Annotated in this window: 49 protein-coding genes, 1 pseudogene and 1 riboswitch (2 of these 51 only partly in view); of the genes and pseudogenes, 38 read left to right on the plus strand and 12 right to left on the minus strand. The window is 47.6% G+C overall.

Annotated features, from left to right (window positions below; translation table 11 throughout):
- Together ltrA and FXV75_RS04800 are read left to right on the plus strand one after the other, a co-directional pair.
- A protein-coding gene (gene ltrA / locus FXV75_RS04795; protein ID WP_148831430.1) for a group II intron reverse transcriptase/maturase crosses the window boundary here: on the plus strand, nt 1-973 show its 3' portion. Its footprint begins 278 nt before the window's first position; the window shows 973 of its 1,251 coding nt (coding positions 279-1,251); its start codon lies beyond the left edge, outside the window; the stop codon is at nt 971-973.
- 79 nt (nt 974-1,052) lie between these two features.
- Nucleotides 1,053-1,217 (plus strand): annotated as a pseudogene (locus FXV75_RS04800) (transposase domain-containing protein); the annotation flags it as partial.
- Between the two features lie 158 nt (nt 1,218-1,375).
- On the opposite strand, the gene FXV75_RS04805 reads toward FXV75_RS04800, so the two are convergent.
- Entirely contained in the window at nt 1,376-3,646 is a 2,271-nt protein-coding gene (locus tag FXV75_RS04805) for a YgiQ family radical SAM protein (protein ID WP_148831431.1), read from the minus strand.
- Nucleotides 3,647-3,831: 185 nt separating this feature from the next.
- Between FXV75_RS04805 and FXV75_RS04810 the strand changes: the two genes are divergently transcribed.
- Together FXV75_RS04810 and FXV75_RS04815 are read left to right on the plus strand one after the other, a co-directional pair.
- Nucleotides 3,832-4,008: a YbaM family protein gene (locus FXV75_RS04810; RefSeq protein ID WP_148831432.1), complete on the plus strand. Its 177-nt coding sequence runs from the start codon at nt 3,832-3,834 to the stop codon at nt 4,006-4,008.
- A gap of 113 nt (nt 4,009-4,121) precedes the next feature.
- The gene (locus FXV75_RS04815) at nt 4,122-5,363 is read left to right on the plus strand and encodes a leucine-rich repeat-containing protein kinase family protein (RefSeq protein ID WP_148831433.1); all 1,242 of its coding nucleotides are present in this window, start codon (nt 4,122-4,124) and stop codon (nt 5,361-5,363) included.
- A gap of 73 nt (nt 5,364-5,436) precedes the next feature.
- Here FXV75_RS04815 and FXV75_RS04820 read toward each other — a convergent pair whose 3' ends face one another.
- Nucleotides 5,437-5,925 carry a 6,7-dimethyl-8-ribityllumazine synthase gene (locus FXV75_RS04820; protein WP_148831434.1) on the minus strand — a complete coding sequence of 163 codons (489 nt, stop codon included), beginning with the start codon at nt 5,923-5,925 and terminating at the stop codon, nt 5,437-5,439.
- Nucleotides 5,926-6,045: 120 nt separating this feature from the next.
- A riboswitch (FMN riboswitch) is annotated at nt 6,046-6,208 on the minus strand.
- Nucleotides 6,209-6,478: 270 nt separating this feature from the next.
- Here FXV75_RS04820 and cobJ point away from each other — a divergent pair.
- The 5 genes from cobJ (at nt 6,479) to FXV75_RS04845 (ending at nt 14,341) form a co-directional block, all read left to right on the plus strand.
- Nucleotides 6,479-7,255 carry a precorrin-3B C(17)-methyltransferase gene (gene cobJ, locus FXV75_RS04825; RefSeq protein WP_148831435.1) on the plus strand — a complete coding sequence of 259 codons (777 nt, stop codon included), beginning with the start codon at nt 6,479-6,481 and terminating at the stop codon, nt 7,253-7,255.
- 23 nt (nt 7,256-7,278) lie between these two features.
- Nucleotides 7,279-8,058, plus strand: coding sequence for a precorrin-4 C(11)-methyltransferase (cobM, locus tag FXV75_RS04830; RefSeq protein WP_148831436.1), 780 nt, complete (start codon nt 7,279-7,281; stop codon nt 8,056-8,058).
- 15 nt (nt 8,059-8,073) lie between these two features.
- Complete coding sequence (cobW, locus tag FXV75_RS04835; protein WP_148831437.1) at nt 8,074-9,156, plus strand: cobalamin biosynthesis protein CobW; 1,083 nt, start codon at nt 8,074-8,076, stop codon at nt 9,154-9,156.
- A 7-nt stretch (nt 9,157-9,163) separates the two neighbouring features.
- On the plus strand, nt 9,164-13,030 hold the full coding sequence (gene cobN, locus FXV75_RS04840) for a cobaltochelatase subunit CobN (protein WP_148831438.1): 3,867 nt from the start codon (nt 9,164-9,166) through the stop codon (nt 13,028-13,030).
- Nucleotides 13,031-13,108: 78 nt separating this feature from the next.
- Entirely contained in the window at nt 13,109-14,341 is a 1,233-nt protein-coding gene (locus tag FXV75_RS04845; RefSeq protein ID WP_148831439.1) for a sirohydrochlorin chelatase, read from the plus strand.
- A 136-nt stretch (nt 14,342-14,477) separates the two neighbouring features.
- On the opposite strand, the gene FXV75_RS04850 is transcribed toward FXV75_RS04845, so the two are convergent.
- Complete coding sequence (locus tag FXV75_RS04850; RefSeq protein ID WP_148831440.1) at nt 14,478-15,371, minus strand: LysR family transcriptional regulator; 894 nt, start codon at nt 15,369-15,371, stop codon at nt 14,478-14,480.
- Between the two features lie 150 nt (nt 15,372-15,521).
- Here FXV75_RS04850 and FXV75_RS04855 point away from each other — a divergent pair, with 150 nt between their 5' ends.
- The 12 genes from FXV75_RS04855 (at nt 15,522) to FXV75_RS04910 (ending at nt 28,197) form a co-directional block, all read left to right on the plus strand.
- Nucleotides 15,522-16,418 carry a DMT family transporter gene (locus FXV75_RS04855; RefSeq protein ID WP_148831441.1) on the plus strand — a complete coding sequence of 299 codons (897 nt, stop codon included), beginning with the start codon at nt 15,522-15,524 and terminating at the stop codon, nt 16,416-16,418.
- A gap of 284 nt (nt 16,419-16,702) precedes the next feature.
- Nucleotides 16,703-17,020, plus strand: coding sequence for an antibiotic biosynthesis monooxygenase family protein (locus FXV75_RS04860; protein ID WP_148831442.1), 318 nt, complete (start codon nt 16,703-16,705; stop codon nt 17,018-17,020).
- 12 nt (nt 17,021-17,032) lie between these two features.
- Nucleotides 17,033-17,239, plus strand: coding sequence for a hypothetical protein (locus FXV75_RS04865; protein WP_148831443.1), 207 nt, complete (start codon nt 17,033-17,035; stop codon nt 17,237-17,239).
- Between the two features lie 24 nt (nt 17,240-17,263).
- Nucleotides 17,264-19,465, plus strand: a complete 2,202-nt coding sequence (gene yccS, locus FXV75_RS04870) for a YccS family putative transporter (protein ID WP_148831444.1) — start codon at nt 17,264-17,266, stop codon at nt 19,463-19,465.
- A gap of 135 nt (nt 19,466-19,600) precedes the next feature.
- On the plus strand, nt 19,601-21,376 hold the full coding sequence (locus tag FXV75_RS04875; protein WP_148831445.1) for an ATP-binding protein: 1,776 nt from the start codon (nt 19,601-19,603) through the stop codon (nt 21,374-21,376).
- Nucleotides 21,373-22,713 (plus strand): cobyrinate a,c-diamide synthase, encoded by a 1,341-nt coding sequence (locus FXV75_RS04880; RefSeq protein WP_148831446.1) that lies wholly within the window; start codon nt 21,373-21,375, stop codon nt 22,711-22,713. Before FXV75_RS04875 ends, FXV75_RS04880 begins: the two co-directional genes overlap by 4 nt.
- Nucleotides 22,714-22,718: 5 nt before the next feature.
- Nucleotides 22,719-23,903 (plus strand): cobalt-precorrin-5B (C(1))-methyltransferase, encoded by a 1,185-nt coding sequence (locus FXV75_RS04885; RefSeq protein ID WP_148831447.1) that lies wholly within the window; start codon nt 22,719-22,721, stop codon nt 23,901-23,903.
- The gene (locus FXV75_RS04890; RefSeq protein ID WP_148831448.1) at nt 23,903-24,703 is read left to right on the plus strand and encodes a precorrin-6A/cobalt-precorrin-6A reductase; all 801 of its coding nucleotides are present in this window, start codon (nt 23,903-23,905) and stop codon (nt 24,701-24,703) included. The genes FXV75_RS04885 and FXV75_RS04890 overlap by 1 nt, the downstream gene beginning before the upstream one ends.
- Nucleotides 24,700-25,365, plus strand: a complete 666-nt coding sequence (locus tag FXV75_RS04895; protein WP_148831449.1) for a precorrin-8X methylmutase — start codon at nt 24,700-24,702, stop codon at nt 25,363-25,365. Before FXV75_RS04890 ends, FXV75_RS04895 begins: the two co-directional genes overlap by 4 nt.
- Nucleotides 25,366-25,385: 20 nt before the next feature.
- Nucleotides 25,386-26,681: a precorrin-6y C5,15-methyltransferase (decarboxylating) subunit CbiE gene (cbiE, locus tag FXV75_RS04900; protein WP_148831450.1), complete on the plus strand. Its 1,296-nt coding sequence runs from the start codon at nt 25,386-25,388 to the stop codon at nt 26,679-26,681.
- A complete protein-coding gene (cobI, locus tag FXV75_RS04905; RefSeq protein WP_148831451.1) occupies nt 26,678-27,418 on the plus strand; it encodes a precorrin-2 C(20)-methyltransferase in 741 nt (246 codons plus the stop codon). Before cbiE ends, cobI begins: the two co-directional genes overlap by 4 nt.
- Nucleotides 27,415-28,197 carry a cobalt-precorrin 5A hydrolase gene (locus FXV75_RS04910; RefSeq protein ID WP_148831452.1) on the plus strand — a complete coding sequence of 261 codons (783 nt, stop codon included), beginning with the start codon at nt 27,415-27,417 and terminating at the stop codon, nt 28,195-28,197. Before cobI ends, FXV75_RS04910 begins: the two co-directional genes overlap by 4 nt.
- Nucleotides 28,198-28,225: 28 nt before the next feature.
- On the opposite strand, the gene FXV75_RS04915 is transcribed toward FXV75_RS04910, so the two are convergent.
- Nucleotides 28,226-29,407, minus strand: coding sequence for a murein transglycosylase domain-containing protein (locus FXV75_RS04915; protein WP_148831453.1), 1,182 nt, complete (start codon nt 29,405-29,407; stop codon nt 28,226-28,228).
- 49 nt (nt 29,408-29,456) lie between these two features.
- Nucleotides 29,457-31,640, minus strand: a complete 2,184-nt coding sequence (locus tag FXV75_RS04920; RefSeq protein WP_148831454.1) for an OsmC domain/YcaO domain-containing protein — start codon at nt 31,638-31,640, stop codon at nt 29,457-29,459.
- A 266-nt stretch (nt 31,641-31,906) separates the two neighbouring features.
- On the opposite strand from FXV75_RS04920, the gene FXV75_RS04925 reads away from it, so the two are divergent.
- The 3 genes from FXV75_RS04925 to FXV75_RS04935 all read left to right on the plus strand — a co-directional run bounded on the left by FXV75_RS04925 (nt 31,907) and on the right by FXV75_RS04935 (nt 34,543).
- The gene (locus FXV75_RS04925; RefSeq protein ID WP_148831455.1) at nt 31,907-33,010 is read left to right on the plus strand and encodes an amidohydrolase family protein; all 1,104 of its coding nucleotides are present in this window, start codon (nt 31,907-31,909) and stop codon (nt 33,008-33,010) included.
- Nucleotides 33,007-33,297, plus strand: coding sequence for a YkgJ family cysteine cluster protein (locus FXV75_RS04930; RefSeq protein ID WP_148831456.1), 291 nt, complete (start codon nt 33,007-33,009; stop codon nt 33,295-33,297). Before FXV75_RS04925 ends, FXV75_RS04930 begins: the two co-directional genes overlap by 4 nt.
- Before the next feature lie 142 nt (nt 33,298-33,439).
- Nucleotides 33,440-34,543, plus strand: coding sequence for a transposase (locus FXV75_RS04935; protein ID WP_187424847.1), 1,104 nt, complete (start codon nt 33,440-33,442; stop codon nt 34,541-34,543).
- A 302-nt stretch (nt 34,544-34,845) separates the two neighbouring features.
- On the opposite strand, the gene FXV75_RS04940 is transcribed toward FXV75_RS04935, so the two are convergent.
- The gene (locus FXV75_RS04940) at nt 34,846-35,223 is read right to left on the minus strand and encodes a VOC family protein (protein ID WP_148831457.1); all 378 of its coding nucleotides are present in this window, start codon (nt 35,221-35,223) and stop codon (nt 34,846-34,848) included.
- A 117-nt stretch (nt 35,224-35,340) separates the two neighbouring features.
- On the opposite strand from FXV75_RS04940, the gene FXV75_RS04945 reads away from it, so the two are divergent.
- On the plus strand, nt 35,341-35,679 hold the full coding sequence (locus tag FXV75_RS04945) for a thioredoxin family protein (protein WP_148831458.1): 339 nt from the start codon (nt 35,341-35,343) through the stop codon (nt 35,677-35,679).
- Here the strand turns inward: FXV75_RS04945 and FXV75_RS04950 are convergent.
- On the minus strand, nt 35,669-35,929 hold the full coding sequence (locus tag FXV75_RS04950; RefSeq protein ID WP_148831459.1) for a hypothetical protein: 261 nt from the start codon (nt 35,927-35,929) through the stop codon (nt 35,669-35,671). The genes FXV75_RS04945 and FXV75_RS04950 overlap by 11 nt on opposite strands.
- 207 nt (nt 35,930-36,136) lie before the next feature.
- On the opposite strand from FXV75_RS04950, the gene FXV75_RS04955 reads away from it, so the two are divergent.
- The 3 genes from FXV75_RS04955 to FXV75_RS04965 all read left to right on the plus strand — a co-directional run bounded on the left by FXV75_RS04955 (nt 36,137) and on the right by FXV75_RS04965 (nt 39,657).
- Nucleotides 36,137-37,414, plus strand: a complete 1,278-nt coding sequence (locus tag FXV75_RS04955; RefSeq protein ID WP_148831460.1) for a hemolysin family protein — start codon at nt 36,137-36,139, stop codon at nt 37,412-37,414.
- A 126-nt stretch (nt 37,415-37,540) separates the two neighbouring features.
- Nucleotides 37,541-39,124: an ABC-F family ATPase gene (locus tag FXV75_RS04960; RefSeq protein WP_148831461.1), complete on the plus strand. Its 1,584-nt coding sequence runs from the start codon at nt 37,541-37,543 to the stop codon at nt 39,122-39,124.
- Nucleotides 39,125-39,231: 107 nt separating this feature from the next.
- Nucleotides 39,232-39,657 carry an MmcQ/YjbR family DNA-binding protein gene (locus FXV75_RS04965; RefSeq protein ID WP_316247087.1) on the plus strand — a complete coding sequence of 142 codons (426 nt, stop codon included), beginning with the start codon at nt 39,232-39,234 and terminating at the stop codon, nt 39,655-39,657.
- A 79-nt stretch (nt 39,658-39,736) separates the two neighbouring features.
- On the opposite strand, the gene FXV75_RS04970 is transcribed toward FXV75_RS04965, so the two are convergent.
- Nucleotides 39,737-41,374, minus strand: coding sequence for a methyl-accepting chemotaxis protein (locus FXV75_RS04970; protein WP_148831462.1), 1,638 nt, complete (start codon nt 41,372-41,374; stop codon nt 39,737-39,739).
- A 334-nt stretch (nt 41,375-41,708) separates the two neighbouring features.
- Between FXV75_RS04970 and FXV75_RS04975 the strand changes: the two genes are divergently transcribed.
- From FXV75_RS04975 to FXV75_RS05000, 6 genes are all read left to right on the plus strand, one after another.
- Nucleotides 41,709-43,616 (plus strand): PhoX family protein, encoded by a 1,908-nt coding sequence (locus FXV75_RS04975; protein WP_148831463.1) that lies wholly within the window; start codon nt 41,709-41,711, stop codon nt 43,614-43,616.
- A gap of 299 nt (nt 43,617-43,915) precedes the next feature.
- Nucleotides 43,916-46,336: a putative bifunctional diguanylate cyclase/phosphodiesterase gene (locus tag FXV75_RS04980; protein WP_148831464.1), complete on the plus strand. Its 2,421-nt coding sequence runs from the start codon at nt 43,916-43,918 to the stop codon at nt 46,334-46,336.
- A 108-nt stretch (nt 46,337-46,444) separates the two neighbouring features.
- Nucleotides 46,445-46,858 (plus strand): VOC family protein, encoded by a 414-nt coding sequence (locus tag FXV75_RS04985; RefSeq protein ID WP_148831465.1) that lies wholly within the window; start codon nt 46,445-46,447, stop codon nt 46,856-46,858.
- A 17-nt stretch (nt 46,859-46,875) separates the two neighbouring features.
- A complete protein-coding gene (locus tag FXV75_RS04990; RefSeq protein WP_187424848.1) occupies nt 46,876-47,814 on the plus strand; it encodes a 2-hydroxyacid dehydrogenase in 939 nt (312 codons plus the stop codon).
- A 41-nt stretch (nt 47,815-47,855) separates the two neighbouring features.
- A complete protein-coding gene (locus tag FXV75_RS04995) occupies nt 47,856-48,218 on the plus strand; it encodes a 5-carboxymethyl-2-hydroxymuconate Delta-isomerase (protein ID WP_148831466.1) in 363 nt (120 codons plus the stop codon).
- Between the two features lie 38 nt (nt 48,219-48,256).
- Nucleotides 48,257-49,294, plus strand: coding sequence for a phospholipase A (locus tag FXV75_RS05000; protein ID WP_262368464.1), 1,038 nt, complete (start codon nt 48,257-48,259; stop codon nt 49,292-49,294).
- A 60-nt stretch (nt 49,295-49,354) separates the two neighbouring features.
- Here the strand turns inward: FXV75_RS05000 and FXV75_RS05005 are convergent, their stop codons facing one another.
- On the minus strand, nt 49,355-50,278 hold the full coding sequence (locus FXV75_RS05005; protein ID WP_148831467.1) for a dienelactone hydrolase family protein: 924 nt from the start codon (nt 50,276-50,278) through the stop codon (nt 49,355-49,357).
- 396 nt (nt 50,279-50,674) lie between these two features.
- A complete protein-coding gene (locus FXV75_RS05010) occupies nt 50,675-51,778 on the minus strand; it encodes a transposase (protein WP_187424847.1) in 1,104 nt (367 codons plus the stop codon).
- Nucleotides 51,779-51,869: 91 nt separating this feature from the next.
- On the opposite strand from FXV75_RS05010, the gene folM reads away from it, so the two are divergent.
- The 3 genes from folM (at nt 51,870) to FXV75_RS05025 (ending at nt 53,836) form a co-directional block, all read left to right on the plus strand.
- Nucleotides 51,870-52,676 carry a dihydromonapterin reductase gene (gene folM / locus FXV75_RS05015; RefSeq protein WP_316247088.1) on the plus strand — a complete coding sequence of 269 codons (807 nt, stop codon included), beginning with the start codon at nt 51,870-51,872 and terminating at the stop codon, nt 52,674-52,676.
- 69 nt (nt 52,677-52,745) lie between these two features.
- On the plus strand, nt 52,746-53,429 hold the full coding sequence (gene folE, locus FXV75_RS05020; protein WP_148831468.1) for a GTP cyclohydrolase I FolE: 684 nt from the start codon (nt 52,746-52,748) through the stop codon (nt 53,427-53,429).
- Between the two features lie 131 nt (nt 53,430-53,560).
- Nucleotides 53,561-53,836, plus strand: a complete 276-nt coding sequence (locus FXV75_RS05025; protein WP_148831469.1) for a hypothetical protein — start codon at nt 53,561-53,563, stop codon at nt 53,834-53,836.
- 49 nt (nt 53,837-53,885) lie between these two features.
- Here the strand turns inward: FXV75_RS05025 and FXV75_RS05030 are convergent, their stop codons facing one another.
- Both FXV75_RS05030 and FXV75_RS05035 read right to left on the minus strand, forming a co-directional pair.
- Nucleotides 53,886-55,097: an MFS transporter gene (locus FXV75_RS05030; RefSeq protein ID WP_148831470.1), complete on the minus strand. Its 1,212-nt coding sequence runs from the start codon at nt 55,095-55,097 to the stop codon at nt 53,886-53,888.
- 128 nt (nt 55,098-55,225) lie between these two features.
- Complete coding sequence (locus tag FXV75_RS05035) at nt 55,226-56,149, minus strand: helix-turn-helix domain-containing protein (protein ID WP_148831471.1); 924 nt, start codon at nt 56,147-56,149, stop codon at nt 55,226-55,228.
- A gap of 216 nt (nt 56,150-56,365) precedes the next feature.
- On the opposite strand from FXV75_RS05035, the gene FXV75_RS05040 reads away from it, so the two are divergent.
- Nucleotides 56,366-57,671 carry the 5' portion of an aldehyde dehydrogenase family protein gene (locus tag FXV75_RS05040; RefSeq protein WP_148831472.1) on the plus strand. It continues 212 nt past the right edge of the window, so 1,306 of the gene's 1,518 nt are visible here — the first part of the coding sequence; its start codon is at nt 56,366-56,368; its stop codon lies beyond the right edge, outside the window.

The following is a 57,671-nucleotide window of genomic DNA, read 5'->3' on the forward strand; positions in this document are numbered from 1 at the left end:
TTATTTGGAAGCGCGACTGGATACGCTATTTCATAATAGCTCATTTGGTTATCGTCCCAATCGATCAGCTCATATGGCGTTAGCGCAATGTGAGCGTCACTGCCGCCTCAAAAGCTGGGTATTAGAGGTAGATATTAAGGCCTTCTTTGACCACGTTAGTCATGATCTGGTGGTGAAAGCGTTAGAGCACCACGATATGCCTCGCTGGGTAATATTGTACTGTCGTAGGTGGATGGAAGCCCCCATGGCAGATCCAAACAAGGCTGGTACCTTAACTCTGAGATCACGTGGTACACCGCAAGGTGGCGTTATCTCACCCTTGTTAGCGAACCTATTTCTTCACTATGCCTTTGATCGATGGATGGACAAACAGTGGCGTTATGTACCGTTTGAACGGTACGCAGACGACATTGTATGTCACTGCAGTCGAATGTCAGAGGCGGTGAAGCTAAAAGAAGCGATCCAACGACGAATGGAAGAAGTGGGATTGAGTATTAATGAGGCCAAATCGAATGTGGTCTACATAGATACGTTTCCACGCCATAATGTAAAGAAAGTTTTCACATTCCTAGGTTATGACTTTAAGGTCAGAACGCTTAGGCGAAAAGATGGTTGTCTGTTCAGAAAATGCGCGGCGGGTGCCTCAATGATCGCTATGAAACGAATCACTAAAACGATAACGTCATGGCGAATACATCGATCATCTGGAGCGACACTGAAAGAACTTGCACAGAGGTACAATGCCTCGTTAAGAGGATGGATACACTACTATGGCAAGTTTTGGTACCGACACTTCAGTTATCGTATCTGGTCTGTTTTTCAATCAAGATTGATTAAATGGGCAAGATGCAAGCTGAAAACAGGTACGCGAGAAGCGGAGCGCAAGCTTGATCAAGTACGTAAAAGAATGCCGACGCTGTTTGCTCATTGGGAATTACTTCGTGCATCAAATGTGCAACCAAGAGCCGTATGACGGGAGACTGTCACGTACGGTTCTGTGAGCAGCTTGGGGGCAAAATTCCCCCTTGCTGACTCGACTTGCCAATACCGGTAACGGAGCCAAATCGAGCGCCATACTTTACAGTGTGATCGAGACCGCCAAAGCAAATGGCCTCATCCCTTATGATTATCTAGTGACACTCTTCGATGCGCTTCCAAAACGACAGACCAACGAAAGCCTTGATGGCCTGCTGCCATGGAACATCAAACGCATCTAGGTGGTGATGGCCGGACTTTTACGCTTTAAAACAGTTATTATAAAAAGTCTCAAAATACGCCATGTCCGTTTTATTGGCGGCATTCAAAGCAAAAAATCTCGACCTAGGTCGAGATTTTTTTTGTCACTTTCCGATGGCTTTATGTCATGGAGCGTTATTTATTGCTGACGGGACTTCACTTTTGTTTTACGACGTTTCGTCGGTGTTGCTTGCTCAACGCCAGAGGTACGGCTGCCTGGGGGGTTGCCTGAATGATGATTCTTACGCTGGGCTTTTTCAGCCGCGACGTTCTTCTCCATTGTTGGGCGGTTTGAGGTGTGAGATGCGCCGATAGCTTGGCCTGGTTTGGCTTTTTGTGGGCGTTGGCGTACTTGTCGGTCTTTTTCTTCGGCCGGTACAAGCTTGTTTTCCCCATGACCTATCAGATCGGTTCGCCCCATTTTAATTAAGGTGTTGCGAAGGTCTTGCCAATTTCTTGGATCATGGTAGCGCAAAAAGCCTTTTTGAACCGTGCGTTGTTTGGCGTCTTTTGGCGTATAAACGTCTTCACTTTTATAGGTAACGGGTTTAAGTGGGTTTTTCCCTGAGTGATACATGGCGGTGGCCAGTGACATGGGCGAAGGATAAAAGGTTTGTACTTGGTCTGGCTTGAAATCGTTGGTTTTTAACCAAACAGCCAAATTCAGCATGTCTTCGTCTGAGCTGCCTGGATGAGCCGCGATAAAGTATGGGATCAAATGTTGCTTTTTGCCCGCTTCTTTTGAGTATTTATCAAACATGCGTTTGAAGCGGTCATAACTGCCCATCCCCGGCTTCATCATTTTTGACAAGGTGTCTTTTTCGGAATGCTCTGGGGCAATTTTCAATAAGCCACCAACGTGATGCGTTACCAGTTCACGCACGTATTCTGGGTCTTCTACCGCCAAGTCATAACGCAATCCGGAGGCAATCGACACGGTATGGATGCCTTCCACTGCACGGGTTTTACGGTACAGTTCGGTTGTCGGGCTGTGGTCTGTATTTAAGTTTGAGCAGATAGTCGGGTACACACAAGATAATTTGCGGCACGAGGCTTGAACTTCGTCATCGTTACAATTCAACGTGTACATGTTCGAGGTAGGGCCGCCCAGATCGGAAATGTGACCGGTGAAGCCGGGCACCTTGACCTTGATGTCTTCAATTTCTTTTAAAATAGATTCGTGTGAGCGCGACTGAATGACTCGGCCTTCGTGTTCGGTGATCGAACAGAAAGTACAACCACCAAAGCAACCGCGCATAATATTGATCGAGGTTTTGATCATGTCATACGCCGGAATGCGGGCTTTCTTGTATTTCGGATGGGGCACGCGTGCGTAAGGTAAATCAAACACGCCATCCATTTCTGGTGTTTCCAATGGAATCGGTGGCGGGTTGACCCAAATTTCTTTTTTGCCGTGTTTTTGGATCAAGGCGCGTGCGTTGTGTGGGTTAGACTCAAGGTGCAAAATACGCGACGTATGGGCGTACAGCACAGGGTCTTTGGATACTTTCTCAAAGGAGGGTAAGCGAACGTAGGTTTTTTCAGGATCGAGTTTTTCGCCCCGACGCAACGGGGCTGGAATAACACGAATCGGCATCACGTCCGAATCTTCCTCGTCTTTGGTTTGGCATTTGCCTTCAGGGATGTATTCGTATGGGCTGTAAATTTGATCGACTTTGCCAGGCCAATCGACCCGTGTTGAGTCTATTTCGGTAAAGCCGCCCGGTGGCGCGTTACGCACAATCGTGGTGCCGCGGATGTTGGTTAATTCGTCAAGGGTTTTGCCCATCGCCATTTGATGAGTGACTTCTAACATGGCGCGTTCCGCGTTGCCGTAAAGCAAGATGTCGGCTGTAGAATCGATCAACACAGAGCGGCGAACTTCGTTACTCCAGTAATCGTATTGAGCAATACGACGCAAGCTGGCTTCAATGCCGCCTATCATTACGGGCACATCTTGAAAGGCTTCCTTACAGCGTTGAGAATACACAATCACGGCGCGATCAGGACGTTTTCCGCCGATACCATAAGGTGTGTAAGCGTCGTCGTTACGGACTTTTAAATCCGCGGTATAGCGGTTAATTAAGGAATCCATGTTGCCCGCTGTTACACCAAAGTACAGATTGGGGCGACCAAGACGCATGAAATCGTCCGTGTTTCGCCAATCAGGCTGATCAATAATGCCGACCCTATAGCCTTTGGATTCCAAGAGTCGTCCTAACACGGCCATGCCAAAACTGGGGTGATCCACATAGGCGTCTCCCGATACAATGATCACATCGCAGCTGTCCCAGCCTAAAATATCCATTTCTTCTCGTGTGGTAGGCAGGAAAGGCGAAACGCCGTAACACTCAGCCCAATATAATGGGTAAGAAAAGAGTTCTTTGGCGGTTTTATGTCGTTTGATCATTATTTGCTCTTGGTATCGGGCGTGATAGAAAAATCGGTCAAAATTTGTGCCGCATTATCCCAGATAATAGCGAAGGTAAATACCCCCAGCCACATTGAGTCGGCTTTAATTCGCGGTAAATGTTAGTGTTGAGCTGGCGTTTATTTGGCTATGATTCTTTCATCACTTTTTAATAAGGAACGCCCATGTCTTTAGATACTGCGCCAGATCACATAAAACTGGCCGTTGACCTGATAGAAATGCTTGAAGAGCATAATATTGCACCAGACGTTGCGGTCGATGCACTGACGATTGTGCTCAAAGACTTTCAATACAAACGTCAACAGCAGACTCGAACCATAGACCCTCAAACAACAGAATAGTTTCTGGTTTTGCTTTTTTGTACTTTGCCTTTACAGACGCCTTCGAGGTTATAATAGGTGTTTTTTATGGCGGTTTTTTTCCGCCTGTTATTCTGCTAAAAAGAGTCCTCATTGTGCACACACTTGACCAACTAAACCGCGGCGAATTAAAGGGTATTGTTCGCTTACAACTGTCTGAGAATCTGACGGCCTTCCCTGAAGCGATTTACGACCTTGCTGATACGCTGGAAATTTTGGACTTATCCCATAATGCCCTAAGCCATTTGCCCGAGGATTTGCCGCGCTTGAAAAAGCTGCGCATTGTTTTCTGTTCTAATAATCGCTTTACTGAGTTGCCTGCCGTGTTAGGACGGTGCGAGCACCTAGAAATGATCGGTTTTAAAAGCAACCACATCACACGAGTCACATCGTCGTCGTTACCGTCACAGACTCGCTGGTTAATTCTTACGGACAATCACATTACGGATTTGCCCGATGATATGGGCAGGTTGACTCAGTTGCAAAAGCTGGCGTTAGCGGGGAATCGTTTGCGTCGACTCCCTGATTCCATGGCGGCGTGCCGTAAACTGGAGTTGATTCGTTTGTCTGCCAATCAGTTGGACGCTTTTCCAGACGTGTTGTTGGCGCTACCGCGGTTGGCGTGGCTCGCCTTTTCGGGCAACCCTTTTTGTGCTGCGCGCGACCCACATAACGAGTTCAAAACCGTGGCGTTTGCAGATTTATCCTTGCATCAAGTATTGGGGCAGGGCGCTTCTGGGGTGATTTCCCTTGCGACTTGGCAGCGCAATCCTTTTGGCTTTGATGACAAGGTCGCGGTGAAAGTCTTCAAAGGGCAAGTCACCAGTGATGGCTTTCCGGAAGACGAACTAGACGCTTGTTTGGCGGTAGGCTATCACGAAAATCTTGTCACCCCGTTGGCAAAAGTCGCCGAAGCCGAGTGCTCTGCGTTGGTGATGGGGTTGATCCCTCCTCATTATTCTAATTTAGGTTTGCCACCCAGTTTGGTGTCTTGTACGCGGGATACTTTCGATGAGGGTCAGGTTTTGTCGATCGACACCATCGCTCGGATTGTTGGTCAGCTTGAAAATCTTGTGGCGCATTTTTGTCAGCAGAAAGTCAGCCATGGGGATTTGTACGCTCATAATACGCTCATCAGCGATGATGGGCATGTCTTGTTCGGCGATTTTGGCGCAGCCTCAAAATACGGCAACTTATCGGCCACGCAACAGCAAGGCATAGAACAGGTTGAACGTCGCGCCTTGGCTTTTTTTATCGACGATATGCTGAGCATTTGTGCAGAAAAGGACAAGCACAGTCTGGCTTATGATGCGTTAAGGGAAAAAGTTCGTATGTAAAGGAAGGCTGAAGACATAAAAATGCCCCGTCTGTCACTCGATTAAAATGGCAAGTCGGGGCATCTAGGCAGGGCTAAATCAAGCTTTTTGCTTTTTCAGTCAAACGTATGGTTTGATCGCAAGCGTTAGCCAATTCAATGCCTTTTTTCACAAAGTGACGGCTAAAGTATTCTTTGTGCTCGTCGTGTTCGTGGAAGTTGTGCGGTGTTAATACGGCGGTCATCACAGGCACTTCGGTTTCAAGCTGTACTTGCATTAGCGCATCGCAAATGGCTTGAGCAACGAAGTCGTGGCGGTAAATTCCGCCATCTACCACAAGGGCGGTTCCGGCGATGGCCGCGTATAAACCGCTCTTCGCCAGCAGCTTTGCTTGCAATGGGATTTCATAACCACCTGGCACAGGAATAACATCGATCAAATCTAGGCTATAACCGCGTTTGACTAATTCGGTTTTAAAACCTTCGACGCAATTCAAAACAATGTCTTCGTGCCAAGACGCGTGAAGAATGGCAATACGTTTTGTTGCTGGTGTGAATTCAATATTCGTTGAGCTCTGATTCATTTTGTAACCTCAAATAGCAAAGGTGAATCAGGGCGAACGGACAGGCAACTACCTCACTTATCAATGAGATACCTAAATAGACACGCACTGAAAAACAGCGAGTGGCTGAGGACTTGTCTGACGCGCTCTCTATCATCCGGACTGTAACCGTCGGCTCTGGAATCACACCAGATCTGCTGACCCTAAAAGAAAGGCTTCTTAAAGGCGCTCGCGGGCTTAGAGAGACTGTTCAGTCATCATCTTTACCGCCGGTGGGGAATTTCACCCCGCCCCGAGAACGAAGTCGGCCTAAACCGACGAGGCAATATACTTGTTTTTAATAACGGCTGTCAAAGCGAGAATGTGACAAAAAGGCGCTATTCACACTTGCTGCACTTATTATGCTATCAGCCACACACTCAGATCTTGATGAGAAAAAATAGAAGAGTTTTGTTATGGCTCGCCTGAATCCCGCTCATTGCAAATCGTGCTGTTTTCATCTCGCCGAATAAACAATCCGTGTACAATGGCGCTATTCGTGTCTTACGGCGCTTGATTAAATTGTAGAGATAGTATGAGTAAGTTATTTGTAATGGGCATGGGGCCGGGTGATTTAGGGTTGGTGGCACCCAATGCCACCAAAGCCTTGGCGACCTGCAGTGATTGGGTTGCCTACGGTTACTACTTGGATTTACTGGGTGACCTCAGTGCGGGTAAAATCTTTCATAATTTGCCGTTAGGCGAAGAAATTGGTCGCGCTCGATTAGCACTTGATCTCGCCGCACAGGGTAAAAATACCGCGCTTATTTCCAGTGGTGACATTGGTATTTACGCCATGGCAACCCTCGTATTTGAATTGCTTGATATGCAATTGCAAGGCAAAGAAAATCACCCAGAATGGCTCGATGTAGACATTGAGGTGATCCCCGGCATTTCGGCGATGCAAGCCGGTGCCAGCCGCGTTGGTGCCATGCTTGGTCACGATTTTTGTACCATTTCCTTGTCCGATTTGCTCACGCCTTGGGAAACCATCGACAAGCGCTTGCACGCCTGTGGCGCAGGGGATTTTGTCGTGTCGTTTTACAATCCCGTATCCAAGAAACGCGATTGGCAACTAAACCATGCCCGCGATGTCTTATTGCAGTATCGTCCATCCAGCACACCGGTAATGATTGGGCGACAGTTAACGCGTCCAGAAGAAGAGATCACTTTTACCACATTGGGTGAGCTCGACGCCAAAGACGTTGACATGTTTACCATGGTCAGCGTAGGCAATTCAGACACCAAACACATCGTCAACGGCGACAAGTCTTGGATTTACACCCCACGCGGTTACTCGAAAAAGCTGTAAGCCGAGTACGATTAAGGAACAGTATGACAGTCTATTTTATCGGCGCAGGGCCGGGCGACCCAGAATTGATGACAGTGAAGGCGGTCAAATTGATCGAGCGCTGTCCCATCATTTTGTACGCGGGCTCCTTGATTCCCATGCAAATTATCGACAGCGTTCGTCACTCAGCCGAGGCCATTTACGACACGGCAGAGATGAACCTAGACGAAACCACCGCGGTGATCAAAAAAGCCGCCCAGGAAGGCAAAGACGTGGCCCGCTTGCAGTCTGGCGACCCCGCTTTATATGGCGCGATTGGCGAACAAATTCGGCGTTTGGAAGCTCTCCATATTGACTACGAAGTGATTCCTGGCGTCAGCGCGGTTGCGGCGTCTGCCGCTATGTTGCGCAAAGAGCTGACGTTATCTGGCGTATCTCAAACCGTGATCATGACGCGCTATGAAGGCAAAACGCCCTTTCCAGAGCGCGAGCGTTTGCCGGCGTTAGCGCAAAGTGGTGCAACCTTGGCGATACATTTGGGCATCACGCGCATTCATAAAATCGTTGATGAATTGATTCCACATTATGGCGAAGATTGCCCTGTAGCCGTGTGTTATCGCGTAGGCTGGCCAGACCAAGATTATGTGGTGGGCACGTTAGCGGATATTGTGGTCAAAGTACGTGAGAAAAAATTCACTCGAACCAGTCTTATTTTAGTAGGTCGAGTATTGGACACGGACGACTTCGCCGATTCTTATCTTTACGACAAGAGCCAAGCGCACATTTTTAGAAAAATTCACCGTCGTCGTGACGAACAAAATTAAGGGCAAGGATTGATTATGCAGCTGAATAAGATACCTACTACGATCGTCACTGGCTTTTTAGGCAGTGGTAAAACCACCTTATTATCCAACGTATTGAAACAAGCCGCGGGCAAGCGCATTGCGGTGATCGTCAACGAATTTGGCGAATTAGACATAGATTCAGACTTACTTCGCTCTTGTCCGATCGACTGTGACGATGATGGCAAAGAAGGTGGTCAACGCAGCGACGACGGCTTTTACGAACTGGCCAACGGTTGCATTTGTTGCACGGTAGAAGAAGAGTTTTTGCCCGTGATGCAGCAATTGGTTGCGCGCCGAGCCGACATCGATCATATCCTAATTGAAACCAGTGGCTTGGCGTTGCCAAAGCCGTTGGTGCAAGCGTTTAATTGGCCGGGTATCAAAGAGCATTGTACAGTCGATGCGGTGATTACCGTGGTAGACGGTGCGGCCGTGGCCGCAGGACGTTTTGCCCACGATGAAGACAAGGTGCAAGCTCAGCGCCAAGCCGACGAGAGCCTAGATCACGACCCAAGCTTGCAAGAATTACTCGACGATCAACTCAGCGCAGCGGATTTAGTGGTCGTCAGCAAAAACGATTTATTGAACGACGAACAACGCGCCCGCGTGCAAAAAATCATTGCGCATCAAGTGCCCGATACGGTGAAAACCGTGTACATCGAAAATGGCGAAACCGCGCTGGATGTTTTGTTGGGCATAGACGCCGCAAGCGAAAGCCGCATCGACGAGGTGCACAACCATCACGATCATCATCATGCTCATGGTGCACATCACGATCACGCCCACGATCATTTCGATTCTTTCGTCGTGACGTTAGGCGAAGTGCAATCAGACTTGTTGCAAGAAACCTTGTCGGAGCTGGTGGAGAAGAACAATATTTTTCGTATCAAAGGTTTTGCGGCCGTGCATGGCAAACCTATGCGTCAGGTTTTTCAAGTGGTCGGCACCCGTTTAGATCGTTATTTCGATCGTCTATGGCAGCCAGATGAAGTGCGCAAAACCCAACTGGTCTTCATCGGCAAAGGCATCGAAAAAGAGCAAATTGAAAACGTATTACATGACGCGTTAAGCGCTTAGTGGCTCCGTGCATTTATTAGCCGCCAAACCGGGTGGATTTGTTGACGACGAGGGTATTGTCGATTTAGGGCAAACGCCGGCCGATTTGGTGATCTTGGCCGCGGCCGACAGCGTATTAGGTGCGCTCGGCAGCGCTTTAGATCATGGCATCAATACCTTATCTGAAGGCGCTTTTCCGAGTGTTCGCCTGGCCAATTGGATGCAACTGGTTAAACCCGCCGCGTTTGACTTGTATGAGCACAAGGTACTCGACCACGCTCTCGTCGTGGTCGTTTCCTTGTTGGGTGGCGAGCATTACTGGGCCTATGGTTTCCAACAATTGCAGTATTGGGCAAAGGCCAAACCTAGTCGAACTCTGATTATTGTGCCCGGTGACGACGCCCCCGATCCTTCCTTAACCAAGGTTTCTACTGCGCAGCCTGAAGACGTGCATCGGGTATGGCGATATTTGCGCGAAAGTGGCCAAGCCAATTCTTTACAGTTGTTTCATTTTCTTGCGGATCGGTATTGTAATCTGTCCACTGAGTGGCAAGAGCCTGCGCCTTTGCCCAGTGCATTGATCTACCACGCCGGTCACGCGTCGAGCTTTTTAACATGGCAACAGCATTACGCCGAGTCGATCCAAAACGGTCTTCCTGTGGTCGTTGTGGCGTTTTATCGCTCTCATCTACAAAGCGGCAATACCCAGATGTTCGATGGTTTGCTAAGCGTGCTAGAGCAAGAAAATACGGTGCCGCTGGCGGTGGCGGTGAGCTCATTAAAAGACGATGTGTCGGTGGGTTTAATCGAATCGCTGATCGAGCGCACCGATGCAAAAGTGATTTTGAACACCACAGGCTTTGCGGCAAATCGAGTGGGCAGCCCCGATTTGGCCTCGGAGCCGACGGATTTTCAGTCGGCCTTTGCGTCGCCGATTCCCGTATTACAGCTGATCTTATCCGGCAGCACCGAAGAAGATTGGCAAGCACAAACTCAAGGGTTGCGCAGCCGAGACGTGGCGATGCAAATCGTCTTGCCCGAAATGGACGGGCGCATCATTACCCGTGCGGTCAGCTTTAAAACCTTGAGTCATTACAACGACACTGCACAAGTGGACTTGGTGCGCTATGAATTGCACGAGGAGCGCGCTCGCTTTGTCGCACAACTCGCCAAGCGCTTTGCTAATCTCGCCATTAAGCCTAACCATGAAAAACGCATCGCCTTTGTGTTGGCGAATTACCCCACCAAAGATGGACGAATTGGCAACGGCGTGGGGCTAGATACGCCTGCCTCGACAATCAATTTGCTCAAGGCGTTGGAACACGCCGGTTATCCCATCGCCGATGTGCCAGAACATGGCAATGCCTTAATTGAAGCTTTACTTGGCGCGGTGACGAACAACCCAAACACCTTGCACGAAAGAGGGTGCTGGCAAAGTTTGGCACTGGATGATTACCTTCACTATTTTTACCAGTTGCCATTAGAAAGCCAAAACGCGGTGTGGGATCGTTGGGGAGCGCCAGAAAACGACCACAAATGCCGCGAGCAAAACGGCGAACGCCGCATCATGTTGGCGGGCATTCGCCTTGGTGAAACTTTTGTTGGCATTCAACCTGCGCGGGGGTTTAACCTCGATTTGGCAGCCAATTACCACGATCCAGATTTGATTCCGCCCCACAGTTATTTGGCGTTTTATTTCTGGCTGCGTCATGTTTATAAAGTAGATGCCTTTGTGCATGTGGGCAAGCACGGCAATCTAGAATGGCTGCCGGGCAAGGGCACCGCGTTATCCGACCAATGTTGGCCAGACATCGCCTTGGGGCCCATGCCGAATTTTTACCCTTTTATTGTTAATGATCCGGGTGAGGGCGCACAAGCCAAGCGTCGCACACAAGCCACTATTATTGATCATTTAATGCCACCGATGACACGCGCGGAAACGTATGGCGACATGGCCGAGTTGGAAAACTTGGTGGACGAATATTATCAAGCCATGGGCATGGATGTTCGTCGAGAAACTTGGTTGCGCGAACAAATTCTTGAAAAAGTCCAAACGACGCATTTGCTGGAAGAGTTAATCGGTATTGAATCGGACAATGACGATTCGGTGCTGGAAGGCCTAGATACCTATTTGTGCGAGATAAAAGAAGCACAAATTCGCCACGGTTTGCATCGTCTTGGTGAATTACCAGAAGCGGACAAACTCGCCGATACGCTGGTGGCCTTGTTGCGTTTGCCTCGTGGTAAAGAGGCGACCAGCCAAGGCATTCTTCATGCGCTGGTAGAAGACTTGAGTTTATCGCAAGACGATTTTGACCCCATGCAAAGCCTACGTACCCCTTGGCTTGGCAAGCAGCCAGACGCGTTATTAGCGGTCAGTGAGGCACCATGGCGAACCCATGCCGACACCAAAGAGCGATTGGAATTACTCGCTAAGCAATTCGTATTGAGTTATTTGGTTCGAAACGATTCCACTGTGGATTTAACTCGCGCTTATCCACAAACATCGGCTTTGTTATCACACAGTAAAAAAACACTCATGCGCGCTTTAGAGCAAAGTGCTCATGACGAAATTCATGCTTTGCTAATCGGATTAGAAGGCGGTTTTATTCCGCCTGGACCGAGTGGCGCGCCGACAAGAGGGCGGTTGGATACCTTGCCAACCGGGCGTAACTTCTTCTCCGTGGATAACCGCGCCATTCCGTCACCTGCGGCGTGGGCGATTGGCCAACAGTCTGCCGAAGCCCTGATTCAGCGGCATCTTCAAGAGCATGGTGACTACCCGAAAGATTTAGGGCTGTCCGTGTGGGGAACCGCCACCATGCGAACCGGCGGCGACGACATTGCACAAGCGTTTGCCCTGATGGGAGTACGTCCGATTTGGGCGCCGGGGTCAAACCGTGTGACCGATTTTGAAGTCCTGTCTTGTATGCGGCTTGGGCGGCCTCGAGTGGATGTTACCCTTCGAGTATCGGGTTTTTTCCGTGACGCTTTCGCGAATGTGATGCGACTCTATGACGCGGCGGTGCAAGCCATTGCCGACTTTGAAGAGCCGGGCACAGGCAACACCATTCGAGCCAATGTGCAAGCGCGCAAACAAACCTTGCTTGATCAGGGCATGGACGAAGAGCTCGCGAACCGCCAAGCGACGTATCGCGTTTTTGGCAGTAAGCCCGGTGCGTACGGCGCAGGCTTACAAGGCTTAATTGACGAACGTTGCTGGGACACTAAAGCCGATTTAGCGGAAGCCTACGTAAACTGGGGCGGCTATGCCTACGATGGCAACACCTACAATAAGGAGCAAGATGGCGTAGAAGCGAAATCCGCCTTTGTTGAACGCCTGTCTCAGCTTGATGCCGTGGTGCAAAACCAAGACAACCGTGAACACGATATTTTAGATTCCGACGATTATTATCAATTTCAAGGCGGCATGACCAACGCGGTGACGGAATTCAGTGGCCAAGCGCCGAGCGTCTATCACAGTGATCATTCGAACCCCAGCGCACCGAAAATTCGTACCTTAAAAGAAGAGTTAAATCGCGTGGTGCGTTCGCGGGTATTGAACCCGAAATGGATCGACGCTATGCAAAGCCATGGTTACAAGGGCGCGTTTGAAATGACCGCTACGGTAGACTATTTGTTCGCTTACGATGCGACGACGGACTTGGTTGCGGATTATCAGTATGAGCAAGTAACCGATCGCTTATTGCTGGATCCAGACAATCAGGCGTTTATGCGCGATAATAACCCTCATGCGTTAGAAGAAATGGGCGAGCGTTTATTAGAAGCGATTCAGCGCGGCATGTGGCAAAACGCCGAAGCACATCGTCAAAAAATACAGTCCTTGTTGCTTGATTTAGATCAGCAGCAGGAGCAAGAAGATAAACGTCAGTAACCTTGGGCAGAGGCTTGCTGGTAACCTTATGGGCATTCAGTATTTGAACGCCGATCAGAGTCGACAAAGAGAGAGACAATGAGTAAGACAGAATCAATTAAAAAACAAGGCATCATGATTTGTGGTCATGGTAGCCGAGACAAAGACGCCGAACGCGAATTCGGCTTGGTGGCAAAGGGTCTAAAAGAGCGTTTTCCCCATTTGCCAGTAGAATATGGCTTCTTAGAATTTTCCGCGCCTAACATTCATATGGGCTTAGACAGCCTGTTAAAGCAGGGTGTGGAAGAAATTTACGCTGTGCCGGGCATGTTGTTCGCGGCCACTCATGCGAAAAACGACATCCCTTCCGTATTGACCACCTATGAAGAAAAGAACCCAGGATTGACCGTCACTTACGGCCGTGAGCTTGGCTTGCAAGACGACATGATCGAAGCGTTTCAAGCGCGTATTTACGAATCCCTTGGCTTGGATCCAGAGAATCCTCCCGCGAGCTTATACGACACCTTATTGGTCGTAGTCGGACGTGGGACATCAGACACCGGCGCTAATGCCGAAGCGGCTAAACTGACTCGCATTGTTAATGAAAACATGGGCTTTGGCTGGGCCGACACCGTGTATTCTGGCGTGACCTACCCATCGGTGGGTGTTGGTTTAGAGAACCTCATGAAACTGGGTTACAAGCGCATCGTGATTGCGCCTTATTTCTTATTTACCGGTCGATTGATTAAGCGTATTCAAGGTTATGTGAACAAGGTGGCCGAGGCGAATCCGGCCATTGAATTTATTCAAACGCCTTATTTGAGCGACCATTCAAGAGTCATCGATGCCTTCCAAAATCGTGTGGAAGAAATCATGCAGGGTGAAGAGCCGACCGGTGAAGAAACCTTAATGAATTCATTTAAACGCCGCTTAGCCGCCGGCGAAGTGGACGTTCATCATCACCACGCGGAATTTGTCGACCCACTAGACGACACGCAGGGCGTATCCGACTTTGATGCGAAACACGCCACCTTTACTGCGACAGACAACAAACCATCGTCTGTTCTTACCGCGCATGGCCATTCACATTCTCATGGACACAGCCACGATCACAGCCATGGCCATTCACACAGTCATGGTCATTCTCATGGCCATTCTCATGGTCATAGCCACGGTGTTTACAAACACATTGGCCACCCAATGGGACCAAGAACCATGATAGGCGAAGGCATTTGCTGCTGCTTCATGGGGCAATTTACCGATGAGATTTTAGAAGAAGAGAAACACAAAATAGACGGCGACTGCACCAAAACAGCGTTTGCCCATAAATAAAACCTAAGCCCATACAATTACGCTTCGTCCTTGGCTCCCGTAGGGGCGATTAGCGAAGCGTAATCTACCTTTGTTCTCGTTTCCACGCTCCGCGTGGTAATGCACAGCTCGTACTCGTTCCCACGCTCCAGCAAGGTTAGAGCTTAAACCATTGTGCTAGTCTTCGAGCGACTAGACGTGACGTTGAGTTGTGTGCTTCAGATTCACGAATTAAAGCTGACCAATCTAAGGTGAGCTTTTCCTTTCCCAAACTAACGGCCATGACGGTGTTGTTTTTAATCGCTGATTGAACCGCCCAGCGAGATAAAATACTCACGCCAAAGTTGGACGCGATTAATTCGATGACCGCGTCCGTGACTTCAACCACTGTGACTAAATGCGGAACGACGCCAGAGGGACGAATGAAGCGTTCATATTCAAAACCTGGTTGAGCCGTTTTGCTGTAAGTTAAATAGTCTTCACTCTCTAGGTCGGTTGCGTCTACAAAGGCTTTGCTTGCCAAAGGATGTGTCGGGTGAGTGATTAAAACAAGCTCGTCTTGAAAAACGGGAACAGAGTCAATGCTAGGTGTTGCTAAGTGTCCTGGAGCTAAAATCACATCTACGTCGCCATGTTGAAGGTTCCTGAGTGGGTTTTGCGTTGCAGACGCCACTAATTCTAATTGAATGTGAGGTTCTTTTTCCGACATCATTTTTAAAAACGCGGGTAGCCAGTGGTAGCAGCTGTAAGCAGCGATGCCAATACGAACAACGGTGGTTTTATTGCTCGCCATTTGTTGGAAATCGAACTCCGCTCGTTGTAATGCTGGGATGATTTGTTTGGCCGTTTGCGTCATGGCGCGACCAGAAGGTGTTTGCCTTAAGCGACGACCTTCGCGCTCAAATAATAACCCGCCCAAACGTCTCTCCGCCTCAGCAAGTCTGTGACTCAATGCGGACTGTGTAACACCAAGTGCATCGGCTGCTTGTCGTATAGTGCCAGTCTGATCGATCGCATTGAGCATTTCCCAGTGTTTTATATCAAGTCTCATGGTCTTATCTCGTTTTATTAGACTGTTCGTTTAATATTGGTTTGATGAGATTTATATGAATATTATTAATCAATATCTTATATTATTCATTATTTTATTCATCAGCTTTCTATTATGGTTGCGCCATTAACCAAATGGAATGCGAAAAATATGAAAAATCAATCAAACATAGGTGGCCAATATTTTGTGCTGCTGTCGGCCTGCTTTTATGGATTGAATCCTTTTTTTGCCCAGCAGTTGTTTCAAGATGGATTGGGGGCAGCAATGGTCAGTTTGTATCGTTTTATTTTGCCGGCCTTGTTCTTTATGTTTTGTTTACGAACGCCACGAGAAAATAGGCTTGAGGTGTTCAGAAGTTTGGTATTGGGAGTGGCGAGTGGGGTGGCGATTTTTGGTTACTTCCATGCCTTAGAAACGATTTCTGCGGCTACGGCGATTTTAATTTATTACAGCTATCCCTTTTTCAGTGTGTTGATTGGCTGGTGGCTTTTTAAGCGAACACCATCGCAAAACACGCTGGTGTCAGCGGCTTTAATACTGATTGCAGTGTCATTAACCATACGGCCAGAATCCTTGCCAGAAGGCGTTTGGTTGTCAGTGGCGGCTTGTTTTTTGGCGCCTGTGGCGGTGGCGACACAAGTTCAATATTTGTCGAATCCGAAGCAAACGATACCAACACGCAGTCGAGTAGCCTGGATTACTATGGGTCATGTGTTGGTGCTCTTTCCTATTGTGGTGTGGCATGAGCCAGAACAAATATTGCCTGTGTCCATGGTGGGTGTTTTTTCTGTGTTTGGTATCGCTTTATTAGCGGCAGCGTTGCCTCAGATACTGTTTATGCTGGGAGCGCCAAGGTCATGCGCGGATAGAAATGCGTTAACAGGATCACTTGAGTTAGTCGTCGCTTTCCTAACCGGGGCGTTGTTATTAGGTGACCCTTTGGATCGATTTGAATTAACCGCTATGGCGCTGATTGTATTGGCGCTGTTTATCAAGCAAGGACAAGCAAAGTCAACCACATATTCGACAGCTCACAATACGGCTTAATAAAACACCTTGGAGGCTTGTTTTTTCACGTAGCCATTTTTCAGGCTGGAAGAGTGAGATAGACTAACAGTCGCTTTGGCATTGAAAACACGCCATTAATTGCCGTCGATTAGGAGACGCAATTTGACTAAAAATCCGTTTAAATTTTCTCCACAAACTCTGCAAAAAAGAGCTGTGTTCTCGTTCCAGCGTGGTAATGCATAGCTTTGTTCTCGTTCCCACGCTCCAGCGTGGTAATGTATATTTTGCTCGTTATTCGACGAGTCTGATGCTGGGGAGCCTTTATGTCAGTGATCGCAAATACACCTAAACCTCCTTATTATGCTGTGATATTTACCTCTACACGATCAGAAGCGGATAATGGCTACGGTGAAATGGCAAATAGAATGGTAGCTTTAGCAGAGCAGCAATCTGGTTTTCTTGGTATAGAATCTGCAAGAGAGGACATTGGGATAACCGTTTCTTACTGGGCAGATTTAGAATCCATCAAACGTTGGAAGGCAAACGCTGAACACGTAGAGGCTCAGAAAAATGGGCGTCAATCTTGGTATTCTGCTTTTAAGGTGCGAGTATCAAAGGTTGAGCGCGACTATGGATTATAAAAAGGTCATGTTATGACAATCACGACAAAGTCTGATGCTGAGATTATAGACATCGTTCAGCCCATGATTGATGAAGTAGTAAAAGCGTCTAATAAAAAGGATTGGGCTGAATTTTCGAAATACCAAACCCAGCAAGAGGCTCAAGACCCAAAAAAAGCAGATTCAACCTTGAAGTGCATAACACTTAAGCAGCCAGAGCTGCCATGTGTTCAACATTAATTGCTGTCGATTAGGAGACGCAATTTGACTAAGAATCCTTTTACGCTTTTCTCCGAGCCAATACAAAAAATGGGAGGAATGAGTCAGTTTTCATATGGTATTCGTGTGTTTATCGCCTTATGTGGTGCGATGGCGCTGAGTTGGGGTATTGATAAAATTGATTGGGTAATACCGCTTTTTTTAGGGGTTATCGCCAGTGCGCTGGCAGAAACAGAAGATGGCTGGCAAGGGCGCGTTCGAACTCTTTTAATCACCTTAGTGTTGTTTTTGCTCACAGCGTTTGGCGTACAAGCCTTGATGCCCTATCCGTGGGCGTTTGGTATCGGAATAGCGGTCATCGCATTTTCATTGACGATGACCGGTGCATTAGGTCGACGTTATTCTTTGATTGCTCAGGCGACGCTGATTTTGGCGGTTTACACCATGATTGGTTTAAATCAAGTCACCCATGAAATGCCCATTTGGTATGAACCCGTTTTACTGACAGTGGGTGCTCTGTGGTATGGGATTTTGTCGGTTATCTGGGCGGCACTTTTCGTTCATGTCACTTTGCGGCAAGCGTTGGCGTCGTTGTATATTGAAATTGGCTTATATTTAAAACTGAAGTCTACATTTTTTCCGCCGCCGTCGAGTGCCGCGGTGGATACATTGCGACTAGCGCTGGCGCAGCAGCACGGTCAAGTCGTTTTGGCGTTGAATAAAGTGCGTGAAATCCTAGTGAGTCGTATTGGCAGTAGCCCAGGCAATCCACGCTTGGGGCGCTACATTCGTTTCTATTTTATTGCCCAAAGTATCCATGAGCGGGCCAGTTCTTCTCATTATAATTATTCCGATTTGGCTGATACTTTTTTTCACAGCGATATTTTGTTTCGCCTGCAGCGCCAACTTTCAGAATCGGGAACCAGCTGTCGAAAAATAGGCGAGGCGATTCAAGGCGAACACGCGATCGATCTACGCGACAGCGAAGAAGCGGTAGCAGGTGTTGTAAAGTCGATGGAATACCTTGAACGCGAGGTGCACCCTGTGCAATGGCGTTTGTTTCGTTCGTTACGGCAGTTAACGGATAACGTGGTTGGCTTGCAACAAGAGCTTGATAAAATCCCGCAATTAGAAGACGAGTCAGTGGTCGACGCGTCGGTTCAAATCCCACAACCTAGCATGACGTTACGATCTATCTGGGGCCAAATAATCGATCAATTGACACCCAGGTCGCAAGTGTTTCGTCATGCTGTGCGCATGTCGATCGCCCTAACGTGTGGCTATGCCATTATTCAGAAAATGAACATAGATGTGGGTTATTGGGTGCTATTGACCACATTGTTTGTTTGCTTGCCAACCTTTGGCTCGACGCGAAAACGTCTTTACGAGCGAATGGTGGGCACCGCGGTGGGTTTAGTCGTCGCTTGGTCTTTGATTACTTTATTTCCAATGCAACCGGTGCAACTGGTCTTAGCGGTAGTGGCTGGCGTGGTGTTCTTTACGACTCGCACACATCGATATGTGCTAGCGACAGCGGCGATCACGCTGATGGTAGTTTGTTGCTTTAACCAAGTATCGGACGGTTATGACGTGATCCTACCAAGGCTCATTGATACTCTGATTGGTAGCGCCATATCTTGGTTGGCGGTATTTTTTATTTTACCCGATTGGTCTTACCGACAATTACCGATGACCTTTGCCGAGGGCATGCGTCGTAGTGCGGAGTACCTGCGAGAACTGATGCGGTTTTACCAAGAAGACAGTGTCGACGAACAAATCTATCGTCGTAGCCGTCGTCGTGCTTACAACGCCGATGCTTTGCTAACGTCCACCTTGGTGAATATGCAACAAGAGCCAGGTCATTATCGAACCGATACGGAATTGTGGCAGCGATTAGTGATACGCAGTCATACCTTGTTTAATTACATAGCGGCGTTTAGTGTCCATCGGGGAACGCTGATCGAGCAATCCAGTAATCAAGTACTGGCCGATGCCAGCGCCTATATAGTAGAAAGTTTAGAGAACATTGCTCAAAGTCTCGAACAAAAGCAGCGCTTCACTTTTAAGTTAACTGTGTTTGAGCAGTGGCAAGCAACATTGGAAAGTGGGACGACAGAGGAAGATGAACGCCATTATTTCGTGCGCTCTCAGTTACAGTCTTTGTTTGATCAGTTAAAAGAGATTCAGCATTTAACCCATGAGCTGCAATTGCAGGTACACGGTGATAAGCTCAAAAGCGCACAATAACGGACTTTTTGTTATTCGCTTTTTACCTTTAGTAACGTCAAACAAGACAACCACCAGCGAAAACGCCTACAATAGAGGCGTTTTTTCGTTTTGTTTTAACCGTGTGTTTTTCGATTTTAGGAAGCAAGTAGCCCTATGACATGTCTCGCCCATAGCAACTTTCCTTTTACGGCCGTAGCGGGACAAGACACCCTCAAATTGGCGCTGATTTTGTGTGCGATTAACCCACATATTGGTGGTGTTTTGATCAGTGGTCCACGTGGTTCTGCGAAAACCACCTTAGCGCGAGGTTTATCCGGCGTAATGCCTGCTTTGAACAGTCATACTGAAAAAGTGCCATTTGCCACCTTACCCTTGGGCACCAGTGAAGATCGATTGCTCGGTTCACTGGATTTGGAACAGGTACTGCAAAACAAGCAAATGGCGTTTAAATCAGGGCTATTAAGCCAAGCCCATGGCGGTGTTTTGTATGTGGATGAAGTGAATTTACTCGCCGATAATTTAGTCGATCAACTCTTAGATGTGGCCGCCAGCGGTGTGAATCGCATTGAGCGCGATGGCATCAGTCATCAACACGAGGCGCGTTTTTTGCTGGTCGGCACCATGAACCCCGACGAAGGCGAATTGCGCCCCCAGTTACAAGATCGCTTTGGGTTAATGGTGGAATTGAGCAATCAATACAGCGTGGAAGAGCGGGTCCAGATTGTACGTTTACGGGAAGAATTCGACCAAGATCCGAGCGCATTTTTCGAGGCGTTTAAATACAAACAACGTAATCTAAAAAACAGCATTCGCTTGGCGAGAGAGGCGCTTCGTCATCTTCGTTGCCGTGACGAACTGCGCATGGACATTGCGCGGCGCTGCCAAGCCGCCAACATCGACGGCGTGCGCGGCGACATTGTTTGGGTGCGTGCGGCGTTGGCGCATGCCGCGTGGCGTGGTACGGCGGCGGTATCGATGAACGATGTGAATGCCGTAGAAAACCTTGTTTTAGCCCATCGTCGCCAAGTAAAGACACCGCCACAAAATACGCAACCACCCAATACGCAACCACCCAGCCCAGCGCCGTCACGTCGCCCTGACGCAAGTAAAGTACAGCCGCCTTCGATGTCTTCGTCTCCATCAGATCCATCAACCGAGTCTGAACAAGCAAGCCAAGGGGATTGGGGCAGTATGCCACCGCAAGCCATGGCCAGCGGTGCGCCGATTACCGTGTCAGTGAGCGAGCCGAAACAAACGTCATTAAGCCAGAATCGATTGGGCGAGGTGATGCCGGGAAAGCGTAAAGGGCATCAGATGGGAGGCTATCGACCGGATAGCGCGACAAAAGGCCAAGGCGTTGATTGGTTTCGTAGTCTAATACATCAGCCGCAAGAGTGGCCGCCTAAACACCTTGTTTCTAAAACCGCTAAAACCGGTCAAACCGTATTGCATTTGGTATTGCTCGATACGTCTGCTTCGACCTTGAGCCAAGGGGTATTTGCCAACGCCAAAGGAGTGATTTTAGACATCGCTGAGCGCGCGTATTTGGCGCGGGAGCAGCTGGCGATTATCGGCTTTGGCCAAGACAATGTGGCGTCGATTTTACCCAAGGTACGCGCGCCCAAAGACATCGCCGATTTACTGGATAATATACAAGCCGGTGGGGGGACGCCGTTTCGTATCGCTATTGAAAACGCCAGTCAATACCTCGTCAAACAACACAAAGCCAACGCTGAGCTGTACAGCCAAACCTATTTATTGACCGATGGGCGTACCCAAGCGGACGTATCAGATTTGAATTTACCAGGCCATACCGTGCTTATTGACACAGAGCTGGCTGCGATCAAACGCGGTCGCGGCCAAGACATCGCCCAGCACTTGGGGGCTCAATATGTACCATTGACTTCGCTTTTAGAGATTGCTTTATGACTGCTCCTGTCGCCCATTGCCCCGCATTATTTTTGACAGCGCCGGCGTCGAATCAAGGTAAAACCACCATCACAGCGGCGTTAGCGCGCTATTTCACCCATCAAGGCAAGGTGGTGCGCGTGTTCAAAACTGGGCCAGATTACCTTGATCCGCAAATTCTCGCTCAAGCGTCAAAACAGCCCGTAGAACAACTTGATATTTGGATGGCGGGGGACGACTACTGCCAAGACAAGCTTTATCAAGCGGCGCAAGTCGCGGATTTGATTTTGGTCGAAGGCGCCATGGGCATGTTCGATGGCGAGCCGTCGAGTGCCGATTTGGCAGCGCGTTTTGGTATTCCCATGGCGATCGTCATGGACGTAAAAGGCATGGCGCAAACTGCCGCTGCGCTTGCTACCGGATTGGCGAACTTTCGCGACGATGTCAAAGTGGCGGGGTTAATCGCCAACCGTTGCGGCAGCGAACGCCATGCGGAATTGATCCGCGATGCCTTACCGGCGAGTTTGCCACTGTTAGCGACGCTTAAACGGGATGAAGAGATCAGTTTACCCGAACGCCATCTGGGTTTGGTGCAAGCCGAAGAAGTAAAGGACGAGCTTGAAATTCGTTTCGAAGCCGCCGTTGAATGGCTAAAAGAGACCCGCGACGACGGCTTGTTAAGTTTACCGGCTCCTGTGGCGTTTTATCCTGCCAAGCTACGAGAAGCATCGAATCAAGACGTAGCAAGTGCACTAAAAGGCAAAACCATTGCTGTGGCTCGTGATGCGGCGTTCAGTTTTATTTACGATGCGAATCTCATAGCGCTAAAAAACATGGGCGCTAAAGTGGTGTTTTTCTCGCCATTAACAGACCAAGCCTTACCAGAAGCCGACGCCCTTTGGTTGCCGGGCGGTTATCCTGAATTACACGCCAAAGCCTTGTCGGACAACACAGCGATGCGCGCAGCGATCCACACGTTTTATGAAACTGGCAAAGGCATTTTGGCCGAATGCGGCGGTATGTTGTACAGCTTGGATGATCTGACCGATTTAAACGACGCTAGCTATCCCATGGTTGGCATCTTGCACGGTCAAGGGGCAATGCGCGGCAAACGGGGTTGCCAAGGCATGCAAACCGCGGTGATTCCACAAGGCGACATTCGCGGCCATGCACACCACAGATCTCGCAGTGCCAATACGCCAGAGCCTGTCGGTTACGGCCGTCGCCAGCGTCATCCTGCACCGGGGGAAGCGATTTATCAGCAAAAAGGCTTAACCGCCAGTTACTTGCATTTGTTTTTCCCGTCCAACCTTGACGCCACGGCGAAGCTTTTCTTAGCCTGTCATAAGGCGAACTAATACTGATGTGGCCTGAAAGTGCAGAAACGCCCGCCCCATTACGCAGTGGTTTAACCACAGGCACCTGCGCAACGGCCTGTTGCGTGGCGGCGGCACAGGCGCTCTTTGCTGATCAACAAATGGCCACGGTGAGCGTGACCTTACCAAAGGGCAAAACCGTCGAATTGCCTATTATCTTGTATCAAGCAATCGATCATCTAAAGTTTGACGGTCCACAGCTTAAAAAAGCCATAAGAACCGCGACGATTAAAGACGCCGGCGATGACCCCGACGCCACTCACGGCGCAACGGTGTTTGTTGAACTTCGTCTGGCGGCAGAAAAAGGCGTGCGTTTTCATGCGGCAGAAGGGGTAGGCACCGTGACGCGCACCGGTTTATTACTAGACGTTGGTGAACCGGCAATTAATCCCGTACCGCGCAGAATGATGACTGAACACTTAGAAGGTTTCGCTGCCACCTACGGTTATCAAGGTGGCTTTGAGGTGTCGGTGGGCGTGGTGAATGGCGAACAGATCGCACAAAAAACCATGAACCCACGCCTTGGCATTGTGGGTGGTTTGTCGATTTTAGGCACCACGGGCATAGTGCGACCGTTTTCGTGTGCGGCGTATATTGCTTCGATTCATCAGGGTATTGATGTGGCGCGATCAAATAAACTCACGCATTTGGCCGCCACCACAGGCAACGCCAGTGAAGACGCCATCAAGCACCATTATCAGCTCGATGACATGGCGCTGATTGAAATGGGCGACTTTGTTGGTGCTGTGTTGAAGCACATTCGAAAAGTTGAACAGGCCCATTCGATACAGCTTCAGACGCTCAGTCTCTGCGGCGGCTTCGGGAAAATCAGCAAGCTCGCTCAACATCATATGGATCTAAACAGCCGAGTATCGAGTATTGATCTGGGGGCGTTGGCCGAATTGGCCGCCAGCTTAGGCGCGAGCGATGAACTGCAAGCTCGCATGACCAACGCCAACACCAGCGTGGAAGCGCTTGCTTTTGCTATAGAAGAAGCCATACCGCTGGCCAATGCCGTGTGTCAGCAAGCTTGCGACTTTGCACGGCGATACATTCCAGCGCACATGGCGTTAGAGGTGTGGGCGATTGATCGAAAAGGGCGTTTTGTGGGCTTTGCAAGCGACCGTCAGCCAAAAGACAGCGAATTAAAAAACGGTCAGGAGTCAGATTAATGAAAGTATTATTGCTCGGTGGCACCGCCGATGCGCGACGGCTGGCCGACGCTTTACACAAAGAAGGGCGACACCAAACCGGTTTGCAGGTCATTTATAGCCTGGCGGGTTTGGTTCGTATTCCCAAGGTGGACTGTCAGCTTGTGGTCGGTGGTTTTACGCAATTTGGTGGTTTAGCAACCTATTTGCGAGACAACGACATTGGCTCTGTCCTCGATGTAACGCACCCTTATGCCCAAACCATGAGCCAAAAAGCCGTCGATGCCGCTCGTGAAGTGGGTATTCCTTGTTGGCGTTTTCATCGTCCAGCATGGGAAAAAGAAGCGCAAGACAACTGGACAGAATATCAAACCGATGAAGATGTCTTAGCACAGTTTTCCCATTACCGAGTGCCGTTACTAAGTGCAGGTCAAATGAGTGAAGACTTACTGACGACGATGACACAATTACCAAACATCGAGCACATGGTATGGCGTACCGCCGTAGAGCCTACGTTTTCCCTGCCTGACAAAATCCATTGGATAAAAGCCATTGGGCCGTTTTTCTTAGACGATGAGCGCCAATTGTTAATGGAACAAGGCATTGATGTGATCGTCAGTAAAAACAGCGGTGGTAAAGCCACGTACGCCAAATTAGAAGCCGCCCGAGCCTTGTCGATTCCTGTATTGTTACAGCGTCGCCCGGTATTGCCAGTGGCGGATCGAGAATTCAGCGACCTAGAAACCTGCCTGCAAGCCTGTTTAGCGGCTTGGGGCTCGGCCTCTCTTCGTCAACGCCAACAAAAAGACAGCCAACAATGATAAAAACAGACATAACCACCCGCCATTATCAATATGAAAACAATCCCCAAGCGATCGAGCAAGACAGCTTTCGTCAAATTCGCGCTTTAACCGATTTGTCGGCGTGGAGCCAAGATCAGCAGCAAGTGGTCATGCGCATTGTCCACAGTCTCGGCTTGCCCGATGTGGCCGCTCAAGTGCGCTTTAGCGCCCATGCGACTCAAGCGGGTCGCGAGGCGCTTGCCAATAATGGCGCGATTTTGTGCGACGTGGAAATGGTGAAACAAGGCGTGACCAAACGCATGATCACGAAAGAGCCTTTGTGTTTTTTGAACGACCCGCGCACAGCGAATTTTGCGAAGCAACAGGGCGAGACGCGCTCTATGGCGGCACTGAATTTGTGGCAAAACGATCTCGCGGGCAGCGTGGTGTTGATCGGTAATGCTCCGACCGCTTTATTTCGGCTGTTGGAAATGATCGAACAGGGCGCACCCAAGCCAGCGTTGATTATCGGCATGCCGGTTGGTTTTGTGGGCGCGGCCGAATCGAAAGACGCCCTGTGGCAGGCCCATGAAAAGTTAGAGGTTGAGTGCATCACCTTACTTGGGCGCATGGGCGGCAGCGCCGTCACGTCGGCCAGTTGCAACGCCTTATTGCGCTGTAATCTGGGTGAATATTATTAATGATTCTCGAGGATGAAAGGATGAAAATTCATGTCATCGGCCTTGGTGTCAATGAACACGCCAACCTAGAGACAGGCGCACAGGCGGTGTTGGCCCGTTTGTCCGCTCAAGACATAGTACTGGGTGCGCCTCGCCAACATGAAACCCTGGTGGCGTATGAACATCAGGCACAACGCTGTGATTTGCCTAAGCTGAGTGAGTTGGACAACCATTTTGCTCAGTGGCATCAAGAAGGTGTTCGACAGGTTGTGGTGTTGGCGTCGGGCGACCCTTTGTTTTATGGCATTGGTGCTTGGCTGGTGCGCACCTTTTCGGCAGAGAATCTGTGCTTTTATCCCAATGTCTCCAGCGTGCAAGTAGCGTGTCATCGTTTAGGGTTGTCCTTGCAAGACGTGCAAGTGGTGAGTTTGCATGGTCGTCCATTGGCGACGTTGCGCCGGTATTTGCAATCCAATAAAACGCTGGTGCTACTGACCGACCAGCACAGCCAGCCCCATCATATTGCACAAGAATGCGCGCAAGCAGGCTTGGATGAAAGTGAATTGTCGGTGTGCGAAGCCTTGGGTTATGAGCAAGAGAAAGTACGCTCTTTTGCAGTTAAATCCTTGCTTGATGAGAAATTCGTCTTTGATCCACTTAATGTGGTGGTGGTGAAAACCAGCGCCCAGAAGTCACGTTATCCCAGCTCAGTGGGCATTCCCGATGCGGCTTTTGTGACCGACAAGGGCGAAGGAAAGGGCATGATCACCAAGCGCGAAGTACGCTTAGCGATTTTGTCGTACATGACTATCGAGCAAGGTGATACGGTGTGGGACATTGGCGCGGGCTGTGGTGGCGTGAGTGTAGAGTTCGCTTATTGGCATCCGCGTAGCCAAGTTATCGCTATCGAACATCACCCCGAACGCTTAGCCTGTTTGGCGGCGAACCAAGATCGTTTTGGCGTTATGCAGAATTTATCGATCGTGTCAGGTCGAGCGCCAGAGGTCTTTGCCGATGTACTTGCCAATCAACAGTATCGTCCTAATAAGGTTTTTATCGGTGGCAGCGACGGTGAACTGGCGCAGCTAATGGCACAAGTCTGGGCGCTATTGCCTCTTGGCGGCAGCTTAATGGTCAGCGCGGTGACCGAAGACACCAAATATCAGGTGATGCAATTTGCGCAAACACGCGAAAACGCCCAAGACACCGAGGAACAAAGCCTGCAAGTGGCCGTTGCCAAAGGTGAGCGATTGGCGGGACAGCGAGTATTCCGCCCTAATTTACCCGTTACACTTCATCATTTTATCAAGACAAATCATAAGGAAAGCGCGCAATGAGTGCCTCTGTGACAGGACAAAAAACAGGTCGATTCATTGGCGTGGGCGTTGGCCCCGGTGATCCGGAATTGATCACCTTAAAAGCCTTGCGCCTGATTCAAAGGGCGTCTGTGGTGAGCTATCTCGCCAACGCGGAAGGCGGCTCTCAAGCGAAAACCATTGCCGTGGAAGCTTTCGATGGTGTCACCCACGAGCAAACGCATATCGCTATCGTGATGCCCATGTCGACCGATCGCTCCCAAGCGAACGAGGCCTATGATGGTGGCGCCAAGGCCATTGCCGCCGAGTTGGATAAAGGGCGTGATGTGGTGTTTTTATGCGAAGGCGATCCGCTGTTTTTCGGCTCGTTTGCCTATTTATTAGAGCGCTTGGAAGGCCGTTTTGAATGCCAAGTGGTGCCGGGTGTGTCGTCTATTAATGCCGCGTCGTCCGCATTGAATCATCCGCTCACGGTACTGAAAGAATCTTTTGCGGTGGTCAGTGGTCGTCATTCTGCAGCGCAAATTGATACGGCATTAGGGCAACATGATAGCGTGGTGATTATGAAAGCAGGCCGCGCGCGACCGCGTATTCTCGCCGCGCTGCGTAAAACCAACCGCCTGCAAGACGCCAAATACTTAGAATACATTGGCCGCGACAACGAGCGCATTGTGCGTGATGTCACCACCTTGGAAGACAAAGCAGGGCCGTACTTTTCTTTGTTCGTGGTGACGAAAAGTGAGCGAGGCACACGGTGATACGTATTATTGCCTTGACGCCTGCGGGACATCAACTTGCTCAACGCCTAGAAGCAGACTATTGCTACCCTAACGGGCTAGAAGTCAAAGTAGATTACAAGCCAAAGCCGTTTGCCGAATCAGTGCAAGCGGCGTTTCAGCGTGGCGAGCGTTTAGTGTTTATTTGTGCCACTGGCATCGTAATGCGCACATTGGCGCCGGTGATTGCCAGCAAATATCAAGACCCGCCTGTTTTGGTTTTAGATGAAGAAGGGAAGTTTGTGATTCCGCTGTTATCCGGCCATGAAGGCGGCGCGAATGAGTGGGGCGCGCAAGTGGCGAATCGCCTTGGCGCACAACTGGTCATGACCACGGCCAAGCCTTACCTGAATCCTGTTTACACCTTAGGAATGGGTTGCGAGCGGGATTGCCCTTTAGACTTTTTAGAAACCCTCATGCTTGATGCGTTAGCGCAGAAAAACCTCACCCCAGCCGACATTCAGACGCTCAATAGCATCGACATCAAGGCCGATGAAACCCACTTAATCGCCTTAGCGAAAAAATACAACTGGCCCTTTAATACTTATAGCGCAGAAGAACTCGCACCAATGGAACCGCTGCTCAGCACGCGATCTGACTATGTTTATAAGACAGTTGGCGTCTATGGTGTTGCCGAATCCGCCGCGCTGTTAGCCGCTCACAAAGCGGTTAGCGAAACAAACGGCACAGAACCCGAATTGATACTAAACAAAATTAAAAATGCCAAAGCAACCTGTGCTTTGGCGAGAGGTTTCGGATAAGTATCGCAAGTGAAGATGTGTGGTCTTGCTATTCATAGTTCTTTTTCGCTTTGGTGACTTTTTCTAAATAATATTGTGATTCCGCTCTTGGGTGGTCGTAGCGCAGTTTTCGGTAGACTTCGCTGGTGGAGGTTTTGTTCAGTTTGGTCATGGCGGTGGTGCGGTTGCTGTCAAAGGTTTTGAGTACGTTGCCAGTGCCGCCATTGTAGGCGGAGATCATTGAATATTCTTGGCTTACTTCGTCGGTTACTTTGGCAAGGTAACGCGTTTGAAGTAGGTATAAGTAGGCGCTGCCGATGTCGATATTGTGTTCTGGTGAAAAGAGCACTTCTTTGGTGGGTTGGCCGGTTTTTTTCTTCACTAAATTGTACACATCTTTGCCGGCGGTGGCGGGCACGACTTGCATTAATCCGTAGGCGTTAGCAGGGCTGACAGCATAGGGGTTGAACGAACTTTCCGTTTCTATGATGCCGTAAATTAGGGCGGGCGACAGATTATAGCGATTGGCCGCTGCGATAACCAAGTCGCTGTATTTTTCTTGGCGTAGGTGCTGATGTTGCTCGACCAGATCAAAATCAACGGAGTAAATGTTTTTGCCGTTTTCTTGACGGGTGCTGAGTCTATTTGCGACAAGATACTCTGCGTAGCGCTCGGCGCGCCAGCGGTATTTGACCAGTTTACCATCGTGATCCATGACTTGTGGATACAAGAAAGGCACGCCATCAATGTCGGGTGCTGAGCTGGAAAAAATGTCGGTTTTGGTTGGGTCAGATGTCGTCAGCAACGTGGTGGTCACGGCCTCTTTGAGAGCGTCTCTTGATCCGCTGGTGGTGAGTGTTTCCACACGTACCTTACCGGCGTCAAAATCTACGATGGTTCTGGCTTGGTAATCGTTGGTGTATTTTACATACTGTCTTTTTGCCGGCAATTTTGCGTCATTTTTTCCCCAACGTTGGTTCACTTCCTCACCGAGATTTCGGTAAAGCGTGCGTATCATCTCGATGTCTGCATTGATAAAGCTTTTCGTGATTTTTGCCTGTTTAGTGATGGCTTTAAGGTCTTCTACGCTGTCTGCGGTTTGGACTTGTTCGGTCAACTTATTGACCGATTCGACGGAATCAAACGACAATAAAGACTGGCAACCCGTTAAGGTCAATAGTAGAAAGCTCGCTGTTAAAGCTGACCTTGTTCGGGCTTTTTTTCTTAACATAGTCGGGTTACCTGTCTTTATTCGTTCGCGTGATCATGGTTCAGCGTTTTTAGCTCATGGATGCTTTTCGGGCTTGATGCAGTTTTTTGTAGCTTTCGATTAAGCGCAAATGTGGTTCTATGCCTTCCAGTGCCATGCTGGTTTTGCTTAGGCCGTAAAAGCGAACGGTGCCATCGACGGAGCCCACCACGTTGTCCATGACTTGGTCGCCAAACATGCGTCGGAAGTTCTGAATGAAATCATCCAGTTCCAGTTCGTCGTCCAGCGTGACCTCTAACACCGCGCTCATGGCTTGATAAAACAGGCCGCGTTCGACGGTGTTGTCGTTGAATTGCAAAAATTCACCGACCAGTTCCATGGCGTCTTCATGAGCGCCCAACGCCAGATAGCTGAGAATTTTCAGCTCCATAATCGTGAGTTGACCCCAGACGGTGTTTTCATCGAAAACGATGCCAATCAGCGTTGGGATATCGGTGTAGTTGTCCAGCTGGCTTTCTTCAAGTCGGTTGACCAAGTCGGTCAGCTGATCGTCGTCTAGGATATGAAGGTTGAGAATGTCTTCACGGTAGTCCAGCGCCTTGTTGGTGTTGTCCCACACAAGGTCTTCTACTGGATAGACTTCGGAATAATCTGGCACCAGAATACGACACGCCGATGCGCCCAGCTCGGTAAATTCGGCCACGTACACTTCTTTGCCCAGTTCTTCGAGAATGCCAAACAGCGCGGCGGCTTCTTCTTCGTTACTGCCAGAAAAGTCCCATTCGCAGAATTCATAGTCGTGTTTGCTGCTGAAAAAACGCCACGAAATGACGCCTGTTGAATCGATAAAATGCTCGACGAAATTTTCTGGCTCACTTACCGCCATGCTGCTAAACGTCGGTTTGGGTACATCGTTTAGACCCTCAAAACTGCGGCCTTGCATGAGTTCCGTTAAGCTGCGCTCAAGCGCCACTTCAAGGCTTGGGTGCGCGCCAAAAGAGGCGAATACACCGCCGGTTTTTGGGTTCATCAAGGTGACGTTCATTACGGGGAATTGCCCGCCTAGGGAAGCGTCTTTCACGACGATCGGAAAGCCTTGGGCTTCGAGTTCTTGAATACCGGCGAGGATATTAGGGTATTTTTTCAGTACCGACATGGGGACATCGGGCAAGACAATTTCGTCCTCGATGATTTGGCGCTTGACGGCACGTTCGAAGATTTCCGACAAGCATTGTACGTGGGCTTCTTGCAAGTTATTGCCTGCGCTCATGCCGTTGCTAAGAAACAAGTTTTCGATCAAGTTCGACGGGAAATACACGGTTTCGCCATCGGAGTGACGCGTGTAGGGGATTGCACAAATACCGCGTTCGGTGTTGCCTGAGTTGGTGTCGATAAGGTGCGAGCCAAAGAGTTCCTCGTCTGGGTTGTAAATATCGAGGCAGTAATCGTCCAATACACCCGCTGGCAGCGCATCGTCGTCTTCTAAGGCAAACCATTTTTCGCTCGGGTAATGCACGAAGTCGCTGTTGGCAATCTCGGTGCCGAAAAATTGGTCATTGTAGAAAAAGTTGTTGTTTAAACGTTCGATAAATTCACCGAGGGCGGAACACAAGGCGCTTTCTTTGGTGGCGCCTTTGCCGTTGGTGAAACACATCGGTGAGGCCGCGTCGCGAATGTGCAGCGACCAGACGTTGGGGACGATGTTGCGCCAAGAGGAGATTTCGATCTTCATCCCAAGGTCCGCCAGCATGGCGGTCATGTTGGCGATGGTTTGTTCGACCGGTAAGTCTTTGCCCACAATAAAGGTGCTTGAATCGCCATCGGGTTGGCCCATGAGCATGGCATTGGCGTCAGCGTTTAAATTGGCGACAGCGTCGATTTTGAATTCAGGGCCGGTCTGCACGACTTTTTTGACGGTGCAGCGGTCGATAGAACGTAAAATGCCGGTGCGATCTTTTTCGGATAAGTCGTCAGGCAATTCGACTTGGATCTGAAAAATCTGATTGTAGCGGTCTTCAGGGTCGACAATATTATTTTGTGATAGGCGAATGTTGTCGGTGGAAATATCGCGTGATTTGCAATACACCTTGACGAAGTACGCCGCACACAACGCCGAAGACGCGAGAAAATAATCGAATGGACTGGGGGCTGAACCGTCGCCTTTGTAACGAATGGGCTGATCGGCGGTGACCGTAAAATCATCAAACTTGGCTTCCAGTCTGAGATTGTCGAGAAAATTAACATTGATTTCCATTGGATAGTCTTTCCACTAAATTAGCGATGGTGCGGCTCATGGCGTCGGGTGTGATAAAAGTCCATGAGTGAGTAAGTGAAATTATCGGTGATAGGAGAGAGTGAGTAAAATCAAATCGGCATTTCTTCACAGTTTTAAACAAAAAACACGGAGGATGACGGCCAAGCTTCGCTTGATTCGTTTTGTTAGGCTCGTTAATGTGTTTGGTTTTTTATCGCATCGTGTTTAATGATACTGTGCTCAAAATGTACGAGAGGATTTTTGTTATGCGTCGTTGTTTTTCTGTGGCTCTTTTGGCGCTGTTGTCTGTAAGTGGCTGCGCTTTTTCTGATGATGCGTCAGAGCATAGAACGCTGGCGTCTTTCAGCTCTGAATCGAATGGTGAGTCGGCTTGTTATGATCGAGAAAACGAGCCTTATACCGCGGTTGTGGATACTCACTTACATTATCGGCCCTTCGATGGCCGAGCGATTCCCTTTAACGAGATGAACGAGTATTTGTCCCGTACGACGGTTCGTTTTGCGAATGTGTACGGCATTGGGCAAATGTTGCCAGCGGAGTCTGCGTGTTCAAATTATTTAAAATGCCCAGGAACGCCAGTGTCGCCAACGACACGAAACGATTTTGTGAATGCGGCAAATTTGGTCGAGCACAAACCAGAAGGTTTGCATTTAACCTTATCGATGACGTTTACGGATTTATCGAATCCAGAGCCGACATTGGCGCTGATGGAATTTTACGACAAAGAATACTCGGGGTTGTTTCATTGGATGGGGGAAGTAAATTTAGTGAAGCAGGCGCAGTTTAACAATCGTCACAAAGCCGCGACGCCACAAAATATTTCTCAATGGTCGGCGTTTATGGCGGAGCTGCGTGCTCGAGATTATCCCATCACGATTCATTCTGATTTGGGCAATAATGCGTCACCTACCTTGTATTTACCCTTGATGGAAAATGCGCTGGCGTTGTACCCAGATAATAAAATCGTTTGGGCGCATATGGGCATGTCCCATGAGCTGACCAACATGGACGCGTCGCAGCATATTGCGATCATGTCGCGTTTATTAGAGCAGTACCCCAATTTGATGATCGATATTTCATGGCGGATTTTGGACGATTATTATTTTAGTAAATGGGGCAATCAGGATAAGTACGTGGCGTTTATGAATAGATATTCAGAGCGTATTTTACCAGGCTCAGATTTTGTGGCGTTTCGGGGCAATAATTTTAAGGTTTATCAGCAAGAGCTTAATGTGACCAGTCGTATTCATCAGTTTTTGAGTGACGATGCTTTTCGCAATATTGCTTTGGGGGAAAATTACTTTAAGCTACTGAATCTCGATTACCAAGCGCCGACAATATGCCCATGACCATTCCTTTAAAAGACGTTAGTTCAAAAGACGTTACCTGTTCCCATTGTCAGGCGTGTTGTTGTCGTATGGAAGTGATGATCATCACAGATACAGGGGTGCCAGATAGGCATATTTCGGTCGATGAATGGGGTGGCGAAACTATGTTGCGCCTTGATGATGGTTGGTGTTCGGCAGTAGACAGAGATACTTTTCGCTGCACGATTTATGACCATCGTCCGTGGATTTGTCGAGAGTTTGAAATGGGTTCAGATGAGTGTAAAGACGAATTTAACGTTATCAGGTAGCCATATTGGCGACCTGATAGAGGTAATTGCAAAACTGTCGATATAAGCCATATCTATTCGTGGAATAACGAAAAAAGAGAAGACGTGGGCTGCCGTTTCCGGCGACGATAGAGTTCTCACACAACATCGACATACCCACTTTATGAATGCTACGACGCCCCAACAAATAATGCAACGCTGGCAAATCGTTCAAGGCCAATTGATTCCTGCTTTACACCAAGAAATAGGCTTGTTGACCCCAAAACTTGAAAAACTGATTCATATCTTGGAATGGTCTCGCATCGAAGAGTTTGTGACACGTTTTTCGTATCGGACGGGGCGTCCTCCCCATGAACTCGCTTGGTTAGCCAACGCGTTTGTTGCCAAGGTAGTGCTTGGGCTTACCACCACGGTGCATCTAATAGAACGCCTAAACATGGACAAAGCATTACAGCGAATCTGTGGATTTCCGCTTCATAAGAAACTGCCCTCAGCCTCGACTTTTTCTCGTGCGTTCGAGACGTTTGCCAAAGATAAGTTGGCCGAACGTGCCCACGAGGTGCTGATCAAAATGCACTTTGGAGATCGTCTCATTGGGCATATCAGCCGAGACGGGACGGCGATTAAGGTGAGAGAACGTCCACAAAAGATCGACAAAGTGGACACGGATAAACCTAAGCTTAAAGGGCGGCCCCGCAAGGACAAAGATGAAAACCGCCCGATCAAATTCAATGTGGCACGGCAACGTACCCAATGCCTAGAAGAGATGCTTAAAGAGATCCCGGTTGATTGCCGTCGTGGCACAAAATGCAATGCTCAAGGCTATAAAAACAGCTGGAATGGCTACAAACTGCATCTAGACATTGCAGACTGTGGCGTCCCCATCTCCGCTTTGCTGTCCTCAGCCTCCATGCATGACAGCCGTGCCGCCATCCCTCTGTCTCACATCAGTGCGGCGAGGGTGACCAACCTTTATGATCTGATGGACGCCGCCTACTGCAGTATTGACCTGCATGAGCACAGTAGAGAGTTAGGGCATGTGCCCCTGATAGATCACAACCCCAGAGGGGGCGAGAAAGAAGGATTTGAACCCGCCGATACGGTGCGTTATCGGGAACGTTCGGGCGCAGAACGAGCCAATGGCCGACTCAAGGATGAGTTCGGAGGTCGACACATCTGGGTACGTGGTGAGGTAAAAGTCATGAGTCACCTGATGTTTGGCATTTTAGTACTGAGTGTCGATCAACTGCTTCGACTGCGGCAATAAATCGCAGAAAGATAAGTCATGTATCGAGGATATTGTGCTTCTGGGGTGGTCACAGAACGAGCCGCTATGATCAATAAAGAGAGAAAAGCGATGACGACCTAGTCAAAATAGAAAATGCATAGAAACACATGCTTAACTGAGTAAAAAAACAGCCTCTAAAAGGGCGATAAGTTATCCACAAATGGGTTGGCTATTAGTTTTGCAAGATGCTCGATAACCACTTAATTTAACCGTCACTTAATTTAACCGTCACTTGTTAGACCGTTATTGAATAGACCGTTAACGTTTAATAGTAAAGCGCGTTATATACGATGCAACACACACAGTTTATTGCCGGCAGGGTCGCGCAAATACGCTAAATACAATTGTGATTTGCCAAGATCTCGAATGCCGGGGGCGTCTTCGCAATGTGTGCCGCCATTTTCAAGTCCCGCTTTATACCAAGCTTCAACAACCTCTGCCGACGAGGCGGAAAAGCCAATAGTGCTACCGTTGCCGTGGGTCGCTACTTCACCATTGAGTGGCTTGGTGATCATAAATAAGCCTGAATCCGTTTGGTTAACGTATCGACCTTTGCGATCGATCATGCCTTTTCTGTAGCCTAATGTTTTAAATGTGGCATCGTAAAATACTTGAGACGCTTCTAGATCGTTGGTACCTAGCATGATATGACTAAACATAGTGACTTATCCTTACTCTGATCGAGCCTGTTGAAACGATTCGTTTTTATTAATAGTTAACGACCTGTTTATCGCATAGGTACCGTTGTTATTCAAACACAAAAAAGAGAGAAAATAATGCAAGCCATGACGATGGGGTTTAACTCTGAATACCATGAAACGGTTCCCAGTTTTGACGAGGTGGGCTGTTTAGCGGGTTCTGTATTGATTGAGTTCGGTGCGCCCTGGTGTGGTCATTGTCAGGCGGCGAGTCCGGCCATAAAAGCCGTCTTGTCTCAGTGTACGGAACAGGCGCACATTAGAGTATTGGATGGCAAAGGCAAACGCTTAGGTCGTCAGTTTGGGGTCAAACTTTGGCCAACCTTAATTTTGCTACAAGATGGAAAAGAAGTCGGGCGAGTGGTGCGTTGTACAACAGAGCAAGCAGTGCGAGATTTAATGGCACTTAGGCCATGATATCGATAAGGCTACCGAGGGTTTTGTCGTAAGAGCCCAATACTTTGGCATTGGCTTGCGCCTCGATCACGCTGCTGTTGGCGTCGAGTAAACCATTTCGTATATCCGAGTCGTTACTTTTTACTTCGGTAGCTTGATTAGATCTTGGCAACGACGCATTGGCCACTTGTTGGCTGGCCTGATCCAGCTTTTGCTGGCTGCGTTGCAAACCTTGCTGACTGTAGGTAAACGATGAATTGTTGATTTGCATAAAATGACCTTTTATCCCGACAGGCGGATGATACCACCTACATAAGCCGTTCGAATAGGGTCTATGTCGACGAGTCTACCTCGACGTTGTTCGTTCTGTTAAAAGTACAGAAAATAACCATTGTAACCGTTCGGCTACCTTCTATAATGCCGCTAGTTTTTCCCATTCTGTGTTTAGGTTCGTTTCCCCAAAATAAGTGGTATCAAAATGAGTGATGTTTTTAGTATTGGCTTGTTAATCATCGCCGGTGCTTTATTTGCCATGTCTGAAATAAGCATGGCCGCCGCCCGAAAAATCAAGCTGCGTGTGTTAGCCGATGAAGGCAATGTAAAAGCCATGGCGGTGTTAAAATTACAACAAAAGCCGGGGGCTTTTTTTGCGATGATCCAAATCGCACTCAATGCGATTGCGATTTTGGGCGGTATTATTGGTGAACAAACCCTGACGCCATACATTAAGCAAGTGGTCAGCCTTGCCTATTCTGGTCCTCTGTTGGATCAAATTAGCTTTGTGTTGTCGTTTTTGACACTGACGTCGTTGTTTATTTTATTTGCGGATTTGTTACCGAAGCGATTGGCAATCATTATGCCGGAAGCTGTGGCGATTCGTATGGTGACGCCCATGCTATGGGTGACATTTTTATTAACACCGGTGGTGTTTTTATTCAACGGCATTACCAATATGCTCTTGCGTATGTTTAATGTGCCGATTGAACGGGAAGAAACCGTTACGACGGAAGACATTGTCGCCATGATGGACGCGGGTGCAGAAGACGGCAGTTTGCAAAGCCAAGAGTATCAGCTCATAGGCAATGTGTTTGAATTAGAAACGCGCAACATCGCCAGCACCATGACACCACGGGATCAAATTATTTATTTTGATATTGACGACAGCAGTGAAGAGATCAGCCAGAAAATCATCGATCACCCTCATAATGACTTCTTGGTGTGCAACGGTAGCCTAGATAAAATCGAGGGCATTATCGAGTCGAAAGAAATTTTGCGTTTGGTGCTTAAAGGCGAAAAAGCGCAAATCAAACCTGAAAAAGTCGACAAAGACGTATTTTATTTGCCAGAAACGCTCACACTTTCTGAAGCATTGAACGCGTTTCGTGTCGCACCGCAGGCGTTTGCTGTTATCGTTAATGAATACGCGACCATTGTGGGCATCGTGACGGTGAAAGATTTGTTGGGTGGCTTTATGGGCGGCTTGTTAACGCCACACGACGAAGAGCAAATCGTTCAGCGTGATGAAAATTCTTGGCTAATTGAAGGGCTAACACCGATTAACGACGTATTGCGTCGCTTGGATATTGAGGAATTTCCAGATCGTACCCAGTATGAAACCTTAGGTGGCTTTATTATCTACAGCTTAAAGCGTTTGCCAAAGCGCACCGAGTTTTTTATCCATGAGGGGTATAAATTTGAAGTGTTGGATTTGGAAGGGGTTCGTGTTGAACAACTTTTGGTAACCAAATTAAAATAAGCCGAGGGTAATCCTCGACTTTTCGGCGGTAAATCACTATATTCGCCCCCCTTTGTGTTTATATTTTGTACGCTAACTAAGCGGCAAGTTTAAACGGCTTTCTTTTCTTTTTTTCAGGGCTTTCTTTTGATTTCCACGGCTAATATCACCATGCAATTTGGCGCAACGCCATTGTTTGAAAACATCTCTGCGAAATTTGGTAACGGTAACCGTTATGGCCTAATTGGCGCCAACGGCTGCGGTAAATCCACCTTCATGAAAATTTTGAGCGGTGCGTTGACACCGACGTCAGGCAATGTGTCGATCACACCAGGTGAGAAGGTAGGTACGTTAAGCCAAGACCAGTTCGCGTTTGAAGAATACTCCGTGGTTGATGCGGTGATCATGGGCGACGTAGCGCTGTGGAAAATCAAGCAAGAACGCGATGCGATTTACGCCAAACCAGACATGAGCGAAGAAGACGGCATGCGCGCGGGTGAATTAGAAGCCGAGTTTGCTGAAATGGACGGTTACAGCGCCGAGAGTCGCGCCGGTGATATTTTGCTGGAAGCGGGTATCGAAGAAGCCTTTCACTTTGGTTTAATGAGCCAAGTGGCCCCCGGTTGGAAATTGCGTGTGTTATTAGCGCAGGCCTTGTTTTCAAACCCAGATATTTTGCTGTTGGACGAGCCGACCAACAACCTGGACATTCATACCATTAACTGGTTAGCCGGTGTATTGAATCAACGTAAGTGCACCATGATCATTATTTCCCACGACCGTCACTTTTTGAATTCTGTGTGTACTCACATGGCGGACATTGATTTTGGCGAGCTGCGTATTTACCCGGGGAACTATGAGTATTTCATGGAAGCCTCTTCGCTGATCCGTGAACAACAATTGACAGAAAACGCGAAGAAAAGCGCGGAGATGGATGACCTTCAAGCGTTTGTTAACCGCTTTTCTGCCAACGCCTCGAAAGCCAAACAAGCCAGTTCTCGGGCAAAAAAATTAGAGAAAATCGAGCTGTCTGAAGTCAAACAATCCAGCCGTATGACGCCGTCTTTGAATTTTAAACAAGACAAAAAATTGCATCGCCACGCTTTGATTCTTGAAGACTTGGGTCATGGGTACGATGAACTCTTGTTTACCGGGGGCGATATTATTTTGGAAGCGGGTTCGCGTTTAGCGATCATCGGTGAAAATGGTGCCGGGAAAACCACTTTTTTACGTTGTTTAATGAAAGAATTAGACGCTAAACACGGTGAGATTAAATGGGCAGAAAACGCCGTGATCGGCTATTGCCCGCAAGACAGTACCGATGATTTTGATTGCGACTTAACCTTGTTTGATTGGATGTCAAAATGGCGTACAGCCAAGCATGACGATTTAAAAGTGCGTGCCATGCTGGGACGTTTGTTGTTTACCGCCGACGATTTTAATAAAAAAGTTCGCGTCTGTTCTGGTGGTGAAAAAAACCGTCTGTTGTTTGGTAAATTAATGATGGCCGACTTGAACGTACTGGTGATGGACGAGCCGACCAACCACATGGATATGGAAGCCATTGAAGCCTTGAACAACGCGCTAATGGACTTTGATGGCACCCTGATTTTCGTCAGCCATGACCGTGCGTTTGTGTCGTCGTTAGCCAACCGTGTGATTGAAATTAAAGGCAAGAAAGTGGTGGATTTCCAGGGCACTTACGACGAGTACCTTGCTCACCAAGGCTAGTGTCTTAGTCCAGTAGAAATGAAAAGTGCATCATCATTCAACCGCTGATAACCTAATGGTGTCAGCGGTTTTTTTATGTTTCTAAATAAAGAGTAAGGGGTGACGCATTGAACATTGACACATGGAACATTGACACATGGGAAATGGACGAATTAAAAATTAACGCTATTACCGCCTATTTATTGGCTAAACCCGAGGCAGAAGAGTGTTACCCGTTTGATGCGCAAACCGCCGTATTTAAAGTGCAAGGAAAAGTGTTTGCATTGTTGATCCATAAGCAGAAAATGCGTTTGTTGAACGTGAAGTGCGACCCCGAACAGGCCATTGAATTGCGAGATGTGTTTACTGATGTGATGCCTGCTTATCATATGAATAAGCGACATTGGAATTCCATTGTGCTATCCGGTTCATTGCCGATTGGTGAGGTTCAGCGTCAGGTTGATCATTCTTATGGTTTGGTGGTGAAAGGGTTAAAGCGATCGATCCGAGAAGGGCTAGAAGTACGCCATGGGTCGAGTGTTTTATATCGATGAAAACACAGAGGTAAGATAACCAACTGATTGGTCAGTTGGTTATTTTTGACTGTCTACTTGGGTTTCTGGTTAGCCTTTTTTACAACGTAAAAGTGGACATCACTTCTTGTGTTTCTTTGGTGGTTTTGGCCAAAGAAACGCTGGTTGCGTTATTTTGTTGTACTTGCACACTGGCTTGATTTGAAAGATCAGTGACCTGCTCGTTCAGATGATTCAATCTTTGTACCGCGTCGCTTTGCATGGTAACGCTGTTAATAACCGCGTTACTTGCTTTGCTTATTTCACTGACGGATACGGCGATTTCTTGCAGGTATTGTGTCGTCAGATTAATTTCAGTCGTCGTTTTTTGGGCCTGTTGATGGCTGTTGGTTATTTTGTTTTCGGCTTCTTTCGCGCCATGTTGCAAGGTGCTGATCATGGCTTGGATTTCGTCCGTCGACGCTTGCGTTCTGCTGGCCAATCCTCGAACCTCATCGGCTACCACAGCAAAGCCGCGACCTTGTTCGCCGGCTCTAGCGGCTTCTATGGCGGCGTTTAGTGCCAGTAGGTTAGTTTGTTCTGCAATCGCGCGAATGACGTCTAATACGGTGCCTATCGTCTGTGACTGCTCAGCTAAGTCGGTCACGGTTTTTAATCCCGCTTCTAAGTCGTAAGACAGTTTCTCAAGGGAGTTAACCGTTTGTTTAATGGACTCTTGGCCTACTTGCGTTTTGTCGACGGCTGTTTGTGCCGAGACAAGCGTAGATTGTGTGTTGTTATTCACATCGTTTTTCAATTCGTCCACTTCCATGATGGTGTCTGCCATCTGTGAAAACATGCCTTCACGCTGTTCGGTGAGGGCTTGCGTTTTGGACGCCACTGATTTGAGTTCTTGGCTTTTTTCTTCGACTTCTTGGTTAAGTGAGACCGCTTTGGTCAGCGTCTTCGACAGTCTTTTAACGAATGTATTGTAGTGAGCGGCAATCTCAGTGAGTTGATCTTTGCCGGACTCTGAAAGGCGGGTTTTCAGGTCGCCATCGCCCTCAGCCACATTTTTTAAGGCGGTTTGAATTTCGCCGATAGGCAGGAGAATGGAACGAACAATCAAAAATGAAATAAGCAGAGCGGTTAGGATAATGGCCGCGCAGATCACCCCCAATTTTACCGCTTCTTGCCTGAATTGCGTATCGACATCGTCTAAATAAATGCCTGAGCCGATAATCCAGCCCCATGGCTCGAAGCCTTGTACGTAAGAAATTTTATCAACGGGTTTTTCACTGCCTGGTTTTGGCCATAAATAATCGACGAAACCACCGCCTTGTTTTTTTACGACAGTCACAAATTCAGAAAAAAGCTTTTTGCCATTTTTGTCTTTCAGATCAGCAAGGGGTTTGCCATCTAGTGCGGGCGACACCGAGTGCATGATCATCACGGCGTTGTAATCGTTTATCCAAAAGTACTCGGATTCATCGTAACGCGTGTCTTTGATGGTTTGCATAGCGTAGCGTTGAGCTTGGGTCTTTGTTAATTCACCAGATTGTTCCAGTTTATAGAAGTGTGTGAAAACACCGGTGGCGGTTTCAACCACGTGTTTTGTTTGCGAGTATTTTTCATCGAGTAAAGATTGCTTATTTGCCGTTAGGGTGAGATAGACGACAAACAGCAACCCGAGTGAAAAGAAAGAAACGAGGCTGGTAAGCCGAAAATTGATTGGGATGTTGCGTAAGAAAGGTATCATTGTGTGGTCCTTATAAAGGTTTTTTCACTTTCATCGTGATTTAAAAGCGAGCGGGCACTGTTGGCTGCCTTGTTTTATTGACCGCTTCAAACGTGTGTGTCTGATGAATTTTGTCCTTCAAAAAGCGCACTTGTTTCATGTTTTATAGGTGATAACAGAGGGCTAAAACTAAGCCTTATCTTTTATGACCATAATGCCATTTTTCTGTCATCTCTATGTAATTTTTTGTCTGTAAATTGTTGCATAAGCTCCTTCAGTCGGAACTTTTATTTCTTAATCATCGCTTTGAATCGGTTATCCAATGCAACAGTGTATTTAATAATAGGGCAGTATTATGAAAATTGAACAACAGCACGGCTTAAGTTTCGATGAACTAGATGAGTTGGTTCGACCTGCTCCAGAAATAGTAGAGTTTGAAAAAGTGGCACTCAAAATGGTGTCCCGTCGCGGTTTCTTGGGTGGAGGCGCGTCCATCGGAGCAAGTGCATTTGTCATAGGTTCGACCACGCTGGCGGCGGGTAATGCTTTAGCCGCTGGCACGGGCCATTCTGAATCGCGTCTTGCGTTTAATATGGTGAAAGCCAATGCACTGGATACTATTACTGTACCAGAAGGCTACAAGTGGGAAGTCGTCGCGTCTTGGGGAGACCCATTGTTTAGCAATGCCCCTGCTTTTAATGCGGCGACAGGCGGTTCTGGTGCATCGCAAGAATTGGCGTTTGGGGATCATAACGATGGCATGGCATTTTTTACCCGAAATGGTAAGCAAGTGATGGCGATCAACAATGAGTACACCAACGAGAATACGCTTCACCCAGACCGTGCTGATGGCATGCCGACTACAGCCGATGATGTGCGCAAAAACAAAGCCGCACACGGTGTTTCTATCATTGAAGTAGACCAACGTGGTGGAAAATGGGGCATCGTACAAGATTCGCCTTTTAACCGTCGTATTACCGCCGATACCGAAATGGACATCACTGGTCCTGCTCGTGGCCACAAGTGGATGCAAACGTCAGACGATCCTAAGGGTTTGGTGGCAAAGGGTACTTGGAATAACTGTGGTAATGGTCAAACGCCATGGGGCACTTATCTGACTTGCGAAGAAAATTTCAACGGCTATTTCACCGCAAGCGACAAACATTACGTGATGCCAGACGCGTTCAAACGTTATGGACTTAGCACAGAGGGTCGTTATAACTGGGCGATGGCAGACAGTCGCTTTGATTTGGTTAAAGAACCGAATGAGCCAAACCGTTTCGGTTATGTGGTTGAAATCGATCCAATGGACCCAACTTCTCGTCCGAAAAAACGTACCGCTTTAGGTCGTTTTAAACATGAAAATGCTGAACTCACTATTGCTTCAAATGGCCATGTTGTTGTGTATTTAGGTGACGATGAACGCGGTGAGTTCTTATACCGTTTTGTGTCTAAACACAAATATTTAGCGGGTGGTAACAACCGCGATTTGCTTGAAGAAGGTACCTTGTACGTGGCGAAATTCCACGATAATAATCGTGGCGAGTGGTTAGCGTTAACGCCTAAAACGACGGGTATGACTGAGTCTGAAATCGCAATTCATACTCGCATGGCCGCGTCTAAAGTCGGAGCAACGACCATGGATCGTCCTGAGTGGGTTGCAGCGCATCCTCACAAGGCCGAAGTGTATTGTGCTTTGACGAACAATAAAAACCGTGGTGTGAAGCCAAATGCCGGTGGTGATTCGACGCCTGCATCCGGCCCGAACCCACGGGTAAAAAATAATTTTGGGCAAATCGTTCGTTGGATGCCAATGAGTGGCGACCATACCCATATTGAGTTCAAATGGGATTTGTTTGTTTTGGCGGGTAACCCAGCGGTGTATGACGATGCTTATGCTGGTTCCAGTAATGTGAATCAAGACAACATGTTCAATTCCCCAGATGGCCTACGATTTGATTCGAAGGGTTTGTTGTGGATTCAGACAGACGGTAACTATTCAAACGAGAAAGAATTTAAAGGCCAAGGTAACAATCAAATGTTGGTTGGGGATCCTGAAACCGGTGAAATTCGTCGCTTCTTGGTCGGTCCTAAAGAGTGTGAAATTACTGGCGCGACTTGGAATGCAGATCGCACTACTATGTTTATTGGTGTGCAGCATCCTGGCGAAAAAGGCGATTCTCATTGGCCTGATGGCGGTATGTCAGTGCCACGTTCGAGTGTCGTAGCCATTTCACGCAATGACGGCGCGGTAATAGGTTAGTTTTAGTTTATCAGAAAATGACAACCGCCCTAAATGTGTAGGGGGTTGTCATTTGCTTTTGCCTTTCTGCTTTGTTTAATCTTTGTTCGATATTGTTTCGCCTCTTCCTGATTTATTAGCACTTTGATTTATATCAGTGTTTTGATATAAGATATTTTTATACTTCCTTGTTTCATCCAGTAGAAAATGCCAGTCTTAAGTATTTGCAAAATAAGTGGCGATGTCTTACTAATAGACGAATGTAAACACGGCGGTTCAATCAAACTCGCATGAAATCATAAGGATGTAAATCATTAACGATGGATGTTGTATTTTCTAAATCATTACTATTCAAACAGGCGATTTTAACCCTAGCCTTAGCCATTGTATTAAGCGTAATCAGTAGCGTTATTCAGCTGGTGAATGCAATTCAGTACCAGAAAACACAGATCAATCAAAATTTTGAAGAGCTGCTTGCGATTGTCGATAAGCCATTATCGGAAGCCATGTTTCGGTTGGACATTGACTATGCCCAGCAGCAAATTGATAGCTTATTACTTAATGCGTCTATTGCGCACGTAGAAGTCCGAGATGACGCTGGTGTCCTGTTTGTTGAAGCAACCGCGGCCACATCGAACCATTTTGCGGTTAGCCATTCTTTAGTGAATTACTTTTTATCAGATTTACCCGATTATCAACGCCGATTACGGTTAGAAACGCCTGTTTTTGACGCTGGTACTGTTACCTTGTTGCCGGAAAAGCGGTTTTTATTAAACAAGATCTTCAAAGAACACCTGTCTATATTGACCTACAATTTATTTAAAGATGTGTTGTTAGCGTCACTTATTTGCCTGTTGTTTTATCTTTTGGTTACGCGCCCACTAAGACGCTTAACAGAGTCTTTGTCGACCGTAGATGTAAATGGCAATTTTCCCTTACCGTCGTCTTTTTACCGTCACCATCACTCTGACGAGTTGGGGGATCTACACACGACTTTTTCCCTCTTATGGAAAAAGTTAAACACGGCTCTGAGTGATTTGGAACGAAGCGACAACCACACCAAAGCCATGATAGAACATGCAGCAGATGGCATGCTTCTATTGGATCAAAATGACCGTGTTATCTTGGTGAATAGCGCCGCTGAGATTATGCTGAAAATCGAAGGTGTGGGGCTTCAGTCCAACGTGTTGGATGCCTTGTATACAGAGTCTTCTTGGGCTCAATTTACGGATGCATTAAATGGTTTAAAGTTGGATGAGCCGCTCACAGTGGAAGCAACTTACAAAGCAAAAGACATTGAGTTGTCGGTTGAAATCCGAATGGTCAAGTATCAGATACAGAGCAATATTGAAACGTTGCTGTTGATTCGTGATGTTTCTGAACGCAAGCAAACGCAAGCGCATATCCACCATCTGGCGTACTATGATTCGGTTACCACGCTGCCAAATCGTCAATACTTTGTAGATCAGGTTGGTAACGCTTTGCGCAACCAAAAAACCAAGACCTCCGGCTGTTATTCCGCTGTGATTTTTATGGATTTGGATCGGTTTAAAACCATCAACGATTCCTTGGGGCACGATGTTGGTGACCAGTTATTAGCTTGTGTGGCGACACAACTGTCTTTACTTATGGACGATAACGTGATTATTGCCAGAATGGGAGGGGATGAGTTTGCCTTCTTGTTTATTAATATCGCGGAGAATGCCGTCCAAGCCGAAAAACTATCCACGCAGTTTGCGAATCAACTCATGACTGCTTGCCAACAAGTTAAAAAAGTAGCGCGTCATGAGGTGCACATCACGGCGAGTTTAGGCGGGACTATTTTTGATGGCAAAGAGAGGTCTGTCGAGGCGATTTTGAAACAAGCCGATACGGCTTTGTATCGTGCAAAAGAGTCTGGTCGCAATACTTTCGCTTTGTATATGGATGACATGCAAGCGGTGTCTGATGCACGTCTTGAAATGGAAAAAGCACTGCATCACGCCACAGAAAACACGCTTTTTCAACTTTATTATCAACCGCAGACCAATGCCAACAATGAGCTTATCGGGGCTGAAGCACTGATCCGATGGAACGACCCGAAACGGGGGTTTATTTCTCCGGCTGAGTTTATTCCTGTGGCCGAAGAAATAGGACTGATTGTCGAAATAGGCCATTGGGTTTTAAACGAAGCCTTGTCACAAGTCGCAACGTGGTTACGAGAAGGGAAGTGGCGTCGCTCCTGGCGTATGTCGATTAATGTCAGCCCAATTCAATTTCAACAAGCGAGTTTTTTGCCGATGCTTACGGCTCAATTAGCAAAACATAAAGTCCCTGCCAGTTGCATCGACCTTGAAATTACAGAAAATATGTTGTTGAACGATTTAGCCACATCCTTAGAAAAAATGAACGACATCAAGGGGATGGGCATTCATCTCTCTATTGATGACTTTGGTACGGGGTACTCATCGCTTAAATACTTAAAATCTTTGCCGATTGACCGATTAAAAATAGACCAATCCTTCGTGCGTGATTTGTTAACCGATAAAAGCGACGAAGCGATAGTCCATGCTGTGATTGCCATGGCAAAAGCCTTGAATATTAGCGTTATTGCTGAAGGAGTAGAAACCTTCCTGCATTATGAACGATTGCGTGAAATTGGGTGTTATTATTACCAAGGTTATTACTTTGGTCATCCTCTTCCGTCTGATGATTTTACGGTCGCGTTTGTAGACAGCGTCCTCTCCCCTAAACTTTCTTGATATCCTATTATCCTATTATCGTGTTTTGATTTTTGTGCGACTATGTTGCCATGAAACGCGACGACGGAACACACACAGAGCTGATCAATCCGACACATAGGAGCACGTATGTCCACATTATTTCATTACGCTTTTCACGTAACGTCACTGGAGAAAACACGCCAGTTTTATACGCACGTACTCGGCTGTACGGAAGGGCGAAGCACAGAGACTTGGGTTGATTTTGATTTTTATGGCCATCAGTTATCATTGCATTTAGGCACGCCAAGCCCAACGACCAACACAGGTCGTGTAGGGGATTACCTTGTGCCAATGCCTCATTTTGGCCTGATATTACCGTTGGACGAATGGCAAGCCGTAGCGGCTAGATTAACTCACGCCAACGTGATGTTTGATCTTGCGCCTAGCGTACGTTTTGAAGGTTTGCCTGGCGAGCAATGGACTCTTTTTTTCAAAGATCCCAGCGGTAATGCGATTGAATTAAAAGGCTTTAAAGACCCCGCTCAGGTTTATGCACGATGATTTCTTTGGTGCCTTTTATGGTGATTCCTTTTGTAAGTCGCTTGGATTTGGACGCGCAACAAGCGTGGATTGATGTCTTATCAGCCGCCATGCCAGACGAGCATATCGTGCCCTTCGCGACGTTAACTCCAGAGCAAAAATCAGCTTGTCATTTGGCGATAGTGGCGGACCCTGAACCGAATGATTTACTGGCGTTACCTGCTTTGACCTGGGTACACAGTGTGTGGGCCGGTGTCGAACGTATGGTGCACGAATTGGTGTCACCAACGTTTTCTATTGTGCGTTTGGTTGATCCACAGCTTGCTGATACCATGTCGGAAGCCGTATTGGCTTGGACCCTTTTCTTGCATCGAGACATGCCTGCTTATGCCAAACAACAGGCGAATTATCGCTGGGAACAGCGGCCAATGGTGCAGGCAAAAGAGCGCCGTATTGGTGTTCTTGGGTTGGGCGAATTAGGAAAAGTCAGCGCGTTGAGATTGGCTCATAATGGGTTCTCAGTGGCCGGCTGGAGTCGTAATGAGAAACACATAGCGGGTATTACCTGTTTTGATGGTCATGAGGGGTTGGTGTCTTTATTACGACAGAGTGATATTTTGGTGTGTCTTTTACCTCTTACCTCAGAAACGAAAGGCTTATTGAGCCGTGAATCCTTGGCGTATTTGCCCGCAGGGGCTGGGTTGATTAATTTTGCCCGTGGTTTGATTATTGACGACAACGCTCTGCTTGAAAAGCTCGATCAAGGTGTTGTGTCCCACGCGGTATTAGATGTGTTTATGCAAGAGCCTTTACCAAAAAATCATCAATATTGGCAACACCACGCGGTCACCGTATTGCCGCATATTTCAGCCCCAACTCATTTGATAAGTGCCAGTCTTATTCTTGCGGATAACATAAAATATTATCGTATGACCGGTATTATTCCTTCTTGTGTTGATGTCTCGAGAGGCTACTGATAACGTCATTTTTTTCATAAATCCAAACGCAGGAGTCTGGTATGCCACATTGTATTATTGAGTACAGTCAAAATTTAGAGCAAGAAGTGCCGCCTGCCGATTTGCTCGAAGCAGTCAAAGAAGCATGTATGGCGTCTTCCTTATTTGCATTAGCCGATATTAAGTTGCGCAGTAATGCTTATAAAAGTTTCGTGACGGGTGGTCAAGAAGATGCCTTTGTGCATGTGACGATCAGAATGTTGTCTGGAAGAAGTACAGAGCAAAGACAGCAGTTGTCACATTTGATACTCGAAACCTTGACGCGTTTTTCCCTGAAAAATGTCAGCTTTTCTGCCGAAATCTGTGAAATGGAACGTGAGACTTACGCTAAAAAAGTCGTGCTGTCTTCATCGAATTTGTCCTAAAAAGAAGCGGGTCATTAGCATCCATAGAGTGTGAATTGATGAAAGTAATACCTTGTTCAGCAACGCTGTTTTCAATAATGCTGAGCTGTATGTTGCTGCCCAGCAAGCTTTGGGCGCAGGTCGACGACTCCGCATCCAACGGTGATCCCGCTAAAGATCAGATAATCAGTGGGCCATTGCTTCGGAGTGAGTGGTTGCCGGAGAGTGAGGCAGCCACTTCTTATTTTCCGGAAGAGCCTGAAGTACCAGAATCCATTGTTAAGCGCGCTAAAGATGATAATGGACTTTTTCAGCAAAGAGAAAATCGAGAAGCATCGACGGTGAATAATCCATTTGTTTTAACACCGCATAAACCTAATTATTTTTTACCCATCGCCTATACGTCAAACCCAAATGATCGTGCATTTTTAGGCGATGATGCGGGAACAGAAAGTTTAGACAGCGTGGAATTTAAGTTTCAACTAAGTTTAAAATTCCCCGTCGCTTATGACATAGTCGGTCGCAATACAAGTTTGTGGTTTGCCTACACACAGCAGGCCTATTGGCAATCGTATAACAGCGATATTTCTGCACCGTTTCGCGACACCAACCATGAGCCAGAAGCGTTTATTGTGACAAAACCAAAAAACGGTTTTTTAGGTATCAAGCCAAACTACGTGGCTTATGGGTTTAACCATCAGTCGAATGGGCAGTCTGGGGATTTATCTCGTTCATGGAACCGATTTTACGTCGATTTCATGTTTGAATTGGGCGACACCGCGTTTTCTATTAAGCCTTGGTATCGAATTCCTGAAAATGTCGAATTAGATGATAATCCGAATATCGAAAATTATTATGGTTACGGTGAATTGAACCTGATTCACGTTGTGGATGACTACACCATCGATGTGATGTTCAGAAACAATTTAAAACCCTCCGATAACCGAGGCGCGATTCAGGTCGGGTTCACTTTCCCTTTATGGGGAAAAACCCGTGGTTACGTGCAATATTTTAATGGTTATGGTCAATCTTTGCTGGATTATAACCATCAAACTCAGTCATTGGGGGTAGGGATAATGTTGACCAATTGGCTTTAAACTGAAAAGCGCTGTCGCTTTTGTCAAACGGACAGCGCTATTTATACGCTCAATGCAAGGTTAAGACATCAATGTTTGTTTAAAGAAATTAACGGTTCTTTCCCAGGCAAGCTCGGCGTTTTTTTCTTGGTAACGAGCCGTTGAATCATTGTGGAAGCCATGATTGGCGTTAGCGTATGTAAAAGCCGTGTAATTAACTTGGTTGGCTTTTAATGCTGTTTCGTAGTCTGGCCACGTGGCATTTACCCGTTGATCTAATTCGGCGAAGTGCAATTGCAGCGGCGCCTTGATATTCTCTGTGTTAGATTTAGCCGGTGTACCGTAATAGGGGGCGCCTGCATGAATGGTATCTGGCATGTTAGCCGCTAGAGCGTTGGTCAAGTAACCGCCGTAGCAAAACCCAACCATTCCAACTTTTCCGGTACTAAAAGTGTGATGTTTCAATAAGGTAGCGGCGTCCATGAAGTCACCTTCAATTTTATCGCCATCCATTGTTTTCTGCATGGCACGGCCTTCATCATCGTTGCCTGGGTAACCGCCCAGTGGAAACAGAGCATCAGGTGCAAAGGCAATAAAACCCACTTTGGCCAATCGACGCGCCACGTCTTCGATGTAAGGGTTTAGTCCGCGGTTTTCATGAGCAACCAGAACGGCTGGCGCTTTATTGTCCATGTTTACGCCTTTGGGAACCACCAAATAACCACGCGCTTTTCCGTGACCATTAGGGGAGTCGTATTCCACATAGCTTGCAGTGATGTCAGGGTCATTGAATGAAATCTGCTCGGCCAGTGCGTAGTTTGGAGTTAGTGCGCTCGCCACAACAGACAGTGTCAATCCTGTTACGCTCAGCGTACCAAGACGAGATAAGAAAGTGCGGCGATCAATATCACCGTGAGCGTATTCGTCATACCAATCAAACGCTTGCTGGGGGATGGTGCTAGTGGTTTTACTTTTGTTGTTAGACCGATCGATAAATAAAGTCATTTCAATTCCTTCTTAATTCGGTGAGTAAATCAAAGAATAACGTGCTGGTTAGAGCTCGGTGTTCTGAAGTGGTTCAATAGTTACGGAGGAAAAAATACATCAGATGACATTTATTGATCTTTTTCAAATGTCGCTTCGTATTGTAATTTAGTGTTAGCACATTATTGACATCGCAGTCGCGACCGAGCATCTTGCAAAACTAATAGCCAACCCATTTGTGGATAACTTATCGCCCTTTTAGAGGCTGTTTTTTTACTCAGTTAAGCATGTGTTTCTATGCATTTTCTATTTTGACTAGGTCGTCATCGCTTTTCTCTCTTTTTTGATCATAGCGGCTCGTTCTGTGACCACCCCAGAAGCACAATATCCTCGATACATGACTTATTTTTCTGCGATTTATTGCCGCAGTCGAAGCAGTTGATCGACACTCAGTACTAAAATGCCAAACATCAGGTGACTCATGACTTTTACCTCACCACGTACCCAGATGTGTCGACCTCCGAACTCATCCTTGAGTCGGCCATTGGCTCGTTCTGCGCCCGAACGTTCCCGATAACGCACCGTATCGGCGGGTTCAAATCCTTCTTTCTCGCCCCCTCTGGGGTTGTGATCTATCAGGGGCACATGCCCTAACTCTCTACTGTGCTCATGCAGGTCAATACTGCAGTAGGCGGCGTCCATCAGATCATAAAGGTTGGTCACCCTCGCCGCACTGATGTGAGACAGAGGGATGGCGGCACGGCTGTCATGCATGGAGGCTGAGGACAGCAAAGCGGAGATGGGGACGCCACAGTCTGCAATGTCTAGATGCAGTTTGTAGCCATTCCAGCTGTTTTTATAGCCTTGAGCATTGCATTTTGTGCCACGACGGCAATCAACCGGGATCTCTTTAAGCATCTCTTCTAGGCATTGGGTACGTTGCCGTGCCACATTGAATTTGATCGGGCGGTTTTCATCTTTGTCCTTGCGGGGCCGCCCTTTAAGCTTAGGTTTATCCGTGTCCACTTTGTCGATCTTTTGTGGACGTTCTCTCACCTTAATCGCCGTCCCGTCTCGGCTGATATGCCCAATGAGACGATCTCCAAAGTGCATTTTGATCAGCACCTCGTGGGCACGTTCGGCCAACTTATCTTTGGCAAACGTCTCGAACGCACGAGAAAAAGTCGAGGCTGAGGGCAGTTTCTTATGAAGCGGAAATCCACAGATTCGCTGTAATGCTTTGTCCATGTTTAGGCGTTCTATTAGATGCACCGTGGTGGTAAGCCCAAGCACTACCTTGGCAACAAACGCGTTGGCTAACCAAGCGAGTTCATGGGGAGGACGCCCCGTCCGATACGAAAAGCGTGTCACAAACTCTTCGATGCGAGACCATTCCAAGATATGAATCAGTTTTTCAAGTTTTGGGGTCAACAAGCCTATTTCTTGGTGTAAAGCAGGAATCAATTGGCCTTGAACGATTTGCCAGCGTTGCATTATTTGTTGGGGCGTCGTAGCATTCATAGAGTGGGTATGTCGATGTTGTGTGAGAACGCTATCGTCGCCGGAAACGGCAGCCCACGTCTTCTCTTTTTTCGTTATTCCACGAATAGATATGGCTTATATCGACAGTTTTGCAATTACCTCGACCTTAAAAGTGTTTCGTTACTTCAATTCAACTCAACAGGAATGTAAGCAAATGACGCGTAAATTGCCGATTATTATTACGGGAGGAGGCCAGCGTTTGGGATTAGCTTGTGCAAAAAAACTGTTATCTCAAGGCGGTAATGTAATTGTTACTTATCGAAACAATCGTGAAAATTTAGCTTCTCTCGAATCGCAAGGCGCAGTCTGTATTAAAGCGGACTTTTCAACAGTGTCCGGTGTTGAGGCGTTTATCACACACATACAGGAACATTATCCAGCATTGGGTGGCATCATTCACAATGCTTCTGAATGGGTGTCAGAAGACAGTGGGGAAGACGCTGCCTGGTTAATGGAAAAAATGTGGCAAGTGCATGTATTTGCCCCTTATCGTATGAATCTTGCTTTTGAAGCTTTATTATGTGCCGGCTCTGAGCAAGACGGTCAGGCTGATATTATTCATATGACAGATTATGTGGCGGAGAAGGGCAGTGATAAGCACATCGCTTACGCGGCCAGCAAAGCGGGGCTAGCCAATCTCACGCATTCCTTTGCTAAACGTTTTGCGCCGCATATCAAGGTAAATTCAATCGCGCCATCGTTGTTAATGTTTAATCATGGCGATGACCCTGAATACCGTACTAAGGCGTTAAATAAATCACTGCTTCGAACGGAGCCGGGTGAACAAGAAGGTGTACTTGCGGTGCAGTACATATTAAACAGTCGCTATATGACAGGTCGAACCTTGTCACTTGATGGAGGTCGTCATTTGGTTTAACTCACCACATGATGCATTTTTTGAACGCCTCTAATGCAAGGGGCAAGGTACTCAACTTAGGACAAAATTATGAAAGCCAATACCGCTGAGCAGCTCAATGTAAATCGCCTAGTGTTGTCTGATGAAGCGATAAAAGTACGCGATGCTTTAATGAAAACCGGTTTAGAAACCCCGATGATTGATAACGGGCTAACAAGCGAAGAGAAATATCAACGCATTAAAAGTGCTTTTGAAGATGTTGTAACCACCCTTGGTCTTGACTTAACTGACGACAGCTTAGCTGAAACACCACATCGTATTGCTAAAATGTACGTGAGAGAGATTTTTTCTGGACTGGACTACAGCCAATTTCCAAAAATCTCAGTCATTGAAAATAAAATGAAAGTCGATGAGATGGTGAAAGTAAGTGACATCAGCTTTACCAGTACCTGTGAACATCACTTTGTGACCATAGATGGTTTAGCAAAAGTCGCTTATTTGCCAAAAGACAAAATCATTGGCCTGTCCAAAATTAATCGTATTGTGCGTTTTTTTGCACAACGTCCACAAGTGCAAGAGCGCTTAACTCAGCAAATTTTAGTAACCTTGCAAACCTTACTAGAAACCAACAACGTCGCCGTTAGCATCAGTGCGGTTCACTATTGCGTGAAATCACGCGGTGTTATGGACGCCAGCTCTTCGACTCAGACCACTGCACTGGGTGGATTGTTTAAACGCAGCGACAAAACACGCGGTGAGTTTTTGGCTAACTGATGTTTTCACAGCCCAAATCGTAAAATAATGTGTACACGAAAGAGCCTATTTATATAGGCTCTTTTTTTTATGTGCTTTTCGCAGCGAGGGTGACACAATAGCGGGATGATTTTATGGCTAGAGTGTAGGGTATGACGAGCAAAAAAGACGTATGGTTTCCTGCTAAGAAGAATGGCTGGGGTTGGGGTAAGCCGGTTGTTTGGCAGGGTTGGGTGGTAATGGTGTCGTATTTGTTGACGATTACCCTGTTTAGCTATGTGTACGATCCTAAAGTCGAGTTGTTTAACTGGTCTGTGGCGATTGGAATGTGTACTTTGGTGCTGATTGCCATGTACATTTGGAAAGGTGAAGCGCCCAGCTGGACCTGGAAAGCGATCGAGAAAGACAAGCGCCGCTGGTTTAAATAAGCGGCGGTTTAGGTCGTGTGTTGCTGGCAATAGACGAGTGAGTTATAGATTATTCGTTTTCTTTGTCGAGCCTTTGGCGCTTCAAGAGATCGGGAAATAAGTACATCCAGATCCCAACCACGGCGACGGTGCCCACCCCGCCGATCACAATGGCGGGCACCACGCCAAACCACGCGGCAGTGACCCCAGATTCAAATTCTCCTAATTGATTAGAGCTGCCGATAAACACTGAATTGGCGGCACTGACTCGTCCTCGCATGTCGTCTGGTGTTTCTAATTGCACCAATGTGGATCGAATAACAACGCTTATCATGTCTGAAGCGCCAAGTAATACCAAAGCGATCATTGAGAGCATCAGGTGCTCAGATAAGCCAAATAAAATGGTCGCTACTCCAAAGATGGCGACCGCCGCAAACATGATTTTCCCAACACTGTGAGTCAGCGGGTGTCGCGCCAAATAAATAGACATCAGCAAAGCGCCAAGCGCCGGTGCGCAGCGCAGCAACCCTAGCCCCCACGCCTCAGTGTGAAGAATGTCTTTCGCGACAATAGGCAACAAAGCGGTGGCACCACCGAGTAACACCGCAAACATATCCAGCGAAACCGACCCCAGAATGACCTTGTTGTTTTTTATAAAGCGTAACCCACCCAATAAATGTTCCATATCGATGGGCGATTTATTTTTGACGGTAAAGTTATAGCGTAAAAAAAACATGATGGCGCAGGATAATAAGAAACAACTCATGCTCGAAAGGTAAAGCGTGGTAGGTCCCAATAGATAAATCAGTCCGCCGAGTGCGGGACCTGCGATCACCGAAATTTCACGAGCCGAAGCAATAGCGCTCATGGCACGGGATAACATGGCGCTAGGAACCAAGTTGGGAAGAATGGCTTGGTTCGCGGGCATTTCAAACGCTCTTGCGGTGCCGAGTAACGCGGCGCAAAGGTAAATCATATCGGCAGAGATCGTATTATTTAGATTGCCATAGGCCAAAATAGCGACCGTGCTGGCCATGCTTAACCGCGTACACACACAAATGAGACGACGATTATAGCGATCAGCAACATGGCCGACTACCAAGGTTAATAATAGCTGAGGCAAGAACTGGCAAAGCCCCACTAAGCCAAGTGCCATAGGGCTGTTGGTTAGGTCGTACATTTGCCAGCCGATGCCCACGCTTAGCATTTGGAAAGCGAATGAAGAAGCGATTTGTCCAATCCAATAATGAACAAAATTTGGGTGTGTAAATAACGATGGCATTGGGTTGCTCGCCTTGCGGTAGGGTAGGTACATGACTAAAAAAGGTAATGCTACCTATTCTATACTGAGTGACTCACAACAGGTCTTTTTAAACGCTGTTTTGCTTATTAATACCCATAAAACTTGTATTATGAATTGAGCTTGGTCTGGGTGGCTTGTCGGGGCGAGATGCCAAAATGCTGGTGGAAGCGTCGACTAAAGTGACTCAAACTTAAATAGCCTAACTCGTACGTTACCTCGGTGACCGAACATTTCTCTTGCAGGCGCTGGTAGGCGCGGCTCATTCTGCGTTGGTGCTGGTATTCCATCGGTGTGCACCCTAGCTGACGTTTAAAGCTGTCGTAAAATCGACTGCGACTCATGCACGCCATTTTGGCGAGCTGATGGATGTCTAAAGGCAGTGCGAGGTTGTGTTCAATCCATTGCATTACACAGGTTAGCCCGTTTGCATCGGGCGTTTGTTGCGTAAAGCGCAACAGGGCGTCTCGGCCGTGGTGACGAATAATTCGTGTCACCAATTCGCTGACACCAAAATCCACTAATAAATCGCGGTCTGGGTCATTGCGGATAAAGTCACTCGTCAGTCTGTCGATGACTTGCTGGGTCCCTTGCGTATGCAAGGAGTGCAAATGTTGGTTTGGATCAAGCTCCATACCATTGGGCCGTGTTTCGACCATGATGTCGTTCATGCGATCGCAAATTTGCGCGACACGTTCTTGAGAAATGGCAATGGTCAGGCAGGTGGTGGGTTTTAGATGTTGAGCTTCGGGGAAATCAATAAAAACTTCTTCCTCCGGCGCCAATATAAAAGACTCATGCGGGAGGAAAGGGATGTTGTCATGCGCTTTAGTGTGCATGACTTTTGCCCCTGTTACCATACCACAATACAGTAGTGAGTCGGCCTTTAAGCTGACTTTTTGGGCTTGTTCGTAGGTATCATAGATACTTAATTCAGAATGCGGTCCAGCAAAGCAAACACGGTTTTCGACCAACTGAACGGGTGTACGTTTGTATTTTGACAGTGTTATTTCTGCTGACACAGTAGAGTCCATTTACCCACCTCTTTTATTTTCTTTATGCGGCGTGGCCTGTTTGAGTCTCTACATAATCACTCTTGCGTGTTCTTGGGTCAATACCAAAAATTGATGAGATATGGATAGCCAGACAAGTTTCATGGACTCACAGGCAAGTTTTTTGGATTCATTGTTTCTACAGTAGAAGGCAAGGTTATGACGTGAACTAAAAACAACAATAATGGAGATGACACAATGATTTATGCTAAACCGGGTTCTGCAGGCAGCTTGATTACCTTTGATGCTGAATATGGCAATTTCATCGGTGGAGAATGGGTGGCTCCGGTCAAGGGGCAATACTTTGATAACATCAGCCCTGTTGATGGCGAAGTATTTTGTCGTATCCCTCGCTCAACAGAAGAAGATATTAATCTCGCCCTTGACGCGGCCCATTCGGCGCGTGCGGCATGGGGTAAAACGTCCGTTACCAATCGTTCTAATATTTTGTTAAAAATCGCGGATCGTATCGAACAGAACTTAGAAGCCTTGGCTGTGGCCGAAACATGGGACAACGGTAAAGCGGTTCGAGAAACCTTAAACGCAGACATTCCTTTAGCCGCTGATCATTTTCGTTATTTTGCAGGTTGTTTGCGTGCTCAAGAAGGCAGTACGGCCGAGTTAGATGAGCACACGGTGGCTTACCATTTTCATGAGCCTTTAGGGGTGGTCGGTCAAATTATTCCTTGGAATTTTCCGATACTAATGGCCGCTTGGAAGCTAGCACCCGCACTCGCGGCGGGTAACTGTGTGGTACTCAAACCGGCGGAACAAACTCCCGCCTCGATTCTTGAAATGATCAAAGTGATTCAAGATTTACTGCCACCAGGGGTGTTAAATATCGTCAATGGCTACGGTAAAGAAGCCGGTGAGGCCCTTGCGACTAGCAAACGTATCGCCAAAATTGCATTCACCGGGTCAACCCCTGTTGGCTCGCATATTTTGAAATGCGCCGCGGAAAATATCATTCCTTCCAGTGTCGAATTGGGAGGGAAATCACCGAACATTTATTTTGCTGACATCATGAGCCATGAAAAAGAATTCGTCAGCAAGTGTGTCGAAGGTTTGGTGTTGGCGTTCTTTAACCAAGGGGAAGTGTGTACGTGTCCGTCTCGAGCGCTTGTTCACGAGTCAATTTACGATGAATTCATGGCCATGGTGGTCGAGCGTACGAAGACGATTAAACGTGGTAATCCGTTAGACACGGATGTACAGGTGGGCGCTCAAGCTTCTAAACAGCAATATGAAAAAATCCTTAGCTACATTGAGATCGGTAAGGAAGAAGGCGCCGAATTATTGATTGGTGGGGGAATTGAATCGATTGATGGATTGGAAAAAGGCTTCTACGTACAACCGACCTTGTTTAAAGGCTCCAACAGCATGCGCATTTTCCAAGAAGAAATTTTTGGCCCTGTGGTGAGCGTGACGACCTTTAAAGACGAAGCGGAAGCGTTGGCGATTGCGAATGACAGTGAGTTTGGTTTGGGTGCAGGCGTGTGGACAC

Origin of the sequence: Marinomonas sp. IMCC 4694 (assembly GCF_008122525.1) — a bacterium.
Classification (GTDB): Bacteria; Pseudomonadota; Gammaproteobacteria; order Pseudomonadales; family Marinomonadaceae; genus Marinomonas.

What these genes read in the sequence shown, in the direction of transcription:
- FXV75_RS04805 (WP_148831431.1), bottom strand. Translation starts at nt 3,646, where the DNA reads ATGATCAAACGACATAAAACCGCCAAAGAACTCTTTTCTTACCCATTA.
- FXV75_RS04810 (WP_148831432.1), top strand. Translation starts at nt 3,832, where the DNA reads ATGTCTTTAGATACTGCGCCAGATCACATAAAACTGGCCGTTGACCTG.
- FXV75_RS04820 (WP_148831434.1), bottom strand. Translation starts at nt 5,925, where the DNA reads ATGAATCAGAGCTCAACGAATATTGAATTCACACCAGCAACAAAACGT.
- cobJ (WP_148831435.1), top strand. Translation starts at nt 6,479, where the DNA reads ATGAGTAAGTTATTTGTAATGGGCATGGGGCCGGGTGATTTAGGGTTG.
- cobM (WP_148831436.1), top strand. Translation starts at nt 7,279, where the DNA reads ATGACAGTCTATTTTATCGGCGCAGGGCCGGGCGACCCAGAATTGATG.
- cobW (WP_148831437.1), top strand. Translation starts at nt 8,074, where the DNA reads ATGCAGCTGAATAAGATACCTACTACGATCGTCACTGGCTTTTTAGGC.
- FXV75_RS04845 (WP_148831439.1), top strand. Translation starts at nt 13,109, where the DNA reads ATGAGTAAGACAGAATCAATTAAAAAACAAGGCATCATGATTTGTGGT.
- FXV75_RS04850 (WP_148831440.1), bottom strand. Translation starts at nt 15,371, where the DNA reads ATGAGACTTGATATAAAACACTGGGAAATGCTCAATGCGATCGATCAG.
- FXV75_RS04855 (WP_148831441.1), top strand. Translation starts at nt 15,522, where the DNA reads ATGAAAAATCAATCAAACATAGGTGGCCAATATTTTGTGCTGCTGTCG.
- FXV75_RS04860 (WP_148831442.1), top strand. Translation starts at nt 16,703, where the DNA reads ATGTCAGTGATCGCAAATACACCTAAACCTCCTTATTATGCTGTGATA.
- FXV75_RS04865 (WP_148831443.1), top strand. Translation starts at nt 17,033, where the DNA reads ATGACAATCACGACAAAGTCTGATGCTGAGATTATAGACATCGTTCAG.
- FXV75_RS04875 (WP_148831445.1), top strand. Translation starts at nt 19,601, where the DNA reads ATGACATGTCTCGCCCATAGCAACTTTCCTTTTACGGCCGTAGCGGGA.
- FXV75_RS04880 (WP_148831446.1), top strand. Translation starts at nt 21,373, where the DNA reads ATGACTGCTCCTGTCGCCCATTGCCCCGCATTATTTTTGACAGCGCCG.
- FXV75_RS04885 (WP_148831447.1), top strand. Translation starts at nt 22,719, where the DNA reads ATGTGGCCTGAAAGTGCAGAAACGCCCGCCCCATTACGCAGTGGTTTA.
- FXV75_RS04890 (WP_148831448.1), top strand. Translation starts at nt 23,903, where the DNA reads ATGAAAGTATTATTGCTCGGTGGCACCGCCGATGCGCGACGGCTGGCC.
- FXV75_RS04895 (WP_148831449.1), top strand. Translation starts at nt 24,700, where the DNA reads ATGATAAAAACAGACATAACCACCCGCCATTATCAATATGAAAACAAT.
- cbiE (WP_148831450.1), top strand. Translation starts at nt 25,386, where the DNA reads ATGAAAATTCATGTCATCGGCCTTGGTGTCAATGAACACGCCAACCTA.
- cobI (WP_148831451.1), top strand. Translation starts at nt 26,678, where the DNA reads ATGAGTGCCTCTGTGACAGGACAAAAAACAGGTCGATTCATTGGCGTG.
- FXV75_RS04915 (WP_148831453.1), bottom strand. Translation starts at nt 29,407, where the DNA reads ATGTTAAGAAAAAAAGCCCGAACAAGGTCAGCTTTAACAGCGAGCTTT.
- FXV75_RS04920 (WP_148831454.1), bottom strand. Translation starts at nt 31,640, where the DNA reads ATGGAAATCAATGTTAATTTTCTCGACAATCTCAGACTGGAAGCCAAG.
- FXV75_RS04925 (WP_148831455.1), top strand. Translation starts at nt 31,907, where the DNA reads ATGCGTCGTTGTTTTTCTGTGGCTCTTTTGGCGCTGTTGTCTGTAAGT.
- FXV75_RS04930 (WP_148831456.1), top strand. Translation starts at nt 33,007, where the DNA reads ATGACCATTCCTTTAAAAGACGTTAGTTCAAAAGACGTTACCTGTTCC.
- FXV75_RS04935 (WP_187424847.1), top strand. Translation starts at nt 33,440, where the DNA reads ATGAATGCTACGACGCCCCAACAAATAATGCAACGCTGGCAAATCGTT.
- FXV75_RS04940 (WP_148831457.1), bottom strand. Translation starts at nt 35,223, where the DNA reads ATGTTTAGTCATATCATGCTAGGTACCAACGATCTAGAAGCGTCTCAA.
- FXV75_RS04945 (WP_148831458.1), top strand. Translation starts at nt 35,341, where the DNA reads ATGCAAGCCATGACGATGGGGTTTAACTCTGAATACCATGAAACGGTT.
- FXV75_RS04950 (WP_148831459.1), bottom strand. Translation starts at nt 35,929, where the DNA reads ATGCAAATCAACAATTCATCGTTTACCTACAGTCAGCAAGGTTTGCAA.
- FXV75_RS04955 (WP_148831460.1), top strand. Translation starts at nt 36,137, where the DNA reads ATGAGTGATGTTTTTAGTATTGGCTTGTTAATCATCGCCGGTGCTTTA.
- FXV75_RS04970 (WP_148831462.1), bottom strand. Translation starts at nt 41,374, where the DNA reads ATGATACCTTTCTTACGCAACATCCCAATCAATTTTCGGCTTACCAGC.
- FXV75_RS04975 (WP_148831463.1), top strand. Translation starts at nt 41,709, where the DNA reads ATGAAAATTGAACAACAGCACGGCTTAAGTTTCGATGAACTAGATGAG.
- FXV75_RS04980 (WP_148831464.1), top strand. Translation starts at nt 43,916, where the DNA reads ATGGATGTTGTATTTTCTAAATCATTACTATTCAAACAGGCGATTTTA.
- FXV75_RS04985 (WP_148831465.1), top strand. Translation starts at nt 46,445, where the DNA reads ATGTCCACATTATTTCATTACGCTTTTCACGTAACGTCACTGGAGAAA.
- FXV75_RS04990 (WP_187424848.1), top strand. Translation starts at nt 46,876, where the DNA reads ATGGTGATTCCTTTTGTAAGTCGCTTGGATTTGGACGCGCAACAAGCG.
- FXV75_RS04995 (WP_148831466.1), top strand. Translation starts at nt 47,856, where the DNA reads ATGCCACATTGTATTATTGAGTACAGTCAAAATTTAGAGCAAGAAGTG.
- FXV75_RS05000 (WP_262368464.1), top strand. Translation starts at nt 48,257, where the DNA reads ATGAAAGTAATACCTTGTTCAGCAACGCTGTTTTCAATAATGCTGAGC.
- FXV75_RS05005 (WP_148831467.1), bottom strand. Translation starts at nt 50,278, where the DNA reads ATGACTTTATTTATCGATCGGTCTAACAACAAAAGTAAAACCACTAGC.
- FXV75_RS05010 (WP_187424847.1), bottom strand. Translation starts at nt 51,778, where the DNA reads ATGAATGCTACGACGCCCCAACAAATAATGCAACGCTGGCAAATCGTT.
- folM (WP_316247088.1), top strand. Translation starts at nt 51,870, where the DNA reads ATGGCTTATATCGACAGTTTTGCAATTACCTCGACCTTAAAAGTGTTT.
- folE (WP_148831468.1), top strand. Translation starts at nt 52,746, where the DNA reads ATGAAAGCCAATACCGCTGAGCAGCTCAATGTAAATCGCCTAGTGTTG.
- FXV75_RS05025 (WP_148831469.1), top strand. Translation starts at nt 53,561, where the DNA reads ATGACGAGCAAAAAAGACGTATGGTTTCCTGCTAAGAAGAATGGCTGG.
- FXV75_RS05030 (WP_148831470.1), bottom strand. Translation starts at nt 55,097, where the DNA reads ATGCCATCGTTATTTACACACCCAAATTTTGTTCATTATTGGATTGGA.
- FXV75_RS05035 (WP_148831471.1), bottom strand. Translation starts at nt 56,149, where the DNA reads ATGGACTCTACTGTGTCAGCAGAAATAACACTGTCAAAATACAAACGT.